The following is a 57,671-nucleotide window of genomic DNA, read 5'->3' as shown; positions in this document are numbered from 1 at the left end:
TCGAACGGCATTTACGACAGGTAGGTCAGAAGTTCGATTATCGGATTAAACATAAAATGAGTATTTTTGGAAAAAGAGTTAGCTCGGTGAAAAAAAGGTTGTGGCTCTACCGTCATCTAGATAATCTTTTATATTTTGTACACCGAAAATATGAGCCGGGAATTAGCGTTATGCGATTTGTCATGCGTACAGCAATAGTGTTTATCGCGGTTTTTCTATCAGGACTACTGACGCTAAACGAGCTTCCTGGGCAATTGAGTTTTAACAATCCTTTTCTGGAGGGGATAACTTTTAACGAAGGGCGTTCGATTCAGGGGGCTTGGAGATTTCCACTTTTTATGGCTGTGATTTCTGCGACGATTCCTTATTTTCGTATGAGATACATCTACGCGCAGAGGAAGGTGCATGGAAGCTATGATTTACTCGATGTAGTCAAAATCTCCACCAAATTCACTCACTTGTCGGTAGATTCCATTCTCGATCGGACAACGGATTTTCTTACGGATAAGAATGTGCTGAAGGGTCCTTTGAAGCTGCTAGGGGCTGCATTTTCCAATTACAGTAGTGAGAAGGAGCTTGTTGAGGAAGCCGGGAGATTTTCGAATGCGATTGGCACTACCTTCGCCCTAGAATTTATATCGGATCTGCTCTATGCCGAGAAGGAGGGGACCCGTTATTTAAAAAGCTCATTGATGCTGTTAAATCGTTCCATGGAACAACAGAGGGAAACGATTTTGACTGTGAAAGCGGGGAGTAGAGATGCGATTAGCCTTGGCTTATACGGAAATCTTTTGGTGCTGATATCAACGGTTGGAACCTTTATGTACATGCTGAAGCCTGATATCTATTTCCAATTGCAGTTTGAGACTACAGTAGGACTTTCTTTTTTGATGGTGATCATCTCCGGTCTTTTTATTTCTTTTGTGATTAGCACTATTCTTGCCAGACCTAAACTGGACTACCACTAAGGTGATGAGCTATGGACAGATTGTTACTATTAATTACTGTAATCGGGATTGTATATGTCGCTTTACTTGTCTTTATAAGCAGCAGCAGTAAACAGGAAAGATATCTTGTCCGATTAGGACTGCGGTGGAATAAGTTTGGGGAACGGATGCAGGGAGATAGACTCCAGCAATTATTGGATGATTCAGGTTTATCGATTGCGGCCCGTAAAATTACGCTTTTCCGTTACTCGGCAGCGCTGATTTATTTAATAACTCAAGTCATCAGTGATTTTATTCGTTCAAATTCTTTTTCTATCTATGACCCTCTAATTGCTCTACTTATTCTCATAATTAGCAGTCCGATGCGCTATCTTCCGTTTGGCTGGGTGCTTGCATGGCTTCATCAAAAAACGGTTATTAAAAAAGACGGTGAGCTGATCTCTTTCATCCGTCTATATGAGAATAATCGGCTGCGCAAGCGCGGATATGCGCAATTTGGCACTTTTTGCGGGAGTACGGCTGGACATTTTCAATATATACGTCAGGATTTGTATGAGTTGTCAGAACGAGCGGTAGATGAGGGTGTGGAGGGGGCGATTGAATGGTTCTGTGCCAAGTTTCCGGATAATCACAGTTTTATTAATGACATCCGGTCCATTTTGCTGGCTACTGAGGGTATGGAGGACGACACAGAAGCGGCGAATTATTTGCGTGAGCAAGGTAAGATTATATCCAAAATCTCCAGTGATCAGTATTTGAAAAAGTGGTCTTTTATCGGTGATTTATCTACGATCATTAATGTGATCCCATCGATTGCTACTTTTTTGATGATTGTCGCGATGGCGATGCAGTACATTTTGCTGATCAAAGGGAATTTTAATGGTGTCGGCATGTTCCAGTGAAAAATTGTATATTCAATATTATTTTAAAAATATAAAATAAAAGGGAGATTTTAACAATGAAAAAGGATGCTATTTCTACAGGTTTGTTTATTGCTATTGGATTTTTATGTGTGGCCATCGTAATTGCTGTTTTGATTCCTGTAGTTCGGGAGGTCATTGATGCTACGGATGATAATAAACCGACGATTCCAGGTGTGACTTTTATTCAACCACTGGATTCCAGCCAAACTTCAACTGCTCGGGTTTAATTCGATTATGAAAAAAGACTCTATCTCCATAGCAATGTTTCTGGCTATTGGCTTTGTGATCGCAGGGATGTTTATCACAGTAGCTACGCATATCATTGGCAGCAGTCAAGACGATATCATCACACATACTAAGCAAGTAGAGCAATATTAGAAGGAGGCGTTTCTATTGAAGGAGACCGTCCTCCGGGCATTATTCATGTGGCTTGTCCTGTTTATTATCCTGCAGCCCATATTTACCTATATTGATTATTTGCTAGATTTACAGGTCAAAGCTAATACGTCCTACATCACACAAAAAGCTGCAACGGAGGGGATGGTCACAGCGTCTATGCGGAACGAAGTGATTTCAAATCTGAAGGCGATAGGGTTCTCAGAGGGTTCTATAGAAATTACGAGCAGTACGGATACCATTCAAGAACGCAAGCAACGAATTGATGTGTATGTAACAGCACCGCGGATAAATTTGTTTCCGTATAACTTTTCCACAGTTTCGCAGCCGACCCGATATTATGGCCATGGGTCAATTATGAGTGAATATCTCGATTGATTAAGGGATGAGCCTAATTTATGGATTACATTATTAAGCTGGCATTTGTCCTGCTGATCTTTATCTACTCCTGGTTCTTTCAGATCCAGAATCAGGAGTGGGACATGCTGCGCAGCATGCTAAAAGATGCAAACAATATCGCTGTTCACGATGCTGCGCAGGAATTAGATGAAACTGAACTCACACGAGGTCGTCTAATTATCGATCCCGCGCTTGCTTACGATACTTTTCAACATGCCTTGCAGGCGAATCTTGGGCTTGATAACGGCCTTTCTCCTCAAGTAGGCAGTCGTTTTAAGAATCAAGTAAAGATCGTGAAGTTTGATATTATTGATGATTCCGATGAAGTGACTTTTCCGCTTTTATACGAGGATAGTGAATATGGCATTACCAAATACATAGAGGGTCCCTCGGTTATTGCCGTTATCGAGACGGAACATCCGTTGCTGATCTCCAGAGCCAAAACACAAGAGCCAATCAGAGTACCTGCAGTTCAGGAGTATAAGTTCAATAAGTAGGAAAAATCCAATTGAGACTAGGGAGAGATTCGGGGATGAAGAAGAGAGTTGTAAAGGCGACTTTGGCAGCGGCAATGTTATTTAGCGTGGTTTTAGGGCAGGGAGTGGCTGTAAAAGCGGAAACGACTACACCAGTAGTTACGGCTAAGCCAATCACATCCGAGGTACCCGCAGCAACGGTGAAACCTGCAGTTACGCCAGCACCAATCATGAGGGATAATCTGTTTAAATTTGGATTGAAGAAAGACTTGGAGTTGCCTGTGACAGTTACGGCGGGTGGGTTGAGTTATACGTTGGAGAAACTGATGTTTTACGATGTAAAGTCTAAAGAAGCACAATCTCTAATGAAGATGTATGGTTATTCAGATCGAATTTATAAAACACCTACTAAATATATGGTATGGACTAAACTCACCATTGAAAATAAGGGCAGTAAAATCATTCAATTAAGTGCTAATGATTCGAGTCCAAAATGGCATTTTAAAATAGATGGTTATAATCTTCTTACACCTTCACCTAAAAATAAAATGCAACAATTTAACAATAAGGAAGCATTGTGGAATTGGGTGTTGAAACCAGGTGAGAAGCTATCTAGCTATCAGATGTATGGATATATTAAAGACCCTAAAGAAATTTCTATATATCTTAATGTTGGAGGTAATTTTGAAGAAAAATACATTGTTAAACTTTCAGGGGAGTAGTTTTATGAAGAAAATTTGGATTGTATTGCTTACAGTTATACTTATTTTTCTATATATTCCACAGAACATTAAGGCTGCTAATTCACAAAGTAAAACAGTGGCCATACCTTCAGAAATTCTTAATGGGTCTGCAAATGCTCAAAAATCTTATTACTTAGATCTTCCAAGTGGAGTATCCAATTCGGCAATTGATGTCTCTTCTCTTAAATATAATGGCTCTAATCAAAAAGTTGCTCTTACAATGGAGAACGGGAAAATAAAGGTTACTTTAAAGGGCGTTGAAACAAAACAACGAATAGATAATTTACTCGGATATTATGGCTCGTTTAAGACCCTTTTTTTTACGAATCCTGGTAATTCTATTTGGCGATATTCAGACGGTGTAAGATGGCAGATAAATGAATGGGATCCATACATTAATGGTCAAAAACATTACGATAAAAATGGACAAGGTAATGGTACACCTAGAAATGATCCTCCGGATATGACTGTGGTAACTCAAGCAGCAGTATCACGTTCGGGACTTAAATGGTACGACCAAAACGTGAATTCGGTAATAGATTCATCTCAAATCATAGAGTCAACAGTCAAAATAGTTGTACCTAAAGAAACGCTTTCAACAACATATGTTAATCATAATATTGTAAATGGGAATCAATTTATTATTTATTATAAAACTGACGCAGCTATGCAAAATTATAATCTTGAACAATTAAGTCCGAATTTTGACAAAAGTGGTCATGCATTGGGTAGACGTTATAAAACAGATTTAAGCTACTACTTTACAGGTTCGGCTAATGTAACTACTTACAAATACAGCGGCAATGTCTCCTTTGATTACACTCTCCCTACAGAACCAACACTTACCGGTACAGTAACCCTAAATAAACCTAATCCAAATCCTACGAAATTGGGAGATAAAGACGAACCCGTTCAAATTTCGTTAATAGGGCAGCTACAAGGCTACAATGATGCTTCAAATATTGATGAGTGGGTGTTCTATGCTAAAGAGAAAGATAAGAACAACACACTCAAAACGAAAAAGGAATCTGCAAAGACATTTAACGTAAGCGCTTTATTTGACTTTGAGATCAAAAAGTCGAGTGTAACGGGCGAACATTTTACTCAGGAATATGCTTTAACCGTTCTCGTCCGCTTTAAAAAGCCAATCGTCACAAAGAGTGGAACCATCACCTCTCTGGAACAGCCTCTACAGATTTCAGCAGGTGTTTATAAAAACAAACCTCTGGTTACTTTTCCTCCACCTCCAACCAAGCCAACAGAACCGGAAGGAAAGCCGCCTATAGCAAGAATTTCAGCACCGAGATACGTCAAAGCAGGAAATGATACGCTCATTAGCGGAGCAGCATCCTATGACCCAGATGGATACATACAAGACTACTGGTGGGATACTTCAGGGGCCCAAGGGGAGATAGGAAATACCTCAAGAGGGAACGTGTGGTATACGGTAGATCAGATCGGTGAGACATTTCCAATAGCGCTTACAGTTGTAGACAACACTAATCAATTTGGGAGTACGAGTACAGTAATAACGGTTACTGTACCTACCCCCAATGCGGATATATCGATAGAAGGAACACTTAAACAGAATCGTAAAACGACATTGACCAATAGAAGCCAGAGTCCAACACGCTTTCCGTTAATACCATCGAAAACACGAGTTACCATCACTGCGGTTTCTGTTGGGACGAATGAAGATATTAAGTACAGTGGCACATTGTCTGATTTCGAAAGCAAAGACGTCTTATTTAAGAAACCTGGAAAATATAAGGCTACGATCTATGTGGAAAACACGCTTGGATATTCTTCAAGTAATGAGATCACTTTTGATATTGTGCCAGATGAAGCGCCGTACAACTATTTTACTCTGCCTGGAGTGGTATATCGAAGTCCTGATTACGGTAATAAAGCGGTGGTTTCATTGGATGATATCTCCTATTCGCCTGATAAAGATGTAGTGGGTCGGAGACTCTGGGAGTATCGCTATGATTCAAATAATGACGGGAGTTTCAGCGGAGAAGCATGGGTGATCTTCAGTAATGAGAACAAAGATCGCTTAAATTTAGAGCTGAGCGAGGTAGGGAAATATGAAATCCGACTTACTGTGTTTGAAGAGTTTGGTCAACCCACCATTGATGAGTTTGTGACAGAAGCTGATCGGAAATCTACAAATTCAGATGGACAAAAGTTAAGCTCACGGATTGTAGAAGTGAAAAATCGAGCGCCAGAAGTTGATTGGTCCTGGTAGGAGAGGTGCTTAAATGAAAAAAACAAAAGAAATACTTTCACTAGTAATTATAATCACTATCTTATTCGGAGTTTTTCCTAGTCAGGGAGTGTATCTTCAGACAGCAGAGGCTGCGACGGGTGATCCTAATTTCATTACTTATAAAGATATAAATATACCTGCTGATGGTGATTTTTATGACGCTGGTTGGAATTATGGTACTATGCGTGGGACAATAAATAACCAAAAACTAACGAATATTAAATATAATCGTACCACTAAGCAAATTACATTTGATATTAGTTCAGATGCAACATTGACTGTAGGAGTAAACTTGTATAAATCACAAAGTGCTCTAGATAGACGTGTTGTTCGAGCGGATCTCTGTGTAGCGGCAATACCAGAGGGGGCACCATTAGATTTACCAGTCTACCAATATAATTGTCCGAGCCACTGGTCAAATCCAAATACCAATTGGACCCCATTGTATAGGAGCTTTTTTGCTGGACCGTTTGACCCGAATACATTCGATCATACATTTAATCTAGCGACAGATGTTCCTTATGGAAATGTTATAGGGAATTTAAGTTATGGTGAACTTCCAATAGGTTTAGTTATTAATTACAGTTTTGGTGCAGGTCAGCAGGATGGATTTCGTGGATATGGTCCAGAACATGGATATGGAGGGCCGTACATTGGTTGGAGTTTTCAAAGAGTATTTCCTTTGATACCTAATAGTCCACCTACCATTTCGTTAAATACACCCAATAATCAAGTCCTGCAGAACGAGCCTGGACGAAACACACTTAACATCGAGGGATATGTCCATGATCCAGATAATGATGATCTTATCGTAAGTGCGGAGATACCAAATATATTTTATAGGAAGACGGTAGTCCCTCAAACGAAAGGGTATCAGTATTTCTCTATCCCCGTAGACGCTGTAGCGGATTCGATCCCGCCAGGCGATTATACGATGACTGTAAAAGTAGCAGATCCTTCAAATATGTCAGAATCCGCGAGTATGACCTTTAAAGTTACAAACAGGCTGAAGCGAAACGCTTTTGTTCTCGTTAATAGTCCTATAGAGAATAGTGGCACCACCTATGAAGATTATGAGTGGGATGCTAAGTACGCTGATCGAGTGAGATATGATCATGATCCGAATTACTTTGATAACTCAATGGGGATTATAGGGGATTCGGGACTATGGAGGACGAGCCTTTACACTTCATTTCCGTATACCGGACAATATGTAGTGAGTTATCAAGCTAAGGATATACCGAAACAGGATGCTCGCTTTGCTGAATATCAGATGTGGAGTAAAGATGCCGCATCTACGATGAGTTTTAAAGTTCACCGTAAGCCAATAGCGCTTTTTTCAGCAAGGCTTATCAATGGAAATGTTCAATTAACAGATTCATCCTACGATTTAGATCATATTACAAGTGCTGATAAAGGGATTGTGCAGTGGCAATGGCAATATAAAAAGAGTCTTGATGAGATGTGGATCGACGGGCAACCGCCTGGGGGAGTTTTTGAAAAGGACAGCTACGACATACGTTTAAGAGTCCGTGATGTGGATGGAGATAATGGAATCGGTGTATGGAGTGATTGGTGTCAACGTACTGTGGGGAATGCGTCTGTTAATCTACCACCCGTTGCATTATTTACCGTTAATCCGAATATCGTTTCTTACCGTAAATCTACGAGTATTATAGACAAGTCTTTCGATCCAGATAATGATCCATTGGATGTATATTACTGGACTGTAATCAAAGATGGATGGAATAAAGTATGGGAACATTGGGGTGGAGCTACAACACCGCCGAACATCGCATCATTCGGTGAAGGGAATTATCAACTCAATCTACAAGTACATGATAATCGTGGCTTGTGGTCGGATGGGTACAGTCAAAATGTACAGGTAGTCAATCATCCACCGGCTGCAGCATTTACAATGCCTAACGAAATTTACCGCGATACGATTATCACAATGGATAACTTAACACCAGATCCGGATGAAGATGGAGATGTTTTATCTTATGCCTGGAATGCAAAGTTTAATGACTCTCCATACTACTGGGCAGGAAACAATCGTTATCAATCTATGACCATTCGTGATCTTATTAACCGTAACGGTATATCACATAAAAAAGCTATTTCTGAGGATTGGGAAATGCAGCTCACAGCCTCTGATGGAAGGTTAAGCTCTTATGCGACACGTACATTTATGGTTAAGAATCATGTTCCTGTTGCTAAGATTAACGGACCGTCATCCGTAAATCAGTATGATACAAAACAATTTACGTCAGGCGATATTGATGAGGATACATCAGATCAAGGCTCGTTAGAATACTACTGGAAAGTAACGAACAGTACGGGTGAAGTGAAATCATATCTTACTCGCGACATTACACTAACCTTCTCAGATCCGGGGGTATATACGCTAGAACATTGGGCAATTGATCAAATAGGCGATAAGTCGAATATCGCTGGATTGCAAGTCCAAGTGAAAGAGAATTTGGCACCTTCTATGACTTTAACTAGCCCTTCAGGTACAGTAACAAACCCATCTGTGATTGACTCGGATCAAGGTGATCCATTAATCAAGTGGACTTACGCGGATCCAGAAAATGATTCACAAGAGAAATACAGGCAAGAGTTCTTTACGAAGGATGGTCTATTAGTCTCCACCATAGAAAATCCGGATCCTACAGGATTGCTCAGACAATATCAAATCCCAAATAATACATTTGAACGGTTTGAATACTTTACAGTGCAAGGTCGGGCATACTCCAAATTTTCATGGTCAGATGTATCAAATGAAAAAACATTCATCATCGATAACGCACCTAAGCCGGGATTCACTCTGATCACAGATACTGGTAAAGATGCGACTAAGGTACCGATTTACCGGACGGATGTTCTGAACATTAAGAGTGCCGCCTCTGATTTGGACGAACCAAAAGGAGATACAATAAGCCACAAGTATTTCTTAAAACCATCAAGTGGTACAGAAGCTCTTGCGAGCACTCAAAAGGACTTCACGAAGCAGTTTAGTAGTAATGGTGTCTTTACCTTTAGACAAATCGTTACAGATTCATTGGGTCTGCAACGTGAACTTTCGCAGAACATTACAGTAGTCAACCGGATACCGACGACTACAATAACGTACCCAACCAGTGTTGATCCATCTAACCCGACAATCGCAAGCACACTTACCCCGATCATTAAATGGGATTATCAAGATGAAGACGGAGATCTTCAGCAACGTTATAAGGTGCGAATTATTAACTTGGCCACAGGTGTAATCAAGGTACAATCTGGTGAGCAAGTATCAAGCGCTAAGCAATGGCAGATTCCAGTTGGTTCACTGATCGAAAACGAGAAGTATGCAGTCGAGGTTGAAGTTTTTGACGGGTTCAGCTGGGGCAATGTTTCTGCACGTAAATACTTCATGGTTAATCTATTAAGTATAAAAGGTGGAGTGAAGCACACTGAAGAGTGGAACAACAACCGTAAAGGTTATAATCTGAAAAAGAGCGGCAATGAGGAGAGTCCAAGAGGATACAATATATTTTGGGCAGGTGAACGTTTTGTTCTGCAAGGTACAGCAACAGGTCTCCCAGATACTGTGCAAGTGACTATGAACGGAGGGTTTACTACGCAGCTCAGCCCAACTAACGACGATAAAACCTTCTGGACAGGTGAAATGTACGATAGCTCTTTTGAAAAGCTACCCGATGGCCCTGTTACTTTTACCTTTACGGCTCAGAATGCGTACAACACCAAAACGGATACCGTTACAGTTGTTATATCATCAGATTGGGCGGAGTATTTCCAAAGTCATCGAATAAAGTAGAGTAGGGCCTATATCACCTATCCCATTTCTTTTTTGCGTGACTTCACAGGATCATGTTAATGTTGAAGCATTGTATCAAACATTGATAGGGGTAGGAGATATGATTCGAGAGTTAACACCAGCGGAAATGAAATCAATCTTGAGTTTGATAAATAGGGAACAACATTTTTTATACTATTCATACCTTACAGCTCGTAAGCATAATTCGGTACACTATGGACATTTTACTGAACAGGGGGAGCTGCTCGGCGTATTTGCCTTTTTAAGGGGGCTCCCATTCTATGCTTTTTCCGTATTCCCTGTGGAGAAGTCTTTTTGTCTCCGGTCCGTGCTTTCATTTATGAAAGAACAACTGGATTTACCTGACAATGCTGTCGGTAGCGCAATCGTTAATGAAGAAGTTATGGATGTACTTGATTCACAGCTTGAGCTTGTTAAGTCTCCCAAAAAGCTGCTTCTAATGAAGCATATCCATCAAGAAGCGTTGCCACCGGTGGATAAAAGCGTTTTACCTTTGGGTCCTTCTTATTTTGAGCTTATTGAGTCGAAAATGGCCGATTTAGAAACAATGGCTTTTTCAAAAGAAGAATTACAGTATCCGTTCTATGGTGTGATGGAACAGCATGAGCTGATTGCGGTAGGTGGATACCATATTTATAGCGAGGATTACGTTGAATTGGGGAACATCGGCACGGATGTAAGATGGAGAAGGCAAGGCTACGGAAAAAAGATCTGCGCAGAGCTCACCCGAGCGGGGAGAAGGGTTACCTCCAACGTGTATTTGAATGTCCTTGGAGAGAATACAGGTGCAATTTCTCTATATCAATCGATCGGTTATGAACTCATGTGCAGTCAGTACATGGTTGATTTCGTTATTTGATGGTTAAAAAGGACTAAGCGGAATTACATTCCGCTTAGTCCTTTTTAACAAGCATTGAGCCTTTTATACGACCCCTTCAGTCCGGTCTTCATTTATTCGCATCATTCGTGCGGCAACCGAAGTATTATGTAATGGTAAAGAAGATGCACGGGCAGAGGCTCTCTGAGCTCTACGTAAATAATAGGATAGCTTGCCAGTAAAAATCTTATGTGCACAGAGTGAAAGAGCAAAATCTTCCGGTGTAACGAAGCAGGAAGGCTTATTCACAGGCTGAACTGCAGTTTCTTCAAATAAAGAGGCAACGAAATGGGAACAAAAATAAGCATTTTCTCTATCGATTTTAATATTTAGAAGCACACCTATTAATCCTAGAAGATGGTATTTATAACGCTCCTGATTTTGCATCATCCCTTGGACGTGATTGTACATCGTATCGTATTCCTCAGCGCTAACACGCAACTGATAGATGGAACAATTAGCACTGTTATAAAAAGGGTCGATAAAGTTCTCCTGGATTAGTCCTGCCACAAATGGATTGTGCATTTTTTTTCTTCCGAAGCTGTATACCTCCCGCAGTTCACAGTCAAAGGCGATCGAAGCATGATTCAGATCGGCTTTTGTAAACCACTTTATAAAACCACTAAAGGCCGTACCTGTACCGGTAAGCACAATAAAGATGTCCTTATTCGAACTCATGTTCAAAATTCCTTTCCACTAGGAAATGTTGGGTAATGCATGAAAATTATGCTTAACTAACTCCATCTTACTGTATATTTGAGCATTGTAAAACAATCTTTAGTCGTAATTAAAAACTAGACCATAGACTAGTGCAATTCTGGATTGTCTCATAGTTCATGTGTGTATATAAATACGTCGATATTGCAAAAGATAAGCTGTTCAAATAAAGAGTTTTTAAAAACAATTGGAATTGCTTCCACACTAATGATACAATAAGAGTCAAAATGACATTCTTGAGATTTCAGAGGAGGAACTATTAAATGAGTGAACAAGAACAAGCGATTCAAAAGGAAGAAAACTCAACTGTAGATAACCTGTCCATTACAACGATTCGTACTTTGGCGATTGACGCCATTGAAAAAGCAAACTCCGGCCATCCAGGTATGCCAATGGGTTCTGCACCAATGGGCTACCAATTGTTTGCAAAAACAATGAAACACAACCCTGATCATCCGACATGGGTAAACCGTGACCGTTTTGTATTGTCCGCAGGACATGGTTCTATGCTTCTATACAGCTTGTTGCACCTTAGTGGTTATGATCTTCCTATGGAAGAATTGAAAAATTTCCGTCAATGGGGCAGCTTGACTCCAGGTCACCCGGAAGTGGGGCATACCGCTGGTGTTGATGCTACAACAGGTCCACTTGGACAAGGTATTGGTATGGCTGTTGGTATGGCTATGGCTGAAGCGCAACTCAGTGCTACTTACAACAAAGATGAACATAAAGTGATTGACCACTATACTTACGCTATTTGTGGTGATGGTGACCTGATGGAAGGGATCTCTTCCGAGTCCGCTTCACTCGCTGGTCATTTGAAACTGGGCAAATTGGTTGTATTGTATGATTCAAATGATATTTCCCTTGATGGTAAATTGAACCTTTCGTTCTCCGAGAACGTGGCTCAACGTTTTGATGCTTATGGCTGGCAAGTACTTCGCGTTGAAGACGGAAATGATCTTCCTGCTATCGCCAAAGCGATTGCTGAAGCTCAAGCTGAGACTAGCAAACCGACATTGATCGAAGTGAAAACTGTTATTGGTTATGGTAGCCCTAACAAACAAGGTAAAGGCGGCCATGGCGGTACTCACGGTTCCCCACTTGGAGCAGAAGAAGCTAAGCTTACCAAAGATTTCTACAAATGGGTATACGAAGAAGATTTCTATGTACCTGACGAAGTTCGTGCTCATTTTGCAGAAGTGAAGAAAAACGGAATCGCAGCTAACAAAGCTTGGGATGACAAATTTGCGGCTTACAAAAAAGCATATCCAGAGCTTGCTGCACAATTTGAAACAGTAATCAACGGCGATCTTCCAGAAGGCTGGGATGCTAACCTTCCAACTTACACTACTGAAGATAAAGCAGTATCTACTCGTGTAGCTTCCGGTAGTGCACTTAATGGTCTGACTGCTGGTGTTCCTCAGCTTGTGGGCGGTTCTGCTGACTTGGAAAGCTCCACTATGACGCATTTGAATGGTTTGACATCGTTCACACCAGAATCTTATGATGGCCGCAACATCTACTTCGGCGTACGTGAGTTTGGTATGGCTGCTGCCATGAACGGTATTGCACTGCACACGGGTCTTAAAGTATTCGGAGGAACATTCTTCGTGTTCACAGACTACCTGCGTCCAGCCATTCGTTTGGCTTCGATCATGAAATTGCCAGTAACCTATGTACTGACACATGACAGTATTGCAGTTGGTGAAGATGGTCCTACGCATGAACCAATCGAACAATTGGCTTCCCTGCGTATCATCCCAGGTCTGACTGTTATTCGTCCGGCTGATGCTAACGAAACTTCAGCAGCATGGGCTTATGCTATGGAAAACAAAAACAATCCGGTCGCTTTGGTTCTGACTCGTCAAAACTTGCCAATTCTTGCTGGAACAGTTGATGGCGTTCGTGAAAACATCAAACGTGGTGGTTATGTTGTCTCTGATTCCAAGAATGGCACTCCACAAGCACAACTGATCGCTACTGGTTCTGAAGTACAGCTGGCTGTTAAAGCACAAGCTGCTTTGGCTGAAGAAGGTATCGATGTTCGTGTAATCAGCTTGCCAAGCTGGGATCTGTTCGAAAAACAAGATAAAGAATACCGTGATTCCGTTATTCTTCCAGGAGTTAAGGCTCGTCTTGCAATCGAAATGGCACAAACCTTTGGCTGGGAACGTTACACTGGTGACCAAGGCGATATCCTCGGCATCACTACTTTCGGAGCTTCCGCACCTGGAGACAGAGTAATGAAAGAATACGGCTTTACTGTTGAGAATGTAGTTAGCCGTGTGAAAGCACTTCTGTAATTAACTGAATAATCATTAGGGGGAGAACAAGTAATGAGTCAGTTTAACAACGCAACGATTGAAAAAGCAGCCAATGTATATTATGGCGGACAAGTAACCAGCCGTACGGTAATCTTGCAGGATGGAACTAAGGTGACGCTTGGTATCATGTTGCCTGGTGTATATGAATTTGGTACGGATGGTCCTGAAATTATGGAGATTCTGTCCGGCGATCTTAAAGTGCTGCTTCCCGGCACTGAGGGTTGGCAGGAGATTAAGGGAGCGGCAACGTTCAATGTCCCTGGCAACTCAAAATTTGCGTTGGAAGTATTTGAAGTAACTGATTATTGCTGTTCTTACCCGGTTCTATAAGTGTTTTGAAAATCATAAAGACAGCAACGCAGCGATTCTCCTGTTAATGGAGAACCGCTGCTTTTTGATTTTTTGTGGCGATGCAGAGTCAGCTGTGACCGATAGCAATGGCTGTGGCTTGTTGCTGCAAAAGTTACTCTAGCATATTTCCATTAACAAACAAAATTCCCATATAGAAAGACCGCCTCACACATTTGAATAGTCATGTGTGAAGCGGTCGTAAATGTTTCTAACTAGAGTAGGTTTTAGTTTTTGAATTTATTTATCGGATACAGTAGAACCCATTTTTTGTCCGATCCACTCTTCATAGCATTTCACTACAGCGGAGAGGTCTTCGTCGCCATAGCCTTGGGTAAACCCGGCTTGGAACATACTTTTGGCTAGTCCCAGCATTGGAGAAGGGACGCCTGTGAAATCGCTGTGGGCGGAGGCTAACTTCAAATCCTTTAACATTAATGCAAGGGAGAACTGATTGCTGAAATCATTTTCTATGATTTTACGGCCTTTAAGCTCTGCTTGTTTGCTACCCGCAGAACCAAGCTGCACTAGTTCAAGGAACTTGTCAGCTGGAACACCTGATTTTACAGCGATAGCGAACCCTTCAGCCAGGGCAACATTATGAATGCCGACCATAGCATTATGAGCCAGCTTGGCTACAGCACCACTGCCGTTCTCACCCATATGTATCAGCTTTTTACCCAAAGTATCGAAGATATCGCGATGCTGTTCTATGACTTCAGCACTGCCGCCAACCATGAACACCAAGGTTCCTTCAATAGCTGCCGGCTTGCTTCCAGTCACTGGAGCGTCAAGGAAATGTCCGCCCCGGGCTTCTACAGCAGTGGCAATTTCGTGAACTAGTCCTGGAGAAATTGTGCTGGAATCAATAATTAAGCCGCCTGGCTTAAGCGCATCTAGAATACCATCCTGACCATAAAACACTTCACGAACCGAATCATCATTACTGATCATGGTAATAATAACATCCTTACCTTCAGCGGCAGCACGTGGCGTAAGAGCGGTCAGGGCACCTTCTGCTTCAAGAGGTTTACATTTAGCTGCCGTACGGTTGTACACTGTCACCTGAAAGCCGCCACGAAGCAAGTTGGAAGCCATTGGCGCTCCCATTGTTCCAAGTCCGATAAAACCGATTTGTTTCATTTATATAGCCACCTTCCGTTTTCTTCATTCTATCACGGCACTTAGGCCAGCACCACAGCTCAGCCTTGCCTAATGATGCGGGAAACGCTTCCATGAAACTTTCGAAAACTTGGTTCTAAAGCCCGGGATGTGCCCTAAGACCTTGCCAGTCAAGGCAAATTAAAGTATCCTAATTATAAAGTTGTAACAAGCGGTTTCAAATTTAAAGAGATAAACAGGAGGTTTCCATTACCGATGTCTAAGAAGATTAATTTTGACTACACCAAAGCCCTTTCTTTCTTTAACCAACAAGAAATTGACAACCTTGCCGCTCCAGTTAAGTTAGCGCACGAACAGTTGCATAATAAGACTGGTGTAGGTTCCGACTATCTTGGATGGATTGATCTTCCATCAGCTTATGATAAGGAAGAATTCGCACGCATTCAGCAAGCCGCAAAGAAGATCCAGAGCGATTCCGAAGTACTGATTGTAATTGGTATTGGTGGTTCTTATCTGGGAGCACGTGCAGCAATTGAAGCGCTCTCGCATTCTTTTTACAATAACCTTTCTAAAGATAAGCGCAAAACTCCAGAAGTTTATTTCGCTGGTAATAACATCAGTTCTACATACATCACGCATTTGCTTGATTTAGTAGAAGGCAAAGACTTCTCCGTGAACGTAATCTCCAAATCAGGAACTACGACTGAGCCAGCCATTGCTTTCCGCATTTTCCGCGCAGCTCTGGAGAAGAAATATGGTAAAGAAGAAGCTCGCAAACGTATTTACGCTACTACAGACAAGGAAAAAGGTGCCCTTAAGAAATTGGCTACTGAAGAAGGTTATGAATCCTTCATCATTCCAGACGATGTAGGCGGACGATACTCCGTATTGACACCTGTAGGCTTGCTTCCAATCGCTGTAGCAGGTATTAACATTGAAGAGATGATGCAAGGTGCTGCTGCCGCTGCGGATGAGTTCAATAATCCAGATGTAGCTACTAACCAAGCTTATCAATATGCTGCAGTTCGTAATGCGCTGTATCGCAAAGGTAAGACAACTGAAATCCTCGTTAACTATGAGCCTTCCTTACACTTTGTATCGGAGTGGTGGAAACAATTGTTTGGCGAGAGTGAAGGTAAGGATTTCAAAGGAATTTATCCTTCTTCCGTTGATTTCTCTACGGATCTACACTCCATGGGTCAATTTATCCAAGAAGGTAACCGTAATATTTTTGAAACGGTAATCCAAGTAGATCAAGTGGCTCATCATGTGACCATTGAGAACGATCCGGATGATCTGGATGGCTTGAACTTCTTAACAGGAAAGACTATGGATTTCGTAAATAAGAAGGCTTTCCAAGGTACGATGCTTGCGCATACAGATGGTCAAGTACCTAACCTTATCGTTACTATTCCTGATCAAACACCATACACATTTGGTTATTTGGTTTACTTCTTTGAAAAAGCTTGCGGCATCAGCGGTTACCTACTCGGTGTTAACCCATTCGACCAACCAGGCGTTGAAGCATACAAGAAGAATATGTTTGCGCTACTTGGCAAACCGGGTTACGAAAAAGAAAAGGCAGAGCTGGAAGCAAGACTTACTGAATAGTATTGCAGCAGTATTTTAGAGACCATTCATACTAGTGTAAGTCACCAGGAGCAGTCCATAGGTAATCCAATACCGGGGGCTGCTCCTGACATTATATGAAGACATCATATGTATATAAGGACTGGAATAATTATGTTAGAACAATATCGAACGGTGCGCTCTTCCGGTTCCAAGGAAGTCGTAATCCGCAAATCTCGCTTCATTGGTCATGTTATGCCGGTTGAGAATGAAGAAGAAGCATTGTTGTTTATCGAAGACATCAAGAAGAAACATCGGGACGCAACGCATAACTGTTCTGCTTATGTGATTGGGGAGAGAGACGAAATCCAGAGGCAATCGGACGACGGGGAGCCGAGTGGAACAGCCGGCAAACCGATTTTGGAAGTAATTCGCAACCAGGGAGTTAAAAATGTCGCAATTGTTGTTACCCGTTATTTCGGAGGCATTATGCTGGGTGCCGGAGGGCTGATTAGAGCTTATACGGATGGGGCAGTGCTTGCGCTTGAAGAAGGAGAAGTAATCACCCGTGTGCTAAGACGAGAGGTATTCGTAGAAATTGATTACACTTGGCTAGGCAAGGTGGAGAACGAACTTCGTGGAAGGGGTATTCAGACCGGCGAGACTTTATTCACCGATAAAGTAACGTTGTTATGTTTACCGCGAAATGATGAGGGAGACGCATTTATGGCATGGATAACAGATCTAACCCAAGGGCAAGCCTTGGTAACAGAAGGGCGGCGGATTTACTACAGCGAAGGGGATTAGGTATATGGCAAGGAGAGCAGTGGAGCAGGAGTTGTCGAGGGAAAGAATACTAGAGGCCGCTAGGCATCTGTTTATTACCAAAGGGTATCGAGCGATTTCAATGCGAAGCATCGGTCAGCATTTGGGATACAGCCACGGCTCTCTCTATTATCATTTCAAAGAGAAGGCAGAGTTGTTCTACGCCATTGTTGTCGAAGATTTTAATCATGTGGCTGCTTTGCTGAGCCAAGTAATGAATAAGCCACCTGAAGAAGGCATGACTCGAGTAGAGCAGCTGATTATGGAGTTTATAAGGTTTGGATTAGATCATCCTTATCAGTATGAAATTATGTTCATGATTCGTGATGAAGAGCTGCTGGCTTATTGTAGAGCAGAGCAGGGACGATGTTTTGATTTATTCTCAAGTATTGTACGCCGTCATATGAAGGAAGAGGGATATGTATCCGAGGATTGGCAGAACGTTCCGCTAACCTTGTTCTTATCCGCTCACGGATTTATATCTTATTATATCCAAGATAAAGTATTGTTTGAGGATGTAAAAGAGGCAGCATCAGCTCATATCAAGGTTTTATGTCGCAGCCTTTAATATGCTGTTTTTTTTATAAGTTTACACTTTAAAGCTGTGCATTGGTATAACACTACTTCTCTGCTTGGTCAAAGTAATATTTGATTCTAGTTATATTTTAATGGCCGCTCCGTAGCAATAACGGAAGCGGCCATTCATTGTTATCCTTCAATAATCTTTAAGAAACATTGTCTACGTCTTGGTCCATCAAACTCACAAAAATAAATACCCTGCCAACGACCAAGTAATAGTTCGCCATCATGGATGATTATGCTCTGGGAAGGTCCGGATGTAATAGACTTAAGGTGGGAGGCAGTATTGCCTTCAGCATGTCGATAGTTCGGATGCTCCCAAGGGTAGACTTCATCCAAACGCATCAGAACATCATGCCTCACATCAGGATCTGCATTCTCATTGATTGCAATTCCTGCGGTGGTATGTGGACAATAAACTACGATCACCCCGCTACGCACCCCGTTTTTTTTCACAAAAGAAATGACTTCACGAGTAATATCCCGTAATTCATCCCGTTTCGTTGTAGTAATCTCCAGTGTATGCAGCATAATCATTCCCCTTCCTGTGATGTGCCACTTTTTCCTAATCTGTGTTATATATATTTTACCCCAAATTCACTTGAAAGTAATTGACGACAACGAGAAGGATTTGGTAAAGTAGTAATATTATAAAACCAAGTATATAAATAGGAATAATTAATGGAGACGTTGGTTAGTATACCGACCGGTTATCCGGAGGTGGGAGGGCAAAATCATTGAATTCGCTGCTTAGACACAAAGGTTGGACTTGGGGTTTTCGAACTACAATTTTGCTCTATTTTGTTGTATTGATCGTGCTGCCTATACTTGGGGTCTATTACAACTCTTTTTCACTGGGTTTCGGTAATTTTGTGGAAAGCATAAGCGATCCGATTGCCTGGAAGTCGGTGCTGTTAACCTTAAAGCTGGCGATCATCGCTACTTTAATTAATGTCTTTTTAGGAACAATGATTGCCTGGGTTCTTATTCGTTATCAATTCATTGGTAAAGCATTGCTTAATAGTCTTGTGGATTTACCATTTGCACTGCCGACGGCAGTTGGTGGTTTGATGATTTTACTCTTGCTTGGACCTGGTAGTCTTATCGGCAAGGCTGCAGAAGCGCTTGGTTTTGAAATAGTTTTTCATCAACCGGCTATCGTAATTGCTATGGTCTTCGTAACCTTTCCTTTCGTGATTCGAGCGGTTCAGCCCTTGCTGGAGGAACTTGATCCATCCGAAGAGGAAGCGGCATATACAATGGGTGCCAAGGGAACTAGAGTCTTCTGGCATGTTATTCTCCCCTCTATGGCTCCTGGGATGATCAGCGGTGGAATGCTCGCCTTCTCGCGGGCACTTGCTGAATTCGGCGCTGTAGTCCTCGTAGCAGGTAATATTCCAGGTCGTACACTCGTATCTTCTGTTTTTATTTTTGGTGAAGTTGAAAGTGATAATCCAGTTTCCGCAGCAGCGGTTTCTGTCATTCTCTTGACCTTATCTTTTCTCATTCTTTGGCTCATTAATATGCTGCAGATGCGGGGGAGACGCTCATGAGAAAATTGTGGATCGGTCTCACTTACTTGGTGTTTTTTCTGCTAATCGCTGCGCCACTAGGGAAAATGGCTATAGGTGCTTTTAGTGAAGGATTTGGTGGTTTCTGGAATGCCCTGACTAGGCCTGAAGCGCTGCATGCGCTTATGATGACTGGGCTTGTTGTGATCGTAGTTACGTTATTAAATACGTTGTTCGGAATTATGATGGCGCTGTATCTTGTCCGGGCGAACTGGATAAATAGACGTCTAAAGGGCTTGCTTAACAGTGTTGTTGATTTGCCTTATGCTGTGTCCCCTGTTATTGGCGGGCTGATGATTGTTCTGTTGCTGGGTCCGGATAGCACCTTGGGTGCGATTTTTGAAGGGATTGGGCTGAAGATCGTCTATGCCATTCCTGGAATGATCATCGCCACCTTGTTCGTAACCTTTCCTTTAATGGTGCGTGAGGTAATGCCGGTGCTTCAGGAGATTGGTTCACAGCAGGAAGAAGCTGCTTCTACACTGGGCGCTCGTAGCTGGACAATATTTTGGAAGGTGACATGGCCTTCGATTCGTTGGGCGGTTGTGTACGGGGTCATCCTTACGGTGGCTCGTTCACTAGGTGAGTTCGGGGCGGTGCTCGTGGTCTCGGGTAACATTATGAACAAAACCCAGACGGCGACGACGCTAGTCTATCAGGATGTTGAGAATTTTAATGTAACGGCTGCTGGAGGAATAGCGCTAGTTCTGGCTGCATTTTCCGCAGGTCTACTGTTATTGATGGAATGGACCAAGAGAAGAAAGGAAGTGCAGTAATATGCATGTTGAAGTGCGGGGATTAAATAAGCATTTTGGAGATTTTCATGCGGTCAAGGATGTCAATTTCACCATTACAAAAGGTCATCTGATCGGACTGCTTGGCCCGAGTGGTGGCGGTAAAACCTCGATTCTTCGTATGCTCGCAGGGCTGGAGACACCGGATAATGGCGAGATTATTTTTCATGGTCAGACGGTTAATAATCTTCCTCCTCAAGAGCGCGGGATCGGCTTTGTCTTTCAGAACTACGCATTATTTAAGCATATGACTGTTTTTGATAATATTGCTTTTGGATTAAAAGTTAAAAAGGCCAGCAAAACTGCCATTCGTGACCGTGTTATGGAACTGGTGGAGCTTACGGGGTTAAAAGGCTTCGAGAAGCGTTATCCGCATCAGCTATCTGGTGGACAACGTCAACGTGTGGCCTTTGCCCGTGCACTTGCGCCTGAACCACAGCTACTGCTCTTAGATGAGCCGTTTGCAGCTATTGATGCGAAGATCCGGCAGGAGCTGCGCGCTTGGCTGCGTGAGCTGATTGAGCGTGTTGGCATCACTTCCATCTTCGTAACGCATGACCAAGACGAAGCGATTGAAGTTGCGGACGAGATTATGATCATCAACCAAGGGCAGTTGGAACAAAAGGGTACACCTTGGGATATTTATAAGGAGCCTAAAACACCGTTCGTGGCAACTTTTATCGGGGAGTCGACACTGATTGAAGATGCTTCTGAGGTGAAAGGCTTTAAAGGCGCTGGAGACGGTAAGCCTACCAAAGCACTTATTCGTCCTGAGTATATTGAAGTTGGTAACCTGCATGAGTTCAAGATGGCTTCAGCTACGGAAAAAGGCGTCGTAAAGCATCTGCATTTCCGTGGAAGCGAATGGCTCGTTGAGGTTGAAGTTAATGGTCATAAGCTGGTTACTTACCGTTCCTTGGAGAAAGAAACCTTGCAGCCGGGACAGGACATCTCAGTCCTTGTGCACCGCGCTTACCTGTTTAATGATGAGCGAAGCTGGATCCAGGAGAACAACCTGAAAGAAGATCCGATGCCGATATTTATTTAATATAAAAATAAATAAAATGATTTTCAATTTTTTTGAAGAGTAGCGAATGTGATGAGGAAGGATTAGAGGAACTGATGTGAAGGTATGAAGTAATGGAGTGGAAGTTTGGAACTGTAGGAGCGGAGCGACCGCCTTTGTTTCCGGATTTAATCCGCTGAGGATATAAAATCAATAAATCTGGGAACAACAGCGGCCGGAAGTCCAAACATTCCACGTAATTACGGCAAAATACCGAGCGGTAGTTACTTGATTTTCAGATTCAGCCATAGAGCTACTTTCAAGGAAATATTTAAAATCATTATCTCGAAGGATGTGGGCCGCAATGAATTTCAAAAGGAGCAGACAACTGCACGGATGTTTTGCTGCCCTAATGCTGGCCATACTCACGCTGGCAGCAGTCGGTTGCGGGAACGGGAAGGCGATTACGACGATGGCAGATCCTTCGAAGCAAGGGGATGTTACGCTAGTCGTTGGCGCATACAGTGTGGCTAAGGATGCGATGGAAGATATTTTGCCGTTATTTGCAGCGCAGTGGAAGGCGGATACTGGACAGGAGATTCATTTTCAACAGTCCTATGAAGCTTCCGGAACACAAGCACGTGCAATCGTAGGCGGGTTCGAAGCGGATGTTACACTGCTAGCCATGGAAGGTGATGTCGAGAAGCTGGTTAAGGCTGGACTCGTAGCGCCAACGTGGAAAGAGCAGGGGGAACAAGGCATGGTGACACGTTCGGTAGTCGCACTTGGTACCCGTGAGGGAAACCCCAAAGGAATTCACGATTTTGCGGACTTAGCCAAGCCAGGGATTAAAGTGTTATACCCAAATCCCAAAACATCCGGTGGTGCGCAGTGGGATATTAACGCGATCTATGGGGCTGGTCTGAAGCTGTCAGAGGAGCAAGAGGGCGTTAAGGATCCAGCAGCAGCCAAAGCTTTTTTAGAAAGTGTACATGCCAATGTGGAGTCACTGGATAAGAGCGGACGTGCATCTATGGCTGCCTTTGAGTATGGAGTGGGTGATGTCATTGTCACCTATGAGAATGAACTGCTGGCCCGGATTGCTCAGGGTGTTAAATATGAAGTGATTATTCCTAAAAATACAATGCTGATTGAGAACCCAGCGGCTGTCGTAGAGAAGTATGCGGATAAGCATGGGACACGCGCGGCAGCAGAAGCATTAGTTGATTTCTTGATCACCCCACAGGCACAAGAGATCTTTGCAAAATATGGCTTTCGTCCCGTAGATAAACAGGTCTATGCGGAGAACAAAAGCCGCTACCCGGATCCAGCGGGTCTCTTCGATATCAATTATTTAGGGGGCTGGGATGAGGTGCGAAGCACGCTTTATTCCAAGCGGGGGATTTGGTATCAGGTACTTGCCGGAATATAGGTAGACGTGTAAAAATAGAGTCATCCTAGCAGGGCTCCTGCTTAAGGGATGACTTTTTTGACGAGAGTATATATTTGGGACCCCCGCAAAGTACCTGAGTACGCATCGAAGCAAAGCTCCACTTTGTGGGGATATTTTGGTGAGCATCTTTAAGATAGACATATGATAATTTAAGACTTCCTTGATGGGAACTGAAGGAGAGATAGATTATGGATACGTTAGTATTTTTGGGTACTGGGGATGCCATGGGTGTTCCACGGATATATTGCAGCTGCGAGACCTGCACAGAAGCAAGGGAGCATGGGAGCAATACAAGGCTGCGTTCCTCTGTACTTATAGATAATGGCAGTGACTTTCTAGTGATTGATTGCGGGCCAGACTGGCGTCGTCAGATGGAGGCGCAGGGAGTACGGTATATGCGAAGACTGCTGGTGACACATGCTCACTTTGATCATATTGGTGGGCTGCCGGAATGGGCAGATGCTTGCCGATGGACTGGCATTAAGGGTGAACTGTATACTCCAGCAGAAGTTATTCCTATTATCGAACGGCAATACCCTTGGCTGCGAAATCACATCGAGATGATTCCCTGTGATGAAGGAATAGAACTGGACGGCTGGAAGATAGATACCTGGAAAGTAAACCATGGTAAGAATGGTTATTCGTATGCCTTTCGGCTAGAGAAGGATGATTATACATGGGTGTATTGTCCTGATTCCATTTCTTTAGGGGCTGAGGAGACACGCCTGATGCATGGTGCCGATTTGCTGGTTCTAGGTACAAGCTTCTATTACGAAGCGGCGGAGCTATCCACTCGCTCTGTGTACGACATGACCGAGGCAGCGGAGCTGCTGCAAATAGTGAAGCCTAAAAAGGCAGTTTACACCCATATGTCGCATGATGTAGATATGAGAGAAGCATATATTTTACCGGAGAACGTTACTCTAGCCCAGACAGGTATGAGAATTCCAATAAACAAAAGCCCATTCTCTTCACTTTAGAAGAGAATGGGCAAGTAGAAATAAACGGATTAAACAGTTAATTGTTCTGGTTCATTTAAAGGGTGACGTCCGCTTACTGCAAGCATGATTAAGGAAATACTGATGAGTATAAAACAGAGTACAAATGAATACCGGTAACCAACAATACTGGCTAATCCCCCGCCAACAAGACTACCAATCAGTCTGCCAATTGTGGATGAATTAGAGTAAAGCGTGGATGCATACCCAGGCATGGTTGGCAGCAGATCCTGGATGTAGCTAATGCCAATCGCTGAAATAACAGCTACGAAAACGGCGAGTAGAACTTGGGCTGCAAGCATCTGCCACATCGATCCTGAGAAAATGACAACGAGATAATATGCTCCTCCTAAAATGGCCCCGCACATCATCAAGGCTCGGTTGCTGTACTTCGCACTGAGTAGACCGAGCATAATCATAAATGGAATTTCCAGCGCAGCACATATACTGCTGACTAGACCGACATCACTTGTTGATCCCCCCAGATTGTTTGTGATAAAGAGGGCCGTATTGATGCTGCTCGTCCAGTGAGCTACATACATGAGTATCAGAATCAGAAAAGGCAACAGAATATTGCGGTTCTGACTGAGCCGGAAAGAATTCACTTTTACTTCAGCCTTGTTGCTGCTCAGCTCTGTATTTGATTTGAGAAATAAGAAAACGAGTAAGGCAACAAGTAGGAATACTCCGATCGTACCCGTGAAAATCCCCTTAAACCCAACAGCAGCGATTAGCAGGGTGCCGATTAAAGGACCTGTAATAAAGCCGAGAGAGAAAGCAGAACGCAAGGTAGAATTAGCAAACGCAGTATCCGTAAAATTGCTCTTATTCACTGCTTCTCTAGCAATGGCGAACAATTGAGGCATCCCAGGTGCACCGAGGGCGGTGAACACAATCATGTAGATGAACAAGATCGTGAAATCCTGAATGAGCAAGTACCCGCTATAAGCCAGCGCATTACAGAGCGTGGCAACAAGGTAAATGTGCTTTCGATTCAAACCAAGGTCCGAGCGTCTCCCGATTAGCGTACTGATCCATATTCCGGCAATTAACGTGGTGGCTAGAAAAATACCAAACAATCCGACAGATACGCCAAGCTGTTTCGTGAAATAAATGGATAAGAAGGGTGCGCTGAGTGAAATCCCCATTCCCTGCAGTAACATACATAAAAAGAGTAAGGCGTAAGAGGGAATTGAAAATAGTGCAGTAAGTCTTTTGATCATGTTGTGAAGTTACTCCTCTATTTTTGTTAAGATAATCAAACTGGTTCTAGTATACATGAAAAAGACAGCAACAATATATATGCGATTTGACTAGAAACCTCTACGATATGGCTTCAGCTGTGATTTTTCTATGATATAACGGGGACATCATTCGGGCAAATCCAGCCTGTGGATGTCCCTTTTGTGATTTCTATTTCATTCTGTATTCAGAAACAGGTATATGCTTTATAATCAGAAAAGATAACCGTCTTATATTTACAAATATAGAATAATTAACAACGATAGGAAGGGAAATACCTGATGAATAATCCTGTTGATCCGATTCTGTTTGAATTTTCAGAGAGCTTTGAAACCGAGCGTCTGCTTATTCGCGCCCCTTTGTGGGGGGATGGAGCCAGTATGAATGTGCTATAGCTGAAAAGGCCAGACTGGATTTTTTAAAGTGTAGTTAGTTATATATGCGGATTTTGGGAGAGGGTTGGTAGTTTGAAGCAGAAAGGTGTTTTCTCAAGATTAAGTACATACATGTTAAGGCACAAGCTCTTATATACGGTTTTATTATTTACGACTTTATTTGGTATTGTTCTGGATTTAACGATTGCTTGGCTGCTATCAGTAATTACGGATGCGGCGGTTAGACTTGATGTGAAAGCTTTTAAGGGTCTGGTTATATTCGGATTAATCTACTTATTAGTGAGTGCAATCAACGGTTACATCGATCGATATCTCAAAAATAAAATTTCAGCCAAGATCAGAAATGAACTGCGGCTAGATATGATGCGACATGCTTTAGCTCTTCCTCAGTCTTATTTTGACCGTAATCACTCCGGAGATTTGTTGTCCCGCTTTACTAATGATAATCAATCTGTGGGTAATGCTACCGGCGAGGTAATGATTGATTTAATCCGTAACCCTTTGCTTGCTCTCGCGGCTTTTGGTTATTTGCTCTATATTAACTGGCTACTGGCATTGATCTGTTTTGCAATGGGGCCTTTGATGTTCCTTACGGGAAAAATTTTTGGTTCAGCGATGCGTGAGAACAGTGTGAAGATTCAGACTAATATGAGCAAGATTACTTCCTTTTTGCATGACATTCTAGGCAGTAGTATGGTGTTTAAATCCTTTAACATTGAACGCAGACTAATGAAGCAATATCAGGAACATAGTGAGAATATCACTTCCGAAGAATTAAAACGGGGAAGAATTGAAGGAGCTACTGGCTCATTCTCCTCTTTTCTGGGAAACTTTACGTTTCTTCTGGCGCTGGTCGTGGCTGGTTATTTTGTGGCAAAAGGATCCCTTGAGGTCGGTGCGATGATTGCTTTCATCCAGCTCATGAATTATTTAGTGATGCCGTTCTCGGCATTGCCAGGACTGATCAATTCGATGCAGCAATCACTTGGGGCGGCGGGACGGATCTTTGAAGTGTTGGATAGCCCTGTAGAAGTGGAGGCTTTACCCGAAGCAGCTACGAAGCAGCCTGGATTTGAGCGTATGGTCATGTCCTCGGTATCCTTCTCTTATCCGGGAGCAGAGAGACGTAGTTTGTACAAAATCAGCTTAGAGCTTCAAAAAGGGGCTCAAATGGCAATTGTGGGACCGAGCGGTGGAGGGAAATCTACGCTTTTTAAGGTACTCCTTGGGTTGTATGAACCTGATGAGGGTGATGTATTTATAAATAATGAGAAGACAAGCGAGATGAGTTTAGCTAAACTTAGGAGTCACTTCTCTTATGTGCCGCAAGAGTCAGGGCTTTATACAGGAAGTATCCGTGATAATATCCGAAATGGAAATCCAGATGCAGATGAGCATGAAATTCTGGAAGCTTTGCGGCAAGCGAACGCTTATGATTTTGTAATGGAGTTACCGGAGGGTCTCGATACAGATATTGGTGAGGAAGGCTCGCGCCTGTCCGGTGGACAACGCCAGCGACTATCGATTGCGAGAGCGATTCTTAGGAACTCTCCAATTTTGTTGCTGGATGAAGCTACTGCTGCGCTTGATAATGAATCGGAGAAGCTGGTGCAGCAAGCGATTCGTAAATTAATGGGAGACAAAACCACACTCGTTATCGCTCACCGTCTATCAACGATTCAGAACGCTGATGTCATTCTAGTGATGGAGAACAGTGAAATTGTAGAGAGTGGTACCCACCAGGAGCTACTTGCGGCAGAAGGAAGATATCATGATTTGTACTATTCTCAGCTGGAAGAGGAAGAGGCTGGGGAGGGTGAGCAAGAGTCATTGGAGCTTGCATCTACAGGAGTACCGAGCTTGCTGAAATAACAAAAGGGTGTTGCAACGTCATATATCATGACGTTACAGCACCCTTTTTCTTAAGAAAGTGAATGTATATAGATTGAACATTAACTCTATATAAGTTGAACTTTAAAATATTCTAAAAAGGGAAAAGTGAAGGAGGGGAAATCTGGTGACAACAGTGGCCGGAAGTCCAAACATTCCCCGCAGTCTCGCACTTACCTGAATAGAAAAATCTTAAGTTTAACGTATATAAAACTATTAAGTTCAGCCGATTTAATTCACTTTATTGAGAATGAATTTATCAATCGCGTATTTTACGCCATCTTCATTGTTGCTTAGGGTTATGAAATCAGCAATTTCTTTCAGCGCAGGAATAGCGTTCGCCATAGCAACGCCAAGACCAGCAGCCTCAAGCATCTCATGGTCGTTCCAAGAGTCACCCATAGCCATAGTCTCGGAGAGATCACAACCAAAATGATTGGCTAGGAATTCAAGCGCAATTCCCTTGGTTCCTTCATGATGCATGATTTCTAGGAATTGTGGTTTGGATTTGGTAATATGCACGGAATCGCCGAGCAATTCACGTAGAATTGGAGCCAGCTCATCCAAAAATGCAGGATCGTCGATAATCAGCATTTTTGGTGTTTTTTGTGGGACAAGTTTTTCCCAATCTGGTTCAATATAATATGGCGTTTTGTTCAGGTCTGTATAATCTTTGATCTTCTGGTTGTCTTCACGGGCATACAGCTTGTCGTCAATGTAAGTTTGCAAATGCAGATTATGCTCCACGCAGTAAGTGAACAGCTTGTGTACCGCATCTTGTGGCACGTAACGCTCATATAGTACCTTTTCATCGAGCAAGTTCTTAACGAGTGCGCCTTGGTAAGTGATGATTGGCACGTTAAGTCCAGTTTGACGTGCAATGGCTTGCGCAGAAGCATAAGCTCGGCCTGTAGCAAGGGTTACAACAACGCCAGCGGCTACAGCCTCTTCAAGCGCAGTCTGTGTAGCGGGTGTTACTTCCTTGTCATCGTTAATTAGAGTGTCATCAATATCAATCGCGATCAATTTGTACATTTGTCTCTCTCCTTATCTCTTTCTAAATAAATGTAATTTGGAAAAATAATTCTTCTTATGTTGATTCTGACCCGGTTCCGGACTCAGCTCTGCCATAAGCATAGCTCCCAGAATACAACCACAACCGAGCAGAGCGGACAACCCAAGCGTTTCGCCGCCAAAGGCTAAGCCTGTCAGAACAGCGAATACAGGTTCTGTGGCATAAATAATGGCTACCCGGGAAGGCGTAGTGTACTTCTGGCAGGCGGTTTGAATCCAGAAGGCAAAAGCGCTGGTAGGACCAATAGAGATTAAAAGTGCCCAGAGAACGTCCGGGTCCTTGATAAGCTCTGCGCTGTGGGCAAGCGGTGAAGCTCCTTCAAAGATAAGCGAAGCGACTATGCTGAACAGTCCAACGAAGGCGAGCTGCAAGGTTGCCAGCGGCAACGCCGGATAATGAGGTGCATAAACGCCAGTGTATGCGACTTGTAGCGCAAAGGCTATGGCGCAGAGCAGGATCAAAGCATCGCCTTTATTCAGGGACAAAGCAGAGCCGGTGAAGGTCAGCAGATAAAGACCTACTGCGGCAAGCGCCGCGCTGAACCAAGTGTAACGTGAAATGGCATGCTTTAGTAGCGCCAGAGAGAGAAACGGAACCAATACGACCGACAGACCGGTAATAAACCCGGTATTGGAGGTGGTTGTATATAGAAGTCCCATGGTCTGGAAGCCATAGCCCATAAACAAAAAAAGGCCTAGCAGCAGAGAATCGCGTACCATGCGGAAACTTAGCTGTTTCCACTCCTTGCGGTAAAAAATAAAAGTGATTAGAGCCAGCAACAGGGCAGCACCTGTAAAGCGGATGCTGTTAAACGCGAGTGGAGGGAGCACTTTGACAGCATTTTGAACAATCAGAAAGGTGCATCCCCACATCATCGCCACAAGTAGCAGGCTGAAATCGGCCATACGGGAACGCTTCACTTCTTAGGTCATCCTCTCTTCGGCAAATGCCGTCCTTGTAAGAACGACAAGGTCAAGTTGTCCAAATTGTATCGTATAATCATGGGGAGGACAAGATAGGAATCGCTCAAAGGCTTATATTTAAAGGGATTTAAGGGATAAGGCTAGACAAAAAAACAGGGTCTTGATATACTTCGATAACCGCACATTTGTTCTTGTTTTTCGCATCTTAGAAAGGAGCGGTTTCACCATGATGGGCAGATCCCATTTAATAATCAGCACTGGGGTTACCCTATCTGTAATGAGTTTGATGGCACATGAGATTACAATTCCAGTGATTGCGGTCGCAGCATTGAGCTCTTTGTTGCCTGATATTGACGAACCGAATTCGCTGCTCGTGCGCAAAGCGATTCCAGAGTTTCTATTAAGAGTGCTGCAAATTGCTTTGATAGGCGCGGCGATCTACCTCTATTTTGCCGGAATCGTGGAACGTCCTTGGAATATTGTGCTGGCACTGCTAGTCGGAAGTGTATCTTTCCTTCCCAGTCGAAAGCTGCGCCATTTGGTCATGATCTTGATTGCCATAGCACTCTTTGCGTTCGGGGAAGCCTATGATCCATGGAACTACATTGCAGCGTGCGTGCTTGTAGTCTCATCGCTTGTTCCTCATCGTGGACTGACACATACCTTGTATGGAGTTGCGGGCTGGAGCGCCTTATTGTATTTTGCCTCAGCGGGTATAAATGATGGTGGCAGTCTGTGGATAGCTGGCGGTATGTCGTACGCACTTCATCTACTGGCAGACTCCCTTACTCAAAGAGGAATTACACCATTGCCGCCAGTACCCTTTAAGCTGCGTCTAAAGCTAATGAGTACAGGCACGAAAAAAGGTGGAGCCGTAGAGAACATCTGCATCATGCTGACTCTAGCGTTCGTTGTCTATGTATTTATACTTTCTCCTTGAACTAAAATGAATATGAAAGAGGGGCTTGTCTATTCTTTACGCAAATTGCGCATAGGATAAGCAGGCCCCTTTATTTTTGTATAGCTATTCTTCTAGGAAAACCAGTCCGATAAAGTCCTCCGGCTCAATACGTCCGAAATAATGCTTCAAATCCAGATCAGCTAATGCTTTTCTAACCTCTGCTTCATTATAACGTTTGCCGCGAAGTGCATTTTCAACATCTACTACGTCACCAACCCCAAAGAAGTCACCATAGATTTTTATGTCCTTAATGAGGGAATCCTCAATATCCATACGAATATCAATAATTCCGGCAGGGAATTTGCGTGTGTGTTTGACATTGCTTTTTGGCGATAGACCGTAGTTCCAATCCCAGTTCTGGTAGTGCTCTTTGGAGATTTCGTGGATTTTGTCCCAGTCTGCTTCCTGAAGCTTATACTGAGGGACCTCGGATGGCTCCATGCCAAAGATCGAACGCAGGAGACCGGAGCGGAACTCTTCAATGGTCATGTCTGTACCTAGCAGCTCTTTGATGTTGGCTACGCGACTACGTACGGATTTGGTGCTCTTCGATTTGAACTTCTCTGGATTTACTTTTAGCGAGGCTTGTACATTGTCCAAATTGAGATCAAACATCAGTGTGCCATGGCTGAACATGCGTCCACGTGTGGAGAATTGAGCGTTGCCGGAAATTTTTTGTTCACCGACTTGAAGATCATTTCGTCCGCTAAGCTCAGCGTTAACACCCATGCTTTGTAAGTAGTCGATCACCGGCTGGGTGAATTTCAGGAAATTATGGAAGGATTGGCCGTCGTCCTTAGTAATGAAGCTGAAGTTAAGATTTCCGAGATCGTGATAGACTGCTCCACCGCCAGACAAACGCCGCACAACCTTAATATCATTCTCTTTAACATATTCCTGATTGATTTCTTCAATCGTATTTTGATGTTTACCGATGATGATAGATGGGCTGTTAATATAAAAAAGCAGGTAACTCTCGTCCATCGGCAAGTGTTTCAGCGCATATTCCTCAATCGCCAAATTGATGGAAGCGTCAGTAATCCCTGTGTTATCAATAAAAATCATAGTGAGTTCCTCCGTTGCAGCAAAATTGATTACAGTTCTCATTTTAAACCAAAAGCAGTTTTTTAACAAAAGAGATCGCTTCGTGTTTCGGTGAGTATAAAGGATTAGACTGGATCCGTTGAATTAATGTGATTTTTAAATTGAAGAATTTCCAGCGCACAGTCTTCTTGTTCAGTACTTCATTTTATCGAACATCAACAAATCTTTTGCATTTCTCCAGCCCATGCGTTACTATTTTTATATTGACAAATTTGCAGGTCTAAATAAGGAGGTAAACACGCTATGTGCCCCCGTACCAAAGAACAAAATGAGCTCATACGCATACAGCGTAGAGAACAGATCCTGGACGTCGCCGCGCGCTCCTACTTTCGCACGGGCGGCAGCTTTGATATTCGCGACGTCGCCCGCGAAGCCGGACTTGGGTACGGCACAGTATACCATTATTACCCCAACAAGCATTTATTAATAGAAGATGTGTTAGAAAGCGGCTTTGAGCGATGTGAGCAAGTTATCGCAAAATGGGCGAACATCAGCGGCAGCCCACCGGATGATTGGCCGCTGTTAATGTATTGTAAAGCGCTGCTCCAGCTGTGGCAGTCGGACGCCCGCGCATATCTCGTCTACAAAATGGCGGCGGAACATTATGTAGGCTTGCCTGAAAGGGATCGACACCACGCCAAAAGAAAATTTATGGAACGCCTGTACGTTCCACTCCAATCGATCGCCCAGTGCGAAGACGACAGCGTCGACCATATGCTTGCCGTGCTGGTCGGTTGCTGTGGGCTGCACTACTATGCGGGCAATTCCGATCTGAACGTTGATCGAGTCGCCCGGCTCGCTATTCAAGCTATTACGAAGGGGTCCTGATACGAACATGGTCATTTTAAAAAGCAAGCATGAAATTGAGGCTATCCGCAAGGCATGCCAAGTGGTGGCTGAATGTCATCGTACCATCGCCCCGCTTATCAAACCGGGTATTACCACAAACGATATTGAGCGCATATTCGAGGACATTATGTTGAAGCACGGCGCAAAGCCATACCAGAAAGGCTATAGGGGCTATCAATATGCAACCTGTGCCTCCGCCAACGATGTAATCGCGCATGGCTTCCCTAGCAATAAGCCACTTGAGGAAGGCGATATCGTGACGATCGACACGGTCGCTGAGCTCGATGGCTGGCTCGGCGATTCGGCCTGGAGTTATGCGGTCGGGCAGATCTCGCCGACGGCCGAGAAGCTGATGCGTGTCACGAAGGAATGTCTTGACCTGGGCATCGGGCAGGCTCAGCCCGGCAATCGACTCGGCGATGTGACGAGCGCGATTCAGCGGCATGCGGAATCACACGGTTTCGGCGTCGTGCGCGACCTTCTCGCTCATGGCATAGGCCGCGACCTGCACGAGGAGCCGACTTATATGCATGTCGGCAAGCCTGGAAAAGGCCCCCGTATCAAGGAAGGTATGGTGTTCACGATTGAGCCCATGATCACCGAAGGTACCTACTTCATGACCATCGATCCGGACGGCTGGACCGCACGGACGATGGACAACAAGCTCGCCGCCCAATACGAGCATACGATCGCCATCACGGCTGAAGGTCCACAAATTTTGACCGCGCAATAGAAAAATTAGAGGTCGACCAACGAAATGGTCGACTTCTTTTTTTCGTATTCGGCATAGCAGCTTTCTTTATTCGTACAGGTGATCAAGTAAACGATAAACGATATCCCGTTTCCATCTTCAAGCTGAAGCGGGTTCTGGGACAGCGTGTCCATAGATCTGATGAGACTGCCAGTCTAGAACTTTATATCTTTTGACATCTCGTAGATTTTAATGTCGATTTGAGGCAAGCGGTTATTCAGGTGATTCCTTTAGTGAGCATTGACGTATTCCCGGCAAAGACGCAATAATGGTGGCAATGAGATACATATCGAACAAACGAAAGTGGATAGAGGGAGTGTAAATATGCTTGAAAAATACGGCCACGGCGGTGATTTGCTAACAGCAGCGGAACTTTATGAGGAGGCTGGTGGCATATTTCTTGATTTCAGTGCAAACATCAATCCTCTTGGACCTCCGCCAGCCGTCTTAGAGCTACTTAGAACAGCGTTGTCTACGGTGGTTGCCTACCCTGACCCTGGACATCGACGCTTTAAAAGTCTGCTAGCAGAGGACCTTGGTATACATAGTAGTTGGTTGACAGTAGGCAACGGAGCCGCAGAATCTATGGCATTGTTGCTGCTTGCGATTGCTCCGCAAAAGGTAGGTATCGTAGAACCTTGTTTCTCTGAGTACCGGCAGCTATCTGTGCAATTCGGCGCAGAAGTATTATCTGTTCAAGGGACAAGGGAACAGCACTTCCGAGCTGGAGCGAACGAGATTGCCGGGCTGCTGGAGAAGGTTGAGCTGCTGTTCCTTGGACAGCCGAACAACCCTAATGGTGTTCAGTATACTGTGGATGAGCTGCGCTGGTTAGCGCAGAAGGCTGAAAGCTACGGGACGTATTTGGCTGTAGATGAAGCCTTTATTGATTTTATACCTGAAGCAGAACGAAATACGCTTTTGCCGGATCTGGATCAGTTTCCGCATACGATTTTGGTGCGGTCGATGACGAAATTTTATGCAATTCCCGGATTGCGTCTCGGGTTTGCCATTTCGCATCCGGAGCTGGCAAAGGCAATGACCACAAAGCAGGTCACCTGGAGCGTGAATGGCTTGGCGCTGCTGGCGGGCGAAGCCTGCCTTGAGTGTGGGCACGAGTATTTACGTCGCACACGCGAACTGATCGCCACGGAGCGGGAGCAGCTGCGGCAAGGCCTTATGCAACTGGGCTGCGATGTGCCGCAAGGCGAAGCCAACTTTCTGCTCTGTGGCCTGCCTTCGCCGTGGAGCGCGGCTGAGATGCAAACCCGTCTTGGGCGCGTAGGTATACTGGTGCGCAGCTGCGCGATGTACCCGGGTCTAGGCGCGGAGCATATCCGGGTTGCCGTGAAGGGACATGAGGATAATGTCCGGCTGATAAAGCAGATGGGGGAAATTCTGGCAGATAAGTGACCTATGTAGCTTAGAGGGCTGCGTTAAGTGACTGTTGTAGCGTAAGTGACTCGGGTGGCATAGAGAAGGCTGAAATTCTATTGCCTAAGTGACTCAAGCGCGCAGAAGTTGGGATTTGATACCAGATGTCAGGGTTTAGCTCGCATCATTAGGTTGTGACAAAGTTTGGTGAGGTAGCTTCTGATGGACATCCTCCAAAGTGCATTCGTTGTATATCGTACAACAGAATTCGTTTTGCTGGCGCAGGAATTCGATTCTATAGCACTTTGTACAATAGAAATTTGGAGAATGATGTGAATTAGATTTTTTCGTGACATTCTATTGCAAGAAATACAGCAGAATGGCTTTTGCTAGTGTTTCTAGCTGAATCTGTTGTATAAAGTGCAATAGATGGGTGAGGGACGGATTTTTAGGTGGATATTAGAGGTATGTGTTGTAGCGGATTTTAGAGCAGATAGTCATTTGCTGAGATAGAAGATTAGGCGGCTTTTGGGTGAGGTTTCTGGGAAAGAGAAGAAGCGACAGCCAAGCTTGTTGGATGAATGGATGAAAGTAATGAGCTGTGGAAGGAGCAGATCGAGATATGGTGCAAATAAAGATTCCATTTGACCTCGCAGGAGGTGTTAAAGAGTACCATTCGGCCATATGGCCGGGGCTTGTTTTGCAGTGGAAGGGAAACCATCTGCTGCTTGAGCTGCCTGCTGAAGCAGATGGATTATCGAGTGCGTTCTATGGTGGAGGAATGAATCGGTTAGAGCGGGCCGTTAATTTATATGTTGACCGTAATTATGAATGTAGTGATCCTGTTCAAGATATGGAGAATAAGCTCCGCGAGTGGGGTTATTCATTATCTGGCTGTGCCGGTCTGATGACGGCTGTACCGTTAGAGCATGCAGCGGTAGCTGAGGAAGACACAGGCTCAGCGGGTATTTTTGTCTGCGTTACTGCTGCCGCAGGAAATGCTGCGCGCGCGGGTCTGGAACGCAATGTGCTGGCTGTTTATCGACCAGGTACGATTAACATCATGTTAGGTATTGATGGCCGCCTGACACCGGCGGCCATGGTCAATGCTGTGCAGACAGCTGTCGAAGCGAAAGCTGCTGCTCTGGCCGATCTCGGGATTACTGATCCCGAGAATGGGCTGATCGCAACCGGAACAACAACGGATGCCATCGTGCTCGCTGTGAGCCAAAGCGGGCGATACAGCGCAGAGCATGTCTATGCCGGAACCGCTACCGACCTTGGGGGCGCAATCGGACGCCTTGTATATAGCGCAGTGAAGGGCAGCTTGCTGTCGGTGCAGGCAAGGAAGGACAGCTAATGAGAAGAGATAGCTGGAGGTGTAGAAGAGTGTTCAAAGGTGACCGTCTATGACAATCGCGTTGGTACTGCTTGCGGCTTATGTGATTGACCGGATTGTAGGTGATCCGCGCAGCCTGCCCCATCCCGTAATTGGTATGGGCAAAGCAATCACGGCTCTGGAGCGGGTGATCCGCCTTATATGGTCAAGCCCGCAAGGCCTGCGCAGAGCCGGGGTGTTATTGCCGCTATGTGTAGCCGGCGGTGCTTGGGGACTTACAGCCATTCTGCTATGGCTGCTGTCATATATTTCACCTTGGCTCGTCTGGATAGCCGAGGCTTGGTTGATTTCGACGACGATTGCCTCCAAGGGACTGAAGGATGCAGGCATGGCGGTGTACGTGGAACTCCGTAAAGGAGATATTCCTGCTGCTCGCAAGGCACTGGGAATGATCGTGGGGCGTGATACGACTTCGTTAGATTCCCCGGAAATTGTGCGCGGCACGGTAGAGACCGTAGCAGAGAACATCGTCGATGCGATTATTTCCCCATTGTTCTACGCGCTCATCGGCGGTGCGCCGCTAGCTATGGCCTATCGGGCGGTAAATACGCTTGATTCCATGGTTGGCTATAAGAACGATAAATACCGTGATCTCGGCTGGGCATCCGCTCGGCTCGATGATGTCGCCAACTTCATTCCGGCACGGATTACGGCATTGCTCTTGGCACTGTGTGCATGGCTGCTTCGTCTGGATTGGCGCAATTGTCTGCAAATGGTCAAGCGGGATGCGCACCTTCATCCAAGCCCTAACAGCGGTTATCCGGAATCCGCTGTTGCGGGCGCACTTGGTATCCGTCTCGGAGGAGAGAATGTATATCACGGTGTCGCTTCATTCCGAGCTTATATGGGTGATCCGGTACGACCGATGGAGCCGGACGATATTATTCAGACCTCGCGGATGATGATGCTCTGCTCTTCAATATTCGTTACTATCTGCGCAGCCCTAGCTTGGATATGGATTGGAGGCTGATGCTAGACATGGCGTTTCCTTGTATAGAGCTAGAATTAGTACTTATTCGCCACGGGCATACTCAGTGGAATGCTGAGCATCGTTACTTAGGACATACGGATCTCCCATTGCTTACTGATGCAGTAGAGCAGCTATCTCAGCTTAAGCAGCAGCTTGATGGGCTGACTGAACGGGGGTCTGAGGTATCAAATGGTTTCTGGCGAGTGTTTTGCAGCGATTTGCTTAGATGTCGAGAGACCTTAGCTTACATTTCCCCTTCGCTAGAGAAGGTAACTGTCTACGATCAGCGTCTGCGTGAAATGAATTTTGGGTCCTTTGAAGGCTGTACTTATGAGGAGTTGAAGGATAACTCACTCTATAGAAGCTGGATTGATAATCCTTCAACGGTTACACCACCAGATGGAGAGACATGGGCGCAGTTTGACGAACGGTTGCGTAGCTTCCTGTCAGATCTGGGACGAGCGGCTAAGGATACATTTGTGCAGGCTGCAATTACGGAGAGCAAGGATGAGATAATAACAAACAGGGTATTGGTAGTGACGCATGGTGGTGTAATCCGGAATATCCTTGCACAGGTAGTTCCAGAGGTCACATTCTACAGCGCAGTTGCACCTACTCCGGGAACAGCAATGGTACTCAAATTATTTTGGCAGAACGGGCAATGGTCGGCAGATATTTCGGGAAATTGATGAGTAAATCAAATGAAAAAAGGGTTCTATATATTAAGCATGCCTAATATATAGAACCCTTATGTTTATCTATTGTTCTCCGTCAGCGGAGTATTGTGGCTTATTACTTGGGGGCAACCATTCCTTACACGTGTCTGCTCGTGATTGCAGTTCATTATACAGCAAACTGGCGTGGTAGCCGTCGCAAACGGCATGATGGAATTGTCCTGATATTGGCAATAGTATTTTTTCGTCATGTTGAGTATATTTCCCCATAGTAAATATGGGTAGTAAATAGTTTCCCTCGTTATACACGTTCAGGTTAAAGGATGTGAAGCTGACCCACGGAATGCTAGAAATAGGGAAGGTGTTAGGTGGTTCGTTTGCTTTAGCGAATAATTGTTTAACATTTCCGTACATTTTCATATCATCCAGATAACGGCTGTAGAAAACATTAAATTCTTCACCGTATAAAGTCCAAATGCTTGAAAAAGTTTTATCATCATCATGGAAAATTGTAAAACTAGGCGACAAGCTATCCCAATAACCTAACCTGCCTTCGGAATCAAAACATGTGCGATATTCACTGTGGCGGTTTACAACCGTAGTTATCATGTGGATTATTGCTGGGTACAGTTTAATTTCCATATTTTTAAGCTCTGACAGTAGAAGGGTAATGTCAATATTTACGGTCATGCTATAGGTGCATTTGACATTGTTTAAATAGTGTTCGAAATAGGGTTTTCTATTCCAGTTATCAATGACAATCGGGTTAAAAATCATTTATAATGACCTCCTAAAAATTATTTCATTTTTAATTTTAGGAGGTTTGCTGGACTGATTTCACCATATCCTCATCCCAATCTTTCGAGAAATTATTTTGTAACGATGAGTTACCCTTACATTATATACATCTTAAACGATATTTTCGATGTTTAAATGTAAAAGGGAGAGGCTTTATTGTGCTGAGTGAAAAGCATGTTATCGTCGATTTCAGCTCTTGGCTGCGTCAAAGACGGATCGATTATAAGCAATTAATTGAAGAACATCGCGCATAGAACCACAGCCGGAGAAAAATCCCTTGGCTGTGGTTCTTTTTTTAAGCGAGTGATTGTGCCATGATAGCTATGGAGGCGACCAAAGAGATGTTTAAGGATTTTAAGCTCATAGCCGGACGGCCGGTGTATATACAAATTAAAGACTATATGAAGCACTTAATCATAAAAGGCGGTCTGCAAGGGAATCAAAAGCTGCCCTCTACAAGAGAGCTCAGTACACTGCTCAAGGTTAGCCGTAACTCAGTAATTTCTGCTTATGCAGAGCTTGAGGATGATGGATTTGCGTATGCCGTGCAGGGTCAGGGAAGTTATGTGGCACCTACACCTCCTGGCAGTGAAACAATCTCTTCCTGGACGATGGACTGGAAGTCGCGTATCAATGATCATGCGCGGCTGGCGGAGGATCTGGATATCATGAAGCGCGGCATACGAGCGGAAAAGGGGACGATCTCCTTTACGAGCATCGCGCCTGATGAGAGTCTTTTTGATCTAGATAATGTGAAACGCTCCTTTATGGATCGTATGTCGGTGGAAGGCAACGTCTTACTAAATTATGGATATGCCAAAGGGTATAAGCCTTTAATAGACTATTTGAAGCAGTACATGGAGCACAAAGGCGTTGAAATGAAGGGCAAGGACATATTGATTACCAACGGCTTTACAGAGGGATTCGATATTGTATTGTCTGCACTTAGCAAAAAGAATGGTTCGGTCATCTGTGAGAATCCGACGCATCATACGGCGATCAAAAATCTCAAGCTGAACGGCTTTGAGATCACCGGGATTCCTATGGAGCGTGATGGGATTGATCTGGTTGAGCTGGAGAAGGCATTGCTGGAGCAAGCTTTTGACTGTGCTTACTTTGTCCCTTCTTATCATAATCCGACCGGTATTGTAATGTCTCCTGAGAAAAGACAGCGGCTAATGAAGCTGATGAATCGGTACCAAATCCCAGTGATCGAGGATGGTTTTAACGAGGAATTACGCTATTCGGGCTCACATGTGGCTCCACTTATCGCAGCAGCAGGTAGCGGCAACAGCGTAATCTATCTAGGTAGCTTCTCAAAAGTACTTTTTCCGGGACTACGCGTAGGTTGGGTGCTGGCAGATCAGGAGCTGATCTATTCCCTTGAAAGCGTTAAGCGCGCACGTACCATTCATACCTCTACGCTGGATCAATCCATTTTGTATCAATACTTATTGGGTGGACATTTAGAGAAGTATTTGAAAAAAGCCAGAGCGGAATATAAACGGAAATATGAATTAACCCTGCAATGCTGTAAGGAGTTTATTCCTTATACGGCGTTATCAGGGGATGGCGGACTGCATCTTTTTGTAACTTTCGCGGAGGGGTTTAATACAAGGGCGCTGCTGGCGGCCTGTCATGAGCAAGGGGTTATTTTTACAGCAGGAGATATATTCTTCACAGACGGTAAAGGTCAAAATACGATACGGATCGGTTTCTCTAGAGTGACAGATGCGGATATCCGCAAGGGGATCGAGATTATTGGCACAACAGCACGACAACTAATGGGATAAAGAGGTGCTTGAGATGAAGATGAAGGTAGGCGTAATTATGGGCGGGGTGTCCTCAGAATATGAGGTATCCATGAATAGCGGTAGAGAGATTTTGAAGAATCTAGATCCCAATAAATATGAAGTTACTCCAATAGAGATCACCAAGCGTGAAGAGCTTATTGAGCAGGCGAAAGGAATCGATATCGCGCTGCTTGCGCTCCACGGAGCTTACGGAGAGGACGGTACGGTTCAGGGGACGCTGGAGACGATGGGGATTCCTTATACGGGTAGTGGCGTTTTGTCTAGCAGCATTTGTATGGATAAAGATCTTTCCAAAAAGCTTATGCGCTGCTCAGGCGTCCATACAGCGGATTGGCTGTGCTGGGATAGTATGAAGGATTATTCTGAAGAAGCCGTAGAGCGGATTGGATATCCTGTTATGGTGAAGCCATGTTCAGGTGGTTCGAGTATCGGTATGGAAAAGGTGAGCTGTAGCGAGGAGCTGTTGAGCGCAGTACAGAAGGCTTTTGCCTGTGATCAGTCAATTCTGATCGAGAGCTATATTCAAGGTCAGGAAATCACTTGTTCTATTCTAAATGGGGAGATGCTGCCCGTTTTGGGAATCACCTCGTCACATGCGGAGTGGTTCGATTACAGCGCGAAATACGATGATGGCGGGGCAGACGAACGGGTCATTGACCTACCAGCTGAGGTGTATGAGCGAGTACGTAATGCAGCCTTAACTTGCTACAAAGCACTAAAATGCAGTGTGTATGCAAGGGTGGATATGCTAATCAAGGATGGTATTCCGTATGTGCTGGAGGTGAATACATTACCGGGCATGACGAAGGCGAGTCTTTTACCAAAAAGCGCGCAAGCGGCAGGCTACACCTTTAGCGGACTGCTGGACGAGATTATTTCCCTTTCCCTAACAGAAAAGAGTCCGAAAGAAGAGGTGCTCAGTCATGCATAATGAATGGATTACTCCGCGTGTACGGGAGATTGCTCCCTCGGGGATTCGGGCTTTTTTTGACCTAAGTACAGGGAATCAGGATATTATATCGCTTGGTGTAGGCGAGCCTGATTTCGTTACACCGGAGCATGTAAGAGCTGCCTGTATTCGTGCTTTGAATAATGGGGAGACGATGTATACACCAAATTCCGGCTTGTTGGAGCTTAGAGAAGAGATCGCCTCTTATCTGCATACAAGCTTCAATCTCCGCTATGAGCCAACTAACGAGATTATGGTTACAGTGGGAAGCAGTGAAGCCGTGGATTTGGCTCTGCGGGCCTTTATTACACCCGGGGATGAGATTATCGTCCCTTCTCCGAGCTATATTGCGTATTCGCCGATTACTCATTTGAACGGTGGGGTTACAGTAGAGGTTGAATCTTCAGCCGAGCAGGGGTTTAAGCTTACTCCTGAAGCGTTGCGGCAGGTAATTACCCCGCGTTCCAAGATTCTTATGGTTAATTTTCCGACTAATCCTACAGGGGCAGTAATGACTTACGAGGATTGGCTGCCCATTGCACAGATTGTAAAAGAGAATAACTTACTTGTCATATCAGATGAAATCTATGCCGAGCTAACCTATGATCGTCAGCATGTCAGCATTGCCGCACTTCCCGGGATGTTGGAACGAACAATTGTTATTAGCGGCTTCTCCAAAGCTTTTGCGATGACTGGCTGGAGAGTAGGTTATGCTTGTGGTGATCAGGAATTAATTGCTGCGATGCTCAAAATCCATCAGTACACTGCGATGTGTGCTCCAATACTAGGTCAAATCGCTGCCATTGAATCACTACGGAACGGTATGGAACATAAGGAACATATGAAACGATGCTTCGATGAGCGAAGAAAGCTGCTGGTTAATGGATTTCGATCTATTGGTTTACCTTGCCACGAGCCGGAGGGTGCATTTTATGTCTTTCCTTCCGTCGCTAATACCGGAATGAAGTCAGAGGATTTCGCTTTGCAGCTGCTCAAGGAGGTTGGTGTTGCTGCGGTCCCGGGCCATGTGTTTGGAGCAGGTGGAGAGGGGCATATTCGCTGCTCCTATGCAGCTTCTCTACAAAAATTGACGGAAGCGTTGGAGAGAATCGAAGGTTTTATGAAAGTGAAGTTGTAATTCAAGTGGTCCCCATCTATCATAGATGGGGGCTTTTCTATGTAGATAAGATAGAATATATAATATGGATATCTTAATTGGAGGTTAAAATATGATTTCAACTATTCAAGAAATAATTAAACGAATCACACCAGCGGATGAACAGTCTTTCCTCAAGGCGGAGCACCGCTTGAACATTCTAACCAAACCACCGGGCAGCCTGGGACAATTGGAGACGCTGGCCGTTAAGCTCGCTGGAATTTCGGGTACGGAGCAGCCTAGTTTCACCAGACGAACGGTAGTTGTGATGGCTGCCGATCACGGTGTATGCTGCGAGGGAGTTAGTGCATTTCCACAGGAAGTCACCATGCAGATGGCCTATAATTTTCTCAGCGGGGGAGCGGCGGTGAATGTACTGGCACGTCAAGCTAGGGCAGAGGTGAAGTTCGTAGATATCGGTGTTAACGGTGATCTTAGTCATGAGGATCTGATTGATCGTAAAGTGCGCCGTGGAACGGATAATATAGCCGTGGGACCTGCGATGAGTCGTGAAGAAGCGATGAGTGCTATGCTTGTAGGAATAAGTATCGCACAAGAAGCGATTGAGAACGGGACGGAGATTTTTATTACAGGTGAAATGGGCATAGGAAATACAACGGCTAGCGCTGCCATTCTGTGTGCTCTAAAAGGAACAGCACCTGAAGAAGCCGTTGGAAGAGGAACGGGAATTGATGATGAACGTTTACTACATAAGATTGCTGTTGTGGAACGCGCTTTAAAGGTGAATCAGCCGAATCCGGCAGATCCGCTGGATGTATTGTCCAAAGTAGGGGGATTGGAAATTGCCGGTTTGACTGGTCTGATTCTTGGCGCAGCCGCTGCTAGGGTACCTGTCATTCTGGATGGTTTTATTTCGGGCGCGGCGGCTCTTGTGGCGAAGGCACTTGCACCAGAATCCATTGCTTATATGATTGGCTCTCATCTATCAGGAGAACAAGGACATAAGCTGATGCTTGAGAAGCTTGGTCTTGAACCGTTGTTTAACCTGGGTCTTCGTTTGGGTGAAGGAACTGGAGGCGTATTGTCCCTTCATTTAATTGAGGCGATATGCCGTATTTTAAGCGAAATGGCCACCTTTGAAAGTGCAGGCATCTCTGGAGCTGGAAAACAATGAGTATTCTTGTAACGGGAGGCGCGCGTAGCGGGAAAAGTGGTTTTGCAGAAAAATTGATGTCGTCACTGGCAGATCAGGCCTTCTATGTTGCAACCGGACAAGCGTTTGATGATGAAATGAATGAACGGATTGCACTGCATCAGCAACAGCGCTCGCAAAGCGGATATGCTTGGGAGACGTTAGAGGAGCCTTATGATTTGCCAGATCTTCTTAAGCGTTTTTCTGGTGAAAAGGCGGTTCTCGTAGATTGTCTAACGTTGTGGTTATCGAATGTACTGCTAGCCATGGAAGGATTTACGGATAGGCAAGAGTTGATAGAGAGCGAGATTACAAGACTTGAAGACAGTGTACGCACATTTCAAGGAAACCTCATTTTGGTCACTAATGAGGTTGGAGACGGTATTGTTCCGGAGTATGCGCTTGGCCGATTGTACCGTGATCTGGCAGGACGTATGAACGCGCTGCTTGCTCGGCAATGCGAGCAGGTTTTTTTAGTGACTGCTGGCATTCCAATTGAACTCAAGAGCAGGGAGTATCGTTTATGAGGGAGCGCAGGGATGCTGCCGCGGCTGCCTTTCAGTTTTTGTCCCGGTTTCCTATAAAGAGTGATCCCGGATTTTCTCCTGAGCTGCTGCGCCGAAGTGTGTTGTTCTATCCCGTGGTGGGTGCAGCTATCGGACTTTGCGTAGCTGCTGGGGCAGCTTTGACGGGATTGATTTTACCAGCTTGGCCAGCCGCTGTCATTACCCTCATTCTATGGGTAGGACTCACCGGAGGTCTGCACCTCGATGGTTGGATGGACAGTGCGGATGGTCTGCTAAGCTACCGACCGAGGGAACGGATCCTGGAGATTATGAAGGATAGCCGTGTGGGTGCGATGGGTGTGCTCGCCTGCGTGCTGCTCTTGCTGTTAAAGGCTTCATTAGTGGCAGTATTAATCGAAGGCTACGCCTATTACGAGCTGCCACTGCTCTTGCTGCCAGCGATCTGGAGCCGCTGGTATATGGTGCGGGCAATGGTGCATTATCCCATTGCCCGCGGGAACGAGGGGCTGGCCGCGGGCTTCGCCGGCCTCGCTCCCTCGCATGAGCGGCGCGCGCTGGCGATAGCCGCGCTGCTCTCGCTAGCCGCAGCCGCTGCGCCTCTGGCGCTCGGCGCTGGCTTAGCCGCGTGGCCGCTGCATCTGGCGGCAGCGTTCCTGCTGCCGGCAGCGGCCTTGGCCAGCGGCACCGTGGCTGCGCGGCGGATTAGCAGCCGGCTCGGCGGGCTCACCGGCGATGTGTACGGCGCGCTGAATGAGCTGCTAGAGGCGGTGCTGCTACTAGTGTTAGTGTTGCTTCAGCACAATTTCATGTGACTGGCTCCTATGATGACGTTGTATCATATTTCGCCAATCATTTTGATTTTTTAGAGTTCAATAGGAAAGAGGGATGACATGGTTGCTGCCATTCTACTATTTGTAATTGCCGGCCTTGCTGAGATCGGAGGCGGGTACTTAGTATGGTTATGGCTAAGAGAATCAAGACCTCTATGGTACGGTTTGGTAGGTTCTTTGATTCTGATAAGCTATGGTATTATTCCTACGTTGCAGAAGTTTCCATCCTTCGGTAGAGTGTATGCAGCTTACGGCGGGGTATTTATCGTGCTCGCTGTGTTGTGGGGCTGGCTAGTAGACAAGAAAACACCCGATGTATATGACTGGGTTGGTGCTGTTATTTGTGTGATCGGCGTTTCGGTCATTCTTTGGGCGCCGAGACACTAACAAAACCCCCCGTTCAACACTTTCGTGTGAACGGGGGGGTTATATAAGCCTAAGCTTTAGATCTTAAATTGTTGCACAGCTTCCTGAAGCTTCTTAGCCTGCTCATATAGATGCTGCACGGTTACTGCATGTCCTTCAAGCTCTATACGTTGACGCTCCGAGTTCTCGGATAGTGTGTCCGCATTTTCTTGGGATCTTGAAGTAATTTGTGCGGTTTCCTCAACGGAAGCACTAACTTCTTCTGTACTTGCTGAGATTTGCTGCGTCGCCGCAGATACAGATTGAATATTCTGATTGATGCTTTGGATCAGAATCAGAAGGTGATTGAAGGCGTCGCCAGCTTCTGCCACCTTGCCTACCCCGGAGGCTACTTCAGAATTCACATGGTTCATCTCAGTAACGGAGCGATTCATATCTTCCTGAAGTCCGAGTAGGAAATCACGAATCTGCTCATTCGCATTGCGGGATTGTTCGGAAAGCTTGCGTACTTCTCCGGCAACAACGGCAAAGCCGCGTCCATGTTCTCCTGCACGTGCTGCTTCGATCGAAGCATTGAGCGACAGCATTTGGATTTGCTTCGTAATTTCAGTAATACTATGAACGACTTCTCCGATCATTACTGAACGTTCGTTCATAACTTGTAATTGCTCCAGCGACTGCAGGGAGGCGCGTTCAACATGGCGCATTTGCAGAACAGCGCTTTGGGCAATCTCATTACCGCCAATCGCTTCAGCGGAAGCTTCACTAATTTGCTCAGTGACTTCGGTGGCTGCTGAAGCAATATGCTGAATGCCGAAATTGATTTCTTCCATAGCTTTTGAATTATCTAGAGCGCTGCTCGCGATGGTTGTACTACCTCTTCCAATTTCTACAACAGAAGTACTAGAGTGGTCTGCCATTTCATTTAAGACCTCAACACGTTCTCTTAAAGAATTGGAATCGGTGACCACGGTGTTTGAGGTGACGAGTACATGTCCGATCATTTCTTTTAGGCGTAGGGTCATCGCTTGGAAGCTTCTGGATAGCTGAGCTACCTCATCACTGCCTTGAACCGTTAATTCCTCTGTGAAATCTCCCTCTGCGAGACGGGCACTGTAAGCTGCAAGCTTTGAGATAGGACGGGTAATCCGCATGCTCATAAACCAGGCGCCAGTTGACCCTATGATCAGCGTTAGCAGAGTGATCCCCGCGCTGGTCCACAGGATACTGTCTGTTTTTTCTTGAATAAAGCTTACATCACTGCTGATTCCGATAACCATCGTACTTCCGGGAATTCCGATATAAGCTGACTTATGTACACCATGCGAGTCCTTGTATGTATCGCTTAGTCCACTCTTTCCTTTAAGGGCTTGCTGCATTGCAGAGGATACCTTAACAATTTCCTCGGGCTTTAATTTTGCATCATGATCTACGGACAGAACCTCAGCTTCCTTGCCTTTTAGATTGAGTAGAAAAATAGTCTCAACCCCATGCTGCTTTCTCTTATCCTGAAAATAGAATTCAAGATTGGTGGCTGCTTGTTCGTTCTTCTTTAGTGCTTGCTGAGCATGCATTGTATTTATGTTCTTATATACGTCCTGAGCAGCTGCAGTTAGAATTTGATTGATTTGTGGCATGACATAGCTGTTAAAAATACTGGTGGATATAAAGTAGAAGCTGGTACTTAACAAAAGAGACGTGAGTAATAGAACTACAAATAATAAACGCGTAAATCTGCGACTGATCGACTGCTTGAAACGAAACATATTGTTCTCCCCCTTTTTATGGGCAGTGAAGCCCCATTTCTTTATATCCCTACCGACTGCTAGTGACTGGCAACCTGCAATATATTCCATAGTTATGTAATATATCAACTAAATGGATCGGGAATGAAGTGTTTGATACTATTCTATAGAATTAACCTCTGGATGAATAGTGAAAGTTTTAGTTTATAGAGCATATTTTTCTGAAAAAGATGAATTATTACTGACACTTTTATTTTTAGTTAATAAAAATGGGTATAAATACCCATTTCATAAATTGTTTATTTTTATGGATTGTTTGACGACAGTGTGATAGAGTATTAATGTTTTGTTCCAAAACTTAATGTAAGCCGCGGTTCGTAACCATCCCGCGTAAACAAAACTAGGAGGAGCTTAAGTAATATGTTTAATTTGTTGTGGGGAGTTTTATTTGTTATTGTCAATTTTGCTTTTTTTCTGCTCTGTTACCGCCTGTTCGGCAAAAGTGGAATGTATGCCTGGGTAGGTATCGCTACTGTAATTGCTAATATTCAGGTAGCTAAGACGATTGCTATGCCATTTGATATCGTGATGACACTCGGAAATACGATGTATGTCACTTTGTATATGACCAGCGATTTGCTTAATGAGAAGTATGGAAGAGCAGAAGCACGAAAAGCGGTTTGGTTTGGTTTCTTCACCTTGCTTATGACGACAGTCATTATGCAGATGGTACTAGTATTTAAGCCACAAGAGACCGATATTGCTCAGTCTTCTTTGGAGACGATTTTTGGGCTGATGCCTCGACTAGCGTTGGGTAGTTTAACTGCTTATTTCATTAGTCAGTTCCTAGATGTTCGGTTGTATTCCTGGATTCGCAAATATTACAGCACCTCAAGTCAGCTGTGGATCCGTTCGAACGGTAGTACGATGGTTAGCTCTTTTGTGGATACACTAATCTTCTGCACCATTGCATTTGCTGGGTTGTATAACTGGAGTGTGTGGTTTGAAATTTTGCTTACAACGTATCTGGCGAAATTCTTACTAACCGCAGTCGGCACACCTATCTTATATATCGCCCGAACTTTTACTTTTGCTGAAGATGGGGCATTATCATCCGCTCAAAAGAAAAATTAAACACAATACAGCCAGCGCGTACCGATCATAATCGATGCGCGCTGTTTGATTTTTCCAGTCGTAAGAGGCTTAATCGTTCCATATAAATATGTACATAAAATTAATATAAAGCTAAAATAAGCTATCGTAGCCATTCCAATTGTATCCCATGCAATTCGGAAGTGTACATAATCGGTAGACACAGAAATTACGAACAGGTGTGATGAAGGATGAATCTAGTAGTTCCTATACTGCGTCATGCAGCACAGCAGCCCGACAGTATTGCCTTAACCCATAACCAAGCGGGTCATACTTATGCAACATTAGTACAAGCGATGCGGAGAATTGCGAATGGTCTACAGCAAAAGGGTCTGAGACATGACAAAATCGCTATTTTATCTACGAATCGCATTGAATTTGTTGAGGTTTTCTTGGGGGCTATTTATGCAGGCTGTGTTCCCATCCCTTTAGATCCCAAGTGGAGTGCAAACGAACTGCAGGTTATTATAGAGCAGTGCCAGCCGACAATGATTTTTGCCGAGCCGGAAGCTGCAAAGAATTTGGTCTTCAGGGAGCAAGCGATCCCAACAATGATTTTTACAAAAGATCGGACAGGCTCCTATGATCAGTGGCTGGATGCGCTGAAGCCAGAAGCTGAATTGGATGAGACGAATGAATTATTATTTATCGGCTTCACTTCAGGCACAACTGGACTGCCCAAAGGATATATGCGTACCCATTTATCGTGGTTAAAGAGCTTTGAGGTATCGAGTGCTGCCTTTAAATTGGACGCTATGAAGGATGTTTTAGCACCGGGTCCGTTTGTGCATTCGCTGTCCTTGTTCGCTGTAATGCAGAGTCTGTATGGCGGAGCAAACTTTCATATTACGCAAAAATTTAGCGCCACACAGGTGTTAGAGCTGTGCAAGCAGATTCCGGGTGTGGTGTTGTTTGTTGTACCGACAATGCTTGAATCCATGATGCGGCAGGCTGTTCCTGGGCAGACGCAGATTGATGCGATTATTAGCTCAGGTGCAAAGTGGTCGGAGTTGTCCAAAAAAAGGGGCATAGAAGTGTTCGCTGGAGCGCGTCTCTATGAATCCTATGGTTCCTCAGAAGCGAGTTATATTAGTTATTTGGATGTTCTGGAAGAGCATAATCCGAGCTCTGTAGGCAAGCCCTATCCCGGAGTACAAATTTCCATTCGTGATGAAGAGTTCCGTGAAGTCCCTGCGGGGGAGATTGGGCAGTTATATGTACGAAGTGATATGATATTTCTAGGCTATCATCAATTGCCGAACGAGACTGCAGCAGCTTTTCGAGACGGATGGCTTATTTTGGAAGATAATGTTTATCAGGATGAAGCGGGGTACTTATATCTGGCAGGTCGTTTGAAAAATAGAATTATCACCGGTGGGCTGAACGTTTATCCAGAGGAAATAGAGCGAGTGTTAGAGCATCTTCCTGAAATAGAAGAAGTAATGGTGCTCGGCGTCCCTGACGATTATTGGGGAGAACAGTTGGCCGTGCTCGTGAAATGGAATGGTGAAAAGCACTTATCTATAGACGAAATAAAGAATTATTGTCGCCAGTATTTAGCAAGCTACAAATCGCCGAAGCAGCTGCTGACAGTTGAAGAGTTTATTTATACAAGCAGTGGCAAAATTGCCCGGCAAGCGATGAAAGACTATGTGAAAAGAGCGATGGTATGATAGAAGCAGTAATTGTTATGGCAAAACGTACACCGATTGGCAGGATGGGCGGCTTATTAAGTACATTTGAGCCGGAAGCATTACTGGCGCCGCTTATTCAGCATATTGTGGCAGAGACGAGCCTAGCTAAAGAGATGATCGATGATGTCATTATTGGAAATGTGGTCGGTCCGGGTGGAAATATTGCCCGGGTCGCTGCGCTTGAAGCTGGGCTTCCTGTTTCGGTTCCGGGCGTTACTGTGGATCGGCAGTGCGGTTCTGGGCTAGAGGCTATTAATATAGCAGCAAGGCTTATTCAAAGCGGTGCAGGTGAGATTTATTTAGCTGGCGGCGTTGAGAGCACGAGTCGTGCCCCTTGGAAAATGAATAAGCCCCAAACCTTGATGGGGGTTCCACAGCTATATACCCGTGCTCATTTTACACCAAGCGCTTACGGTGATCCGGATATGGGGATTGCTGCGGAAAATGTAGCGCGGAAGTACGGGATTTCACGAGAAGAGCAGGATCAATATGCCTTAAAAAGCCACCAAAAGGCTGTTCATGCTCAGCAAAGCGGCCGGTTTCAGCAGGAGATTGTACCTCTTCTGGTTGAGGGGGAGTGGGTGAACACCGACGAATGTCCAAGGGCCAATACGAGCTTGGATAAGCTGCGAATGCTCCCTTCAATTTTTGAAGAAAAAGGCACTGTCACCGCTGGAAATGCCTGTCCAATTAATGATGGTGCGGCGCTTGTATTAATGATGTCCCGTGAGAAATGTAGGGAACTCAAGCTTAAACCGATTCTGCGTATCGTGGATGCGCAAGCGGCAGGTGTAGATCCGAATTATTTAGGTATGGGGCCCGTTCCAGCTGTACAAAAGGTATTACATCGTCAACAGCTGACCATAGCCGATTTAGATATCGTAGAGTTTAATGAAGCCTTTGCTTCGCAAGTTCTTGCCTCACTGAATGAGCTTCAGATCCCACAGGAAAAGGTCAATCGTGGAGGAGGCGCATTAGCTATCGGTCATCCATATGGGGCGTCCGGAGCTATTTTAATGACTCGCTTATGTGCTGAAATGCAGCGTACGGCTTATAAAAGGGGACTTGCCACTTTGGGCATTGGCGGAGGTATCGGTTTGGCTACTCTTGTGGAGGCGGTAGAATGAACAGCATTCATCATCAGATTTATGTGACTGCGGAGTGGATATCGGATTATGCACATAGTATTGAGGCACCCGTGCAGACGTATAAGGGCAATCTGATTGCTCCTTCTACGATGCCTATTATTTTTTGGCAGGCCTTCGATATTCCTTGGCTTAGCAAGGGAGAGCCTTTGCTTCACGGTACTCAGAAATTCTCATATCAAGCTCCGATTACGGCAGGGATGACGTTAGATTGTGAATTAGCATTAACGAGCAAGGTGCAAAAAGATGGCCGGCAGGGCCAACTGACCTTTTACACACATACGCTGGTTTGTAAATGTGAAGGCGAGCTTATAGTCACCGCAGAAACGGTGTTAATTCGGGTAGGTGATAATCATGATGATGAGAAAATGCATAACGGCTGAGGCCATCCGGCAATATGCAGCAGCTTCCCAAGATCTGGCCGCTATTCATCTAGATGAGGATGCTGCAGCTGAGGCTGGATTTAAGCGGCCCATTGCGCAGGGGATGTATCTAATGGGATTAGCCCAATCCTTATATATCGAGGAGCATCAGGCACAGTGGATCACTCAATATGATATGAAATTTCATAAGCCTATAGAGGTCGATAATGTCGTGATGTTTGATTATGCAGATGATGATGCTCTTGTGAAAGTGACCCTTACAACAGAAGCTGGCGATGTTATTGCTACGGGAGCTTTTTCAGTGAAAGAGGTGTAGTGATGAATAAAGTAGCCTTAATTACTGGAGCAACCAGAGGGATCGGGCGTAGTATTGCCGTGCAGCTCGGCAAGTCCGGTTATATAGTGGTTGTAAATGGTACAAAACAAATCTTAATCGATGAGGTTGTCCACGAGATTCGTCAGGCGGGTGGTGAGGCGTCAGGATACTCTGCTAATGTATCAGATCCAGTTGCGGTCACTGCAATGGTGGATGAGGTTATTATACGATATGGCCGTATTGAGGTATTGATAGCTAACGCTGGGAATTTGCAGGATCAGAAATGTCTATGGATGACGGATGAAGAGTGGAAGGCTGTGCTGGATGTGCATCTAAATGGCACCTACTACAGCATTCAACGCGTACTCCCATATATGCGCCAGACAGGTGGCGATATCCTGTTGATGACCTCTACGGCTGGACTAACAGGTTCTGTGGGTCAGGTGAATTATAGTGCAGCCAAAGCTGGAATACTCGGAATGATGTGGACGCTCGCAGCGGAGCTGAAATGTGATGGAATTAGGGTCAATGCGATTTCACCAGCCGCGTTAACGGATATGACCAGACCTGTCATTGATCACTTGAAAGTGAAACATGCCAGCCGTAATGAACCGTTCCCGGAGTTCTGGCGAATAGGTGCTCCAGAGGATATTGCTTCTTTCGTAAATGCATTATTGAGCGAGAACGATGCGGATTTAACCGGTGAAATCTTTGCTGTGAATGGATCAAAAGTGACGAAATGGGAGAAGCCTGCACCTGCATTTTCTGAGAACAGCATCGGGGCATTTTTCGCTACGTGGCACCGTCAAAAGGGGAGTGAATAAATGCTTACCTTCGATCAAGTTCATTTTTATTATAAAAGGGATCAGCCTGTCCTAGAAGATATCAGCTTTACGATAAATGCAGGTGAGTTTGTGGCGATTGTTGGCGCGAATGGCTCTGGCAAATCCACCATTGCAAAGCTCATGGACGGACTGCTGCTGCCGCGAAAAGGGGCTGTACAGTTTAAGGGCCTAGACACCACAAAGCCAGCTGATCTTGCAGATATTCATCAGCAAATTGGCTTTGTTTTTCAGAATCCAGAGGATCAATTTATCACCACAACCGTTATGGATGAGGTGCTTTTTGGTTTGGAGAACGTTCGTGTGCCAAGGGAGAAAATGCGTAGTCGATTGGAGCATGCCTTGCAGGCTGTTCATATGGAGGATTACCTGGACGCGATGCCACATCAGCTCTCTGGAGGTCAGAAGCAACGTGTCGCTATTGCGGCTATATTGGCGATGCGTCCGCAAGTCATTATTTTCGACGAAGCCACCTCTATGCTTGATCCTCAGGGAAGGCAGCAGGTGCTTGCTATTATGCAAGAGCTGCATCGTCAAGGTCTGACCATTATTCAGATCACTCACCATATGGAGGAAGTGCTTTCAGCAGAACGATTATTACTCCTGCATCAAGGGCGACTTGAGTATGATGGTGCTCCACTGGCCTTTTTTGAAATGATGCCTGTTGCGGACTATCAATTACAACTACCCTTTGCCGTGCGCGTACATGCATTGCTACATTCAGCAGCGCCGCCAACAGCAGATTGGAAGGGGAACATTCGATCACAATGGTCTACCAATTAGATAATTTAAGTGTAAACTATGCTGATCATATGGCTTTGCACAATATAAGCTGCACCATAAATGCGGGCAAATGGATTTCGATTATCGGTCCCACGGGTGCAGGAAAGTCTACCTTTGTCAAAGTGCTGAAGGGCTTGATTCCCACTGTAAAAGGAGACTACTCAATTGATCAGCAGCCTGCTCCGAGAGATGCCAAAGGACAATTAAAGGTGGTCCCGGAGCTGGGCTTCGTGTTTCAATATCCAGAGCATCAGCTATTCGAAACCACGGTGCAAAAGGAGCTTGCTTTTGCTCTGAATCTGCAGGGTGCTTCACGCCAGCAAATCACGGAGGCGATTGAAAGGATTTTACCGCAAGTGGGTCTGTCAGAGGGCATTCTCCCGTTAAATCCATTCCAATTAAGCGGTGGAGAAAAGCGCCGTGTGGCCATTGCCTCCGTGCTGATGACGAATCCGAAGCTGCTAATTTTGGATGAACCGACAGCGGGGCTAGATCCAGCTAGCCAAGTATCTTTGCTGAAGCTACTGAAGACTTGGCAGCAACAAAATCAGCGCACCATTCTCTTCGTTTCGCATCAGATGGAGGATGTTGCTGAGTACTCGGATGAGGTTTTGGTTTTCCATAAAGGTCAGCTAGAAGGACATTTTGACCCCAGAACACTATTTATGGAAAAGGAAGAATTATTGGTGGAGCTGGGCTTGTCCATGCCTGAACCCGTACAGCTTTTGAAGCTAGTAGAGGAATTATCCGGTCAAAAAATTGAGATTGCTAGCTGTAAAGAGCAGGATATTTTCGATGCTGTTCTGCCCATTTGGCATTCGAGGGGGCGTCAACATGGCTGATTCCGTAATTGTGGGTCAATATGTGGAGACGCATTCGATTTTCCATCGTTTAGATCCTCGTACAAAACTTGTTAGTATCGTGATTCTCATGCTTAGCTTTCTGATGCTTGGAACATGGCTTAGCTATGCAGTTGCAACCGTTTTTGTATTCGGAATTTTGCTGCTGTCGAAGGTTCCTATTCATTTCTTCTGGCGAGGGCTGCGGCCGTTATTATTTGTTTTGCTGTTTACCCTTCTGTATAATGCTGTGTTCACCAAAGGATCGATCCTCTGGTCTTGGTCCTTTATTGAGGTAAGTGAAGAGGGACTGCGAACAGGATTACGTTTTGTTTGGCGTATTATATTGCTCATCTTATTAGCCTCAGTATTAACGTTAACGACTAAACCGCTAGACTTAGCATATGGTCTTGAAAAGCTACTTGCACCCCTATCCAAAATGGGGGTACCCGTAGAACAATTCTCCTTAATGATAGTGATTGCGATCCGGTTTATTCCTACCATTAAGGAGGAACTTGATCGTATTCTGCTCGCACAAAAGGCTAGGGGGTATGATCTTACAGCATTATCACTGCCTAAACGGATATTTGCTTATGTCCCGATTATTATTCCTTTGCTCTTCACGACGATTCAACGTGCTGAACAGCTAAGCTATGCGATTGATGCGCGTGCTTATGGAAATGGTAAAGGAAGAACTTCTTATAGGGTATTACAATTTCAGCAAATGGATTATCTGGCAGGGGGAATTGCTCTTTTATTTGCTGTGATTCTGCTGTGGTTAAAGATAGGAAAGGTGTAGATGAATATGAAATGGAATACCCGTATTACGGAGTTATTGCAGATAGAGTATCCTATTATTCAAGGCGGGCTTGCTTATTTAGGTTATGCAGACCTTGCAGCTGCCGTTTCGAATGCCGGTGGATTGGGTCAGGTTACAGCGATGAGTCTTCCGAGCGCAGAGGCTTTACGTTCAGAAATAGAACGGGTTCGTACTTTGACCGACAATCCATTTGGCGTTAATTTTGCCATCGGTGTGCATGGTATCGGTTATGAAGATCGGGTGCAGGTCGCCATCGACGAGAAGGTTCCCGTGGTGAGTCTCACTGGTGGGAATCCGGCCCCTATACTGGAAATGCTACAGCACACTGATATTAAAACGCTCGTGCTCGTCTCTTCACGCAGACAAGCCCAAAAAGCTGAACAATTAGGTGCTTCTGCGGTTATTGTTGTTGGGCAGGAGGGAGGAGGCCACTTGGGGCGTGATGATGTAGGGACTATGGTACTCGTTCCTCAAGTAGTGGATGCGGTTGATATTCCTGTGATTGCTTCAGGCGGGATCGGGGATGGCCGCGGATGGATGGCGGCCCATGCACTGGGGGCTGAGGGAATTGAAATGGGTACACGATTCGTTGCTACGGTTGAATGTGTTCATGCAGCTGCTTCTTATAAAAAAGCCCTAGTAGAAAGCTCAGAGTCAGATACAGTCGTAATCAAACGCTCTATTGGAGCACCCGCGCGAGTGCTGCGTAGTGAGTACATAGATAAGATTCTCGACATTGAGCGTGTGACTCCGACCTATGAAGCCTTAAAAGAATATATTAGCGGTGCAGCCAACAAGCGCTGGATTTATGATGATGTCAAAGAAGAGGGCATTGGCTGGGCAGGCCAAGTGACAGGGATGATCCATGATATCCCTACAGTCTCGGAACTGATGGGCAGGATGGTCAAAGAGGCAGAGTCGATTCGCGGGATGTGGGGAACACAGGCGTGAGGATGCTTATCGGACTAAATTTATGGGGAGCGATGGTGTGGCTAATCCGAGGCGTTATGCAAAAGAAGATAATAATTGGTTGAATCTATCACGCTCCTCCAAAAAAGGGCAATGGCCGCTGTATTGGAATGGAACTAATTGCGAATTTTTAATCAGCTTATTTGTTTCCTGAGCTTGGGTAAACGGAACGACTTTATCATGAATTCCATGAATAATTAATGTGGGCACATCGATCTGTCCAAGATCGTTGTAAACATTTTCGTCTCTTAGCGTGACCATAATGGCGGAAGTCGACCAATTCGCAGCTTGTAAACCCATTAGAAAGAACCATTCGGATTTCGCTTCAGAAATGTACTGAAAGAAAAAAATTCCCGTTTGGTCTTGCAGCATTTTCGGACGGTCATTGTTTGTCTCTTCGATGATTTTATTCGTAAATTCTTTTGGAACACTTGATGGAGACGCAGCGTCGATCAGGACGAGTTTTGATACCCCGTACCCTTTATAACGAGCCATATAACGAATTGAGATCGCTCCTCCGGTAGAGTGTCCTGCAAGTGTTATGTTTTTTAGCTGTAACGCTTCGATGACTATACGAAGATCATCTGCTAATCTATCGAAACCGTAACCATCGAATGGTTTATCCGAATTGCCGTATCCTCTCCAGTCTATTCCGATACAACGATATCCGAGCTTCGGAAGGAAATTGAACTGATATTCGAACTGGTTATGGTTTAGCGGCCATCCATGAATAAAAAGTATCGTTTTATTTCCCTTCGGATTGATGTCCTCTATAAATACTTTTACGCCCGGTTCCACAGTAACGAAGTATCCCAAGTGTATCACCTCATTTTTTTTAATGTATTTCCCCGTTAAGATATTCGCCCTAGGCAAGGTTAATGCCTAATTTCGGCGTCAAATTGGGTTAAGATAGTACGTAGAGATTTCTGAGGAATAGCTTGAGTGAAACAATTTCTTCAGATCATTGAGCTCAAGGGGTACGTTAGTGGAAAAACGGTTGCTTAGGCAGCCGTTTTTTTTATTTTTTCAACTAAAGGGCAGGTTAGTTCAATAGGACACGACATAAATTTGTTTAACCAGACATCTTCATTTAGAATAAAAGAAGAGATAAAAGGGAGTGTCGCAAATGGAATACCTATCAATTACGATATCACTTGTGTCCTTAGTTGTATGTTTAACTGTGTATAACAAAGTAAGTGCCATGGAAGCTCGTATCAAAACAATGCAGGTAAACGTTGACCAAATTGCCAAGTCTGAAGGTCTGCCCCCACATCTTGTTCAAAATGAGGTTCTCCAGCTCGTACGTAACGGCAAGGAAGTAGCAGCTGTTAAAAAAGCGAGAGAAGTGCTTGGTTTGTCACTATTAGAAGCGAAGCAATATGTGGATGCCCTAAAGGAATAGCTGCAACAATGCGTCCATTCAAATAATAGCCCAAAAAAGACTGTCGACAAGTCCATTCGATAGTTTTTTTTATGATATATTATCAAAAATTAAACAGGAGTATTAATATTGCTGTCGATGGTACCTTTGCGGTAATGGCTTTAAGCTATACCAGCTAATAGCTTGTCAAGATTACCAGTAAAATGAACTTAAGTCATG

General features: G+C 44.7%; 56 protein-coding genes and 1 riboswitch (1 of these 57 running past the window's edge). Of the genes, 46 read left to right on the top strand and 10 right to left on the bottom strand.

The genetic code is table 11. The features are described from left to right. From CA600_RS13585 to CA600_RS13545, 10 genes are all read left to right on the top strand, one after another. On the top strand, positions 1 to 968 hold the 3' portion of the coding sequence (locus CA600_RS13585) for a hypothetical protein (RefSeq protein ID WP_094870659.1). It extends 82 nt beyond the left edge of the window; only the last 968 of its 1,050 coding nucleotides appear in the window; the start codon falls outside the window, past its left edge; the stop codon is at positions 966 to 968. A gap of 11 nt (positions 969 to 979) precedes the next feature. Beyond that, positions 980 to 1,849, top strand: coding sequence for a hypothetical protein (locus tag CA600_RS13580; RefSeq protein ID WP_094870658.1), 870 nt, complete (start codon positions 980 to 982; stop codon positions 1,847 to 1,849). A gap of 56 nt (positions 1,850 to 1,905) precedes the next feature. After that, a complete protein-coding gene (locus CA600_RS13575; protein ID WP_094870657.1) occupies positions 1,906 to 2,097 on the top strand; it encodes a hypothetical protein in 192 nt (63 codons plus the stop codon). 7 nt (positions 2,098 to 2,104) lie between these two features. Continuing rightward, a complete protein-coding gene (locus CA600_RS31235) occupies positions 2,105 to 2,248 on the top strand; it encodes a hypothetical protein (RefSeq protein ID WP_156113062.1) in 144 nt (47 codons plus the stop codon). 15 nt (positions 2,249 to 2,263) lie between these two features. Continuing rightward, the gene (locus CA600_RS13570; RefSeq protein ID WP_076284074.1) at positions 2,264 to 2,644 is read left to right on the top strand and encodes a hypothetical protein; all 381 of its coding nucleotides are present in this window, start codon (positions 2,264 to 2,266) and stop codon (positions 2,642 to 2,644) included. A 20-nt stretch (positions 2,645 to 2,664) separates the two neighbouring features. Further along, a complete protein-coding gene (locus CA600_RS13565; protein ID WP_094870656.1) occupies positions 2,665 to 3,162 on the top strand; it encodes a hypothetical protein in 498 nt (165 codons plus the stop codon). A gap of 35 nt (positions 3,163 to 3,197) precedes the next feature. Further along, positions 3,198 to 3,863 (top strand): hypothetical protein, encoded by a 666-nt coding sequence (locus CA600_RS13560; protein WP_094870655.1) that lies wholly within the window; start codon positions 3,198 to 3,200, stop codon positions 3,861 to 3,863. 4 nt (positions 3,864 to 3,867) lie between these two features. Further along, on the top strand, positions 3,868 to 6,132 hold the full coding sequence (locus CA600_RS13555) for a hypothetical protein (RefSeq protein ID WP_094870654.1): 2,265 nt from the start codon (positions 3,868 to 3,870) through the stop codon (positions 6,130 to 6,132). 13 nt (positions 6,133 to 6,145) lie between these two features. Next, positions 6,146 to 9,976: a hypothetical protein gene (locus tag CA600_RS13550; protein ID WP_094870653.1), complete on the top strand. Its 3,831-nt coding sequence runs from the start codon at positions 6,146 to 6,148 to the stop codon at positions 9,974 to 9,976. Between the two features lie 100 nt (positions 9,977 to 10,076). After that, entirely contained in the window at positions 10,077 to 10,856 is a 780-nt protein-coding gene (locus tag CA600_RS13545) for a GNAT family N-acetyltransferase (protein ID WP_094870652.1), read from the top strand. A 63-nt stretch (positions 10,857 to 10,919) separates the two neighbouring features. Here CA600_RS13545 and CA600_RS13540 read toward each other — a convergent pair whose 3' ends face one another. Continuing rightward, positions 10,920 to 11,552 carry a hypothetical protein gene (locus tag CA600_RS13540; protein ID WP_179281616.1) on the bottom strand — a complete coding sequence of 211 codons (633 nt, stop codon included), beginning with the start codon at positions 11,550 to 11,552 and terminating at the stop codon, positions 10,920 to 10,922. A gap of 302 nt (positions 11,553 to 11,854) precedes the next feature. Between CA600_RS13540 and tkt the strand changes: the two genes are divergently transcribed. Together tkt and ppnP are read left to right on the top strand one after the other, a co-directional pair. After that, positions 11,855 to 13,897 carry a transketolase gene (tkt, locus tag CA600_RS13535; protein ID WP_094870651.1) on the top strand — a complete coding sequence of 681 codons (2,043 nt, stop codon included), beginning with the start codon at positions 11,855 to 11,857 and terminating at the stop codon, positions 13,895 to 13,897. A 33-nt stretch (positions 13,898 to 13,930) separates the two neighbouring features. Further along, positions 13,931 to 14,248, top strand: a complete 318-nt coding sequence (gene ppnP / locus CA600_RS13530; protein ID WP_094870650.1) for a pyrimidine/purine nucleoside phosphorylase — start codon at positions 13,931 to 13,933, stop codon at positions 14,246 to 14,248. Positions 14,249 to 14,506: 258 nt separating this feature from the next. On the opposite strand, the gene CA600_RS13525 is transcribed toward ppnP, so the two are convergent. Next, complete coding sequence (locus CA600_RS13525; RefSeq protein WP_094870649.1) at positions 14,507 to 15,409, bottom strand: NAD(P)-dependent oxidoreductase; 903 nt, start codon at positions 15,407 to 15,409, stop codon at positions 14,507 to 14,509. A 234-nt stretch (positions 15,410 to 15,643) separates the two neighbouring features. Here CA600_RS13525 and CA600_RS13520 point away from each other — a divergent pair, with 234 nt between their 5' ends. The 3 genes from CA600_RS13520 (at position 15,644) to CA600_RS13510 (ending at position 18,350) form a co-directional block, all read left to right on the top strand. Next, positions 15,644 to 16,999 (top strand): glucose-6-phosphate isomerase, encoded by a 1,356-nt coding sequence (locus CA600_RS13520; RefSeq protein ID WP_042124930.1) that lies wholly within the window; start codon positions 15,644 to 15,646, stop codon positions 16,997 to 16,999. Between the two features lie 132 nt (positions 17,000 to 17,131). Beyond that, the gene (locus CA600_RS13515; protein WP_094870648.1) at positions 17,132 to 17,764 is read left to right on the top strand and encodes a YigZ family protein; all 633 of its coding nucleotides are present in this window, start codon (positions 17,132 to 17,134) and stop codon (positions 17,762 to 17,764) included. Between the two features lie 4 nt (positions 17,765 to 17,768). Next, positions 17,769 to 18,350, top strand: a complete 582-nt coding sequence (locus CA600_RS13510) for a TetR/AcrR family transcriptional regulator (protein ID WP_094870647.1) — start codon at positions 17,769 to 17,771, stop codon at positions 18,348 to 18,350. A gap of 140 nt (positions 18,351 to 18,490) precedes the next feature. Here CA600_RS13510 and CA600_RS13505 read toward each other — a convergent pair whose 3' ends face one another. Next, positions 18,491 to 18,892, bottom strand: a complete 402-nt coding sequence (locus CA600_RS13505; protein ID WP_094870646.1) for a secondary thiamine-phosphate synthase enzyme YjbQ — start codon at positions 18,890 to 18,892, stop codon at positions 18,491 to 18,493. A 206-nt stretch (positions 18,893 to 19,098) separates the two neighbouring features. Between CA600_RS13505 and cysT the strand changes: the two genes are divergently transcribed. The 5 genes from cysT to CA600_RS13480 all read left to right on the top strand — a co-directional run bounded on the left by cysT (position 19,099) and on the right by CA600_RS13480 (position 24,165). Further along, entirely contained in the window at positions 19,099 to 19,914 is an 816-nt protein-coding gene (gene cysT / locus CA600_RS13500) for a sulfate ABC transporter permease subunit CysT (protein ID WP_042185592.1), read from the top strand. Further along, the gene (locus tag CA600_RS13495; protein ID WP_094870645.1) at positions 19,911 to 20,708 is read left to right on the top strand and encodes a sulfate ABC transporter permease subunit; all 798 of its coding nucleotides are present in this window, start codon (positions 19,911 to 19,913) and stop codon (positions 20,706 to 20,708) included. Before cysT ends, CA600_RS13495 begins: the two co-directional genes overlap by 4 nt. Position 20,709: 1 nt before the next feature. Continuing rightward, the gene (locus CA600_RS13490; protein WP_042124940.1) at positions 20,710 to 21,774 is read left to right on the top strand and encodes a sulfate/molybdate ABC transporter ATP-binding protein; all 1,065 of its coding nucleotides are present in this window, start codon (positions 20,710 to 20,712) and stop codon (positions 21,772 to 21,774) included. A gap of 322 nt (positions 21,775 to 22,096) precedes the next feature. Further along, positions 22,097 to 23,164, top strand: coding sequence for a sulfate ABC transporter substrate-binding protein (locus CA600_RS13485; protein ID WP_179281615.1), 1,068 nt, complete (start codon positions 22,097 to 22,099; stop codon positions 23,162 to 23,164). A 209-nt stretch (positions 23,165 to 23,373) separates the two neighbouring features. After that, the gene (locus tag CA600_RS13480) at positions 23,374 to 24,165 is read left to right on the top strand and encodes an MBL fold metallo-hydrolase (protein ID WP_094870644.1); all 792 of its coding nucleotides are present in this window, start codon (positions 23,374 to 23,376) and stop codon (positions 24,163 to 24,165) included. 29 nt (positions 24,166 to 24,194) lie between these two features. Here CA600_RS13480 and CA600_RS13475 read toward each other — a convergent pair whose 3' ends face one another. Beyond that, on the bottom strand, positions 24,195 to 25,406 hold the full coding sequence (locus tag CA600_RS13475) for a sugar efflux transporter (protein WP_094870643.1): 1,212 nt from the start codon (positions 25,404 to 25,406) through the stop codon (positions 24,195 to 24,197). A 486-nt stretch (positions 25,407 to 25,892) separates the two neighbouring features. Between CA600_RS13475 and CA600_RS13465 the strand changes: the two genes are divergently transcribed. Continuing rightward, on the top strand, positions 25,893 to 27,692 hold the full coding sequence (locus tag CA600_RS13465) for an ABC transporter ATP-binding protein (RefSeq protein ID WP_094870642.1): 1,800 nt from the start codon (positions 25,893 to 25,895) through the stop codon (positions 27,690 to 27,692). A 249-nt stretch (positions 27,693 to 27,941) separates the two neighbouring features. Here CA600_RS13465 and CA600_RS13460 read toward each other — a convergent pair whose 3' ends face one another. After that, complete coding sequence (locus CA600_RS13460; RefSeq protein ID WP_060624902.1) at positions 27,942 to 28,745, bottom strand: Cof-type HAD-IIB family hydrolase; 804 nt, start codon at positions 28,743 to 28,745, stop codon at positions 27,942 to 27,944. Positions 28,746 to 28,757: 12 nt separating this feature from the next. Further along, a complete protein-coding gene (locus tag CA600_RS13455; protein WP_094870641.1) occupies positions 28,758 to 29,705 on the bottom strand; it encodes a DMT family transporter in 948 nt (315 codons plus the stop codon). 229 nt (positions 29,706 to 29,934) lie between these two features. Here CA600_RS13455 and CA600_RS13450 point away from each other — a divergent pair, with 229 nt between their 5' ends. After that, positions 29,935 to 30,648, top strand: coding sequence for a metal-dependent hydrolase (locus CA600_RS13450; RefSeq protein ID WP_094870640.1), 714 nt, complete (start codon positions 29,935 to 29,937; stop codon positions 30,646 to 30,648). 84 nt (positions 30,649 to 30,732) lie between these two features. Here the strand turns inward: CA600_RS13450 and CA600_RS13445 are convergent, their stop codons facing one another. Continuing rightward, positions 30,733 to 31,734 (bottom strand): lipoate--protein ligase, encoded by a 1,002-nt coding sequence (locus CA600_RS13445; RefSeq protein ID WP_094870639.1) that lies wholly within the window; start codon positions 31,732 to 31,734, stop codon positions 30,733 to 30,735. Between the two features lie 282 nt (positions 31,735 to 32,016). Here CA600_RS13445 and CA600_RS13440 point away from each other — a divergent pair, with 282 nt between their 5' ends. The 6 genes from CA600_RS13440 to CA600_RS13415 all read left to right on the top strand — a co-directional run bounded on the left by CA600_RS13440 (position 32,017) and on the right by CA600_RS13415 (position 37,805). Next, entirely contained in the window at positions 32,017 to 32,601 is a 585-nt protein-coding gene (locus CA600_RS13440; protein WP_094870638.1) for a TetR/AcrR family transcriptional regulator, read from the top strand. 7 nt (positions 32,602 to 32,608) lie between these two features. Then, positions 32,609 to 33,355, top strand: a complete 747-nt coding sequence (gene map, locus CA600_RS13435) for a type I methionyl aminopeptidase (protein ID WP_094870637.1) — start codon at positions 32,609 to 32,611, stop codon at positions 33,353 to 33,355. Between the two features lie 342 nt (positions 33,356 to 33,697). Then, entirely contained in the window at positions 33,698 to 34,786 is a 1,089-nt protein-coding gene (gene cobD / locus CA600_RS13430; protein ID WP_094870636.1) for a threonine-phosphate decarboxylase CobD, read from the top strand. Between the two features lie 583 nt (positions 34,787 to 35,369). Next, positions 35,370 to 36,107 (top strand): adenosylcobinamide amidohydrolase, encoded by a 738-nt coding sequence (locus CA600_RS13425; protein ID WP_094870635.1) that lies wholly within the window; start codon positions 35,370 to 35,372, stop codon positions 36,105 to 36,107. Between the two features lie 49 nt (positions 36,108 to 36,156). Further along, a complete protein-coding gene (gene cbiB, locus CA600_RS13420) occupies positions 36,157 to 37,116 on the top strand; it encodes an adenosylcobinamide-phosphate synthase CbiB (protein WP_094870634.1) in 960 nt (319 codons plus the stop codon). A gap of 8 nt (positions 37,117 to 37,124) precedes the next feature. Beyond that, complete coding sequence (locus CA600_RS13415) at positions 37,125 to 37,805, top strand: histidine phosphatase family protein (protein ID WP_094870633.1); 681 nt, start codon at positions 37,125 to 37,127, stop codon at positions 37,803 to 37,805. A 69-nt stretch (positions 37,806 to 37,874) separates the two neighbouring features. Here CA600_RS13415 and catA read toward each other — a convergent pair whose 3' ends face one another. After that, entirely contained in the window at positions 37,875 to 38,567 is a 693-nt protein-coding gene (gene catA, locus CA600_RS13410; protein ID WP_094870632.1) for a type A chloramphenicol O-acetyltransferase, read from the bottom strand. Positions 38,568 to 38,929: 362 nt separating this feature from the next. Between catA and pdxR the strand changes: the two genes are divergently transcribed. From pdxR to CA600_RS13375, 7 genes are all read left to right on the top strand, one after another. Beyond that, complete coding sequence (gene pdxR / locus CA600_RS13405) at positions 38,930 to 40,381, top strand: MocR-like pyridoxine biosynthesis transcription factor PdxR (RefSeq protein WP_094870631.1); 1,452 nt, start codon at positions 38,930 to 38,932, stop codon at positions 40,379 to 40,381. A 19-nt stretch (positions 40,382 to 40,400) separates the two neighbouring features. After that, positions 40,401 to 41,333, top strand: coding sequence for a D-alanine--D-alanine ligase (locus CA600_RS13400; protein ID WP_094870681.1), 933 nt, complete (start codon positions 40,401 to 40,403; stop codon positions 41,331 to 41,333). After that, positions 41,326 to 42,489, top strand: a complete 1,164-nt coding sequence (locus CA600_RS13395) for an aminotransferase class I/II-fold pyridoxal phosphate-dependent enzyme (protein ID WP_094870630.1) — start codon at positions 41,326 to 41,328, stop codon at positions 42,487 to 42,489. The genes CA600_RS13400 and CA600_RS13395 overlap by 8 nt, the downstream gene beginning before the upstream one ends. Before the next feature lie 91 nt (positions 42,490 to 42,580). Then, positions 42,581 to 43,642 carry a nicotinate-nucleotide--dimethylbenzimidazole phosphoribosyltransferase gene (cobT, locus tag CA600_RS13390; protein ID WP_094870629.1) on the top strand — a complete coding sequence of 354 codons (1,062 nt, stop codon included), beginning with the start codon at positions 42,581 to 42,583 and terminating at the stop codon, positions 43,640 to 43,642. Next, positions 43,639 to 44,187, top strand: a complete 549-nt coding sequence (gene cobU, locus CA600_RS13385) for a bifunctional adenosylcobinamide kinase/adenosylcobinamide-phosphate guanylyltransferase (RefSeq protein WP_094870628.1) — start codon at positions 43,639 to 43,641, stop codon at positions 44,185 to 44,187. The genes cobT and cobU overlap by 4 nt, the downstream gene beginning before the upstream one ends. Next, entirely contained in the window at positions 44,184 to 44,999 is an 816-nt protein-coding gene (cobS, locus tag CA600_RS13380; protein ID WP_094870627.1) for an adenosylcobinamide-GDP ribazoletransferase, read from the top strand. Before cobU ends, cobS begins: the two co-directional genes overlap by 4 nt. Before the next feature lie 78 nt (positions 45,000 to 45,077). Beyond that, positions 45,078 to 45,404 (top strand): YnfA family protein, encoded by a 327-nt coding sequence (locus CA600_RS13375; protein ID WP_042185628.1) that lies wholly within the window; start codon positions 45,078 to 45,080, stop codon positions 45,402 to 45,404. A 56-nt stretch (positions 45,405 to 45,460) separates the two neighbouring features. Here CA600_RS13375 and CA600_RS13370 read toward each other — a convergent pair whose 3' ends face one another. After that, positions 45,461 to 47,149, bottom strand: coding sequence for a methyl-accepting chemotaxis protein (locus tag CA600_RS13370; RefSeq protein ID WP_094870626.1), 1,689 nt, complete (start codon positions 47,147 to 47,149; stop codon positions 45,461 to 45,463). Positions 47,150 to 47,492: 343 nt separating this feature from the next. After that, positions 47,493 to 47,538: riboswitch (PreQ1 riboswitch) on the top strand. Between the two features lie 10 nt (positions 47,539 to 47,548). Here CA600_RS13370 and CA600_RS13365 point away from each other — a divergent pair. The 10 genes from CA600_RS13365 (at position 47,549) to CA600_RS13320 (ending at position 56,053) form a co-directional block, all read left to right on the top strand. Further along, positions 47,549 to 48,262, top strand: coding sequence for a queuosine precursor transporter (locus CA600_RS13365; protein WP_094870625.1), 714 nt, complete (start codon positions 47,549 to 47,551; stop codon positions 48,260 to 48,262). A 209-nt stretch (positions 48,263 to 48,471) separates the two neighbouring features. After that, entirely contained in the window at positions 48,472 to 49,953 is a 1,482-nt protein-coding gene (locus CA600_RS13360) for an AMP-binding protein (RefSeq protein ID WP_094870624.1), read from the top strand. Further along, positions 49,950 to 51,101, top strand: coding sequence for a thiolase family protein (locus CA600_RS13355; RefSeq protein ID WP_094870623.1), 1,152 nt, complete (start codon positions 49,950 to 49,952; stop codon positions 51,099 to 51,101). Before CA600_RS13360 ends, CA600_RS13355 begins: the two co-directional genes overlap by 4 nt. Beyond that, positions 51,098 to 51,502, top strand: a complete 405-nt coding sequence (locus CA600_RS13350; RefSeq protein ID WP_094870622.1) for an FAS1-like dehydratase domain-containing protein — start codon at positions 51,098 to 51,100, stop codon at positions 51,500 to 51,502. The genes CA600_RS13355 and CA600_RS13350 overlap by 4 nt, the downstream gene beginning before the upstream one ends. Then, on the top strand, positions 51,474 to 51,818 hold the full coding sequence (locus CA600_RS13345; RefSeq protein ID WP_256989836.1) for a MaoC family dehydratase: 345 nt from the start codon (positions 51,474 to 51,476) through the stop codon (positions 51,816 to 51,818). Before CA600_RS13350 ends, CA600_RS13345 begins: the two co-directional genes overlap by 29 nt. 2 nt (positions 51,819 to 51,820) lie before the next feature. Continuing rightward, a complete protein-coding gene (locus CA600_RS13340; protein WP_094870620.1) occupies positions 51,821 to 52,642 on the top strand; it encodes an SDR family NAD(P)-dependent oxidoreductase in 822 nt (273 codons plus the stop codon). After that, positions 52,643 to 53,443, top strand: a complete 801-nt coding sequence (locus tag CA600_RS13335) for an energy-coupling factor transporter ATPase (RefSeq protein ID WP_094870619.1) — start codon at positions 52,643 to 52,645, stop codon at positions 53,441 to 53,443. It abuts the gene before it with no gap. Beyond that, entirely contained in the window at positions 53,428 to 54,285 is an 858-nt protein-coding gene (locus CA600_RS13330) for an ATP-binding cassette domain-containing protein (RefSeq protein ID WP_094870618.1), read from the top strand. Before CA600_RS13335 ends, CA600_RS13330 begins: the two co-directional genes overlap by 16 nt. Continuing rightward, positions 54,278 to 55,081, top strand: coding sequence for an energy-coupling factor transporter transmembrane component T family protein (locus tag CA600_RS13325; RefSeq protein ID WP_094870617.1), 804 nt, complete (start codon positions 54,278 to 54,280; stop codon positions 55,079 to 55,081). Before CA600_RS13330 ends, CA600_RS13325 begins: the two co-directional genes overlap by 8 nt. Positions 55,082 to 55,087: 6 nt before the next feature. Then, entirely contained in the window at positions 55,088 to 56,053 is a 966-nt protein-coding gene (locus tag CA600_RS13320; RefSeq protein WP_094870680.1) for an NAD(P)H-dependent flavin oxidoreductase, read from the top strand. Positions 56,054 to 56,107: 54 nt separating this feature from the next. Here the strand turns inward: CA600_RS13320 and CA600_RS13315 are convergent, their stop codons facing one another. Then, positions 56,108 to 56,887, bottom strand: a complete 780-nt coding sequence (locus CA600_RS13315; RefSeq protein ID WP_094870616.1) for an alpha/beta fold hydrolase — start codon at positions 56,885 to 56,887, stop codon at positions 56,108 to 56,110. A gap of 310 nt (positions 56,888 to 57,197) precedes the next feature. On the opposite strand from CA600_RS13315, the gene CA600_RS13310 reads away from it, so the two are divergent. Continuing rightward, the gene (locus CA600_RS13310; protein WP_042189381.1) at positions 57,198 to 57,473 is read left to right on the top strand and encodes a hypothetical protein; all 276 of its coding nucleotides are present in this window, start codon (positions 57,198 to 57,200) and stop codon (positions 57,471 to 57,473) included. Positions 57,474 to 57,671 lie beyond the last annotated feature (198 nt).

It is taken from the genome of Paenibacillus sp. VTT E-133280, assembly GCF_002264385.1.
In the GTDB taxonomy this organism is placed as follows: Bacteria; Bacillota; Bacilli; order Paenibacillales; family Paenibacillaceae; genus Paenibacillus_AQ; species Paenibacillus_AQ nitricinens.
Note: the sequence above shows the minus strand (reverse complement) of the source record. Positions and strands in the feature narration are given on the sequence as shown.

What these genes read in the sequence shown, in the direction of transcription:
- CA600_RS13580 (WP_094870658.1), top strand. Translation starts at nt 980, where the DNA reads ATGGACAGATTGTTACTATTAATTACTGTAATCGGGATTGTATATGTC.
- CA600_RS13575 (WP_094870657.1), top strand. Translation starts at nt 1,906, where the DNA reads ATGAAAAAGGATGCTATTTCTACAGGTTTGTTTATTGCTATTGGATTT.
- CA600_RS31235 (WP_156113062.1), top strand. Translation starts at nt 2,105, where the DNA reads ATGAAAAAAGACTCTATCTCCATAGCAATGTTTCTGGCTATTGGCTTT.
- CA600_RS13565 (WP_094870656.1), top strand. Translation starts at nt 2,665, where the DNA reads ATGGATTACATTATTAAGCTGGCATTTGTCCTGCTGATCTTTATCTAC.
- CA600_RS13560 (WP_094870655.1), top strand. Translation starts at nt 3,198, where the DNA reads ATGAAGAAGAGAGTTGTAAAGGCGACTTTGGCAGCGGCAATGTTATTT.
- CA600_RS13555 (WP_094870654.1), top strand. Translation starts at nt 3,868, where the DNA reads ATGAAGAAAATTTGGATTGTATTGCTTACAGTTATACTTATTTTTCTA.
- CA600_RS13550 (WP_094870653.1), top strand. Translation starts at nt 6,146, where the DNA reads ATGAAAAAAACAAAAGAAATACTTTCACTAGTAATTATAATCACTATC.
- CA600_RS13545 (WP_094870652.1), top strand. Translation starts at nt 10,077, where the DNA reads ATGATTCGAGAGTTAACACCAGCGGAAATGAAATCAATCTTGAGTTTG.
- CA600_RS13540 (WP_179281616.1), bottom strand. Translation starts at nt 11,552, where the DNA reads ATGAGTTCGAATAAGGACATCTTTATTGTGCTTACCGGTACAGGTACG.
- tkt (WP_094870651.1), top strand. Translation starts at nt 11,855, where the DNA reads ATGAGTGAACAAGAACAAGCGATTCAAAAGGAAGAAAACTCAACTGTA.
- ppnP (WP_094870650.1), top strand. Translation starts at nt 13,931, where the DNA reads ATGAGTCAGTTTAACAACGCAACGATTGAAAAAGCAGCCAATGTATAT.
- CA600_RS13525 (WP_094870649.1), bottom strand. Translation starts at nt 15,409, where the DNA reads ATGAAACAAATCGGTTTTATCGGACTTGGAACAATGGGAGCGCCAATG.
- CA600_RS13520 (WP_042124930.1), top strand. Translation starts at nt 15,644, where the DNA reads ATGTCTAAGAAGATTAATTTTGACTACACCAAAGCCCTTTCTTTCTTT.
- CA600_RS13515 (WP_094870648.1), top strand. Translation starts at nt 17,132, where the DNA reads ATGTTAGAACAATATCGAACGGTGCGCTCTTCCGGTTCCAAGGAAGTC.
- CA600_RS13510 (WP_094870647.1), top strand. Translation starts at nt 17,769, where the DNA reads ATGGCAAGGAGAGCAGTGGAGCAGGAGTTGTCGAGGGAAAGAATACTA.
- CA600_RS13505 (WP_094870646.1), bottom strand. Translation starts at nt 18,892, where the DNA reads ATGCTGCATACACTGGAGATTACTACAACGAAACGGGATGAATTACGG.
- CA600_RS13495 (WP_094870645.1), top strand. Translation starts at nt 19,911, where the DNA reads ATGAGAAAATTGTGGATCGGTCTCACTTACTTGGTGTTTTTTCTGCTA.
- CA600_RS13490 (WP_042124940.1), top strand. Translation starts at nt 20,710, where the DNA reads ATGCATGTTGAAGTGCGGGGATTAAATAAGCATTTTGGAGATTTTCAT.
- CA600_RS13485 (WP_179281615.1), top strand. Translation starts at nt 22,097, where the DNA reads ATGAATTTCAAAAGGAGCAGACAACTGCACGGATGTTTTGCTGCCCTA.
- CA600_RS13480 (WP_094870644.1), top strand. Translation starts at nt 23,374, where the DNA reads ATGGATACGTTAGTATTTTTGGGTACTGGGGATGCCATGGGTGTTCCA.
- CA600_RS13475 (WP_094870643.1), bottom strand. Translation starts at nt 25,406, where the DNA reads ATGATCAAAAGACTTACTGCACTATTTTCAATTCCCTCTTACGCCTTA.
- CA600_RS13460 (WP_060624902.1), bottom strand. Translation starts at nt 28,745, where the DNA reads ATGTACAAATTGATCGCGATTGATATTGATGACACTCTAATTAACGAT.
- CA600_RS13450 (WP_094870640.1), top strand. Translation starts at nt 29,935, where the DNA reads ATGATGGGCAGATCCCATTTAATAATCAGCACTGGGGTTACCCTATCT.
- CA600_RS13445 (WP_094870639.1), bottom strand. Translation starts at nt 31,734, where the DNA reads ATGATTTTTATTGATAACACAGGGATTACTGACGCTTCCATCAATTTG.
- CA600_RS13440 (WP_094870638.1), top strand. Translation starts at nt 32,017, where the DNA reads ATGTGCCCCCGTACCAAAGAACAAAATGAGCTCATACGCATACAGCGT.
- map (WP_094870637.1), top strand. Translation starts at nt 32,609, where the DNA reads ATGGTCATTTTAAAAAGCAAGCATGAAATTGAGGCTATCCGCAAGGCA.
- cobD (WP_094870636.1), top strand. Translation starts at nt 33,698, where the DNA reads ATGCTTGAAAAATACGGCCACGGCGGTGATTTGCTAACAGCAGCGGAA.
- CA600_RS13425 (WP_094870635.1), top strand. Translation starts at nt 35,370, where the DNA reads ATGGTGCAAATAAAGATTCCATTTGACCTCGCAGGAGGTGTTAAAGAG.
- cbiB (WP_094870634.1), top strand. Translation starts at nt 36,157, where the DNA reads ATGACAATCGCGTTGGTACTGCTTGCGGCTTATGTGATTGACCGGATT.
- CA600_RS13415 (WP_094870633.1), top strand. Translation starts at nt 37,125, where the DNA reads ATGGCGTTTCCTTGTATAGAGCTAGAATTAGTACTTATTCGCCACGGG.
- catA (WP_094870632.1), bottom strand. Translation starts at nt 38,567, where the DNA reads ATGATTTTTAACCCGATTGTCATTGATAACTGGAATAGAAAACCCTAT.
- pdxR (WP_094870631.1), top strand. Translation starts at nt 38,930, where the DNA reads ATGTTTAAGGATTTTAAGCTCATAGCCGGACGGCCGGTGTATATACAA.
- CA600_RS13400 (WP_094870681.1), top strand. Translation starts at nt 40,401, where the DNA reads ATGAAGGTAGGCGTAATTATGGGCGGGGTGTCCTCAGAATATGAGGTA.
- CA600_RS13395 (WP_094870630.1), top strand. Translation starts at nt 41,326, where the DNA reads ATGCATAATGAATGGATTACTCCGCGTGTACGGGAGATTGCTCCCTCG.
- cobT (WP_094870629.1), top strand. Translation starts at nt 42,581, where the DNA reads ATGATTTCAACTATTCAAGAAATAATTAAACGAATCACACCAGCGGAT.
- cobU (WP_094870628.1), top strand. Translation starts at nt 43,639, where the DNA reads ATGAGTATTCTTGTAACGGGAGGCGCGCGTAGCGGGAAAAGTGGTTTT.
- cobS (WP_094870627.1), top strand. Translation starts at nt 44,184, where the DNA reads ATGAGGGAGCGCAGGGATGCTGCCGCGGCTGCCTTTCAGTTTTTGTCC.
- CA600_RS13375 (WP_042185628.1), top strand. Translation starts at nt 45,078, where the DNA reads ATGGTTGCTGCCATTCTACTATTTGTAATTGCCGGCCTTGCTGAGATC.
- CA600_RS13370 (WP_094870626.1), bottom strand. Translation starts at nt 47,149, where the DNA reads ATGTTTCGTTTCAAGCAGTCGATCAGTCGCAGATTTACGCGTTTATTA.
- CA600_RS13365 (WP_094870625.1), top strand. Translation starts at nt 47,549, where the DNA reads ATGTTTAATTTGTTGTGGGGAGTTTTATTTGTTATTGTCAATTTTGCT.
- CA600_RS13360 (WP_094870624.1), top strand. Translation starts at nt 48,472, where the DNA reads ATGAATCTAGTAGTTCCTATACTGCGTCATGCAGCACAGCAGCCCGAC.
- CA600_RS13355 (WP_094870623.1), top strand. Translation starts at nt 49,950, where the DNA reads ATGATAGAAGCAGTAATTGTTATGGCAAAACGTACACCGATTGGCAGG.
- CA600_RS13350 (WP_094870622.1), top strand. Translation starts at nt 51,098, where the DNA reads ATGAACAGCATTCATCATCAGATTTATGTGACTGCGGAGTGGATATCG.
- CA600_RS13345 (WP_256989836.1), top strand. Translation starts at nt 51,474, where the DNA reads ATGATGATGAGAAAATGCATAACGGCTGAGGCCATCCGGCAATATGCA.
- CA600_RS13340 (WP_094870620.1), top strand. Translation starts at nt 51,821, where the DNA reads ATGAATAAAGTAGCCTTAATTACTGGAGCAACCAGAGGGATCGGGCGT.
- CA600_RS13335 (WP_094870619.1), top strand. Translation starts at nt 52,643, where the DNA reads ATGCTTACCTTCGATCAAGTTCATTTTTATTATAAAAGGGATCAGCCT.
- CA600_RS13330 (WP_094870618.1), top strand. Translation starts at nt 53,428, where the DNA reads ATGGTCTACCAATTAGATAATTTAAGTGTAAACTATGCTGATCATATG.
- CA600_RS13325 (WP_094870617.1), top strand. Translation starts at nt 54,278, where the DNA reads ATGGCTGATTCCGTAATTGTGGGTCAATATGTGGAGACGCATTCGATT.
- CA600_RS13320 (WP_094870680.1), top strand. Translation starts at nt 55,088, where the DNA reads ATGAAATGGAATACCCGTATTACGGAGTTATTGCAGATAGAGTATCCT.
- CA600_RS13310 (WP_042189381.1), top strand. Translation starts at nt 57,198, where the DNA reads ATGGAATACCTATCAATTACGATATCACTTGTGTCCTTAGTTGTATGT.